The sequence below is a fragment of the Actinoplanes sp. NPDC049681 genome (assembly GCF_044465265.1).
Classification (GTDB): domain Bacteria; phylum Actinomycetota; class Actinomycetes; order Mycobacteriales; family Micromonosporaceae; genus Actinoplanes.
In genome coordinates this window covers 301018-357613 of the sequence record NZ_JBITLP010000010.1, presented here as the reverse complement: position 1 = coordinate 357613, position 56596 = coordinate 301018, and the positions used below count along the sequence as shown (strand labels likewise).

General features: G+C 71.1%; 50 protein-coding genes, 1 pseudogene and 1 riboswitch (1 of these 52 cut by a window edge). Of the genes and pseudogenes, 30 read left to right on the top strand and 21 right to left on the bottom strand.

The window, feature by feature from the left end; all coding sequences use genetic code 11:
- On the bottom strand, positions 1-508 hold the 5' end (the start) of the coding sequence (locus ACIBO8_RS33885; RefSeq protein WP_396119510.1) for a SpoIIE family protein phosphatase. It extends 1505 nt beyond the left edge of the window; 508 of the gene's 2013 nt are visible here — the first part of the coding sequence; it begins with the start codon at positions 506-508; the stop codon falls past the left edge of the window.
- Positions 509-622: 114 nt separating this feature from the next.
- Here ACIBO8_RS33885 and ACIBO8_RS33880 point away from each other — a divergent pair, with 114 nt between their 5' ends.
- Both ACIBO8_RS33880 and ACIBO8_RS33875 read left to right on the top strand, forming a co-directional pair.
- On the top strand, positions 623-5023 hold the full coding sequence (locus ACIBO8_RS33880) for a HAMP domain-containing protein (RefSeq protein WP_396119509.1): 4401 nt from the start codon (positions 623-625) through the stop codon (positions 5021-5023).
- Positions 5016-5564 carry a two-component system response regulator gene (locus ACIBO8_RS33875; protein ID WP_396119508.1) on the top strand — a complete coding sequence of 183 codons (549 nt, stop codon included), beginning with the start codon at positions 5016-5018 and terminating at the stop codon, positions 5562-5564. Before ACIBO8_RS33880 ends, ACIBO8_RS33875 begins: the two co-directional genes overlap by 8 nt.
- A 27-nt stretch (positions 5565-5591) precedes the next feature.
- Here the strand turns inward: ACIBO8_RS33875 and ACIBO8_RS33870 are convergent, their stop codons facing one another.
- On the bottom strand, positions 5592-5924 hold the full coding sequence (locus ACIBO8_RS33870; protein ID WP_396119507.1) for an STAS domain-containing protein: 333 nt from the start codon (positions 5922-5924) through the stop codon (positions 5592-5594).
- 134 nt (positions 5925-6058) lie between these two features.
- Between ACIBO8_RS33870 and hemL the strand changes: the two genes are divergently transcribed.
- Genes hemL through ccsB form a run of 6 tightly spaced genes read left to right on the top strand, consistent with a single transcriptional unit; the run spans position 6059 to position 12007 of the window.
- Entirely contained in the window at positions 6059-7405 is a 1347-nt protein-coding gene (hemL, locus tag ACIBO8_RS33865; RefSeq protein WP_396119506.1) for a glutamate-1-semialdehyde 2,1-aminomutase, read from the top strand.
- Entirely contained in the window at positions 7402-8058 is a 657-nt protein-coding gene (locus ACIBO8_RS33860; RefSeq protein ID WP_396119505.1) for a histidine phosphatase family protein, read from the top strand. The genes hemL and ACIBO8_RS33860 overlap by 4 nt, the downstream gene beginning before the upstream one ends.
- A gap of 58 nt (positions 8059-8116) precedes the next feature.
- Positions 8117-8674, top strand: coding sequence for a TlpA family protein disulfide reductase (locus ACIBO8_RS33855; protein ID WP_396119504.1), 558 nt, complete (start codon positions 8117-8119; stop codon positions 8672-8674).
- Positions 8674-9441, top strand: a complete 768-nt coding sequence (locus ACIBO8_RS33850) for a cytochrome c biogenesis CcdA family protein (protein WP_396119503.1) — start codon at positions 8674-8676, stop codon at positions 9439-9441. Before ACIBO8_RS33855 ends, ACIBO8_RS33850 begins: the two co-directional genes overlap by 1 nt.
- Positions 9438-11048, top strand: a complete 1611-nt coding sequence (locus tag ACIBO8_RS33845) for a cytochrome c biogenesis protein ResB (RefSeq protein ID WP_396119502.1) — start codon at positions 9438-9440, stop codon at positions 11046-11048. Before ACIBO8_RS33850 ends, ACIBO8_RS33845 begins: the two co-directional genes overlap by 4 nt.
- Positions 11048-12007 (top strand): c-type cytochrome biogenesis protein CcsB, encoded by a 960-nt coding sequence (gene ccsB, locus ACIBO8_RS33840; RefSeq protein WP_396119501.1) that lies wholly within the window; start codon positions 11048-11050, stop codon positions 12005-12007. The genes ACIBO8_RS33845 and ccsB overlap by 1 nt, the downstream gene beginning before the upstream one ends.
- Positions 12008-12119: 112 nt before the next feature.
- On the opposite strand, the gene ACIBO8_RS33835 is transcribed toward ccsB, so the two are convergent.
- Positions 12120-13049 carry a hypothetical protein gene (locus ACIBO8_RS33835; protein ID WP_396119500.1) on the bottom strand — a complete coding sequence of 310 codons (930 nt, stop codon included), beginning with the start codon at positions 13047-13049 and terminating at the stop codon, positions 12120-12122.
- 88 nt (positions 13050-13137) lie between these two features.
- Here ACIBO8_RS33835 and ACIBO8_RS33830 point away from each other — a divergent pair, with 88 nt between their 5' ends.
- From ACIBO8_RS33830 to ACIBO8_RS33820, 3 genes are read left to right on the top strand one after another with little or no spacing between them, the layout of a single operon-like run.
- Positions 13138-14598: a menaquinone biosynthesis decarboxylase gene (locus ACIBO8_RS33830; protein ID WP_396119499.1), complete on the top strand. Its 1461-nt coding sequence runs from the start codon at positions 13138-13140 to the stop codon at positions 14596-14598.
- The gene (gene mqnP, locus ACIBO8_RS33825; protein WP_396119498.1) at positions 14595-15494 is read left to right on the top strand and encodes a menaquinone biosynthesis prenyltransferase MqnP; all 900 of its coding nucleotides are present in this window, start codon (positions 14595-14597) and stop codon (positions 15492-15494) included. Before ACIBO8_RS33830 ends, mqnP begins: the two co-directional genes overlap by 4 nt.
- Before the next feature lie 3 nt (positions 15495-15497).
- Positions 15498-16127: a UbiX family flavin prenyltransferase gene (locus ACIBO8_RS33820; RefSeq protein ID WP_396119497.1), complete on the top strand. Its 630-nt coding sequence runs from the start codon at positions 15498-15500 to the stop codon at positions 16125-16127.
- Positions 16128-16129: 2 nt separating this feature from the next.
- Here the strand turns inward: ACIBO8_RS33820 and ACIBO8_RS33815 are convergent, their stop codons facing one another.
- The gene (locus tag ACIBO8_RS33815) at positions 16130-16405 is read right to left on the bottom strand and encodes a BldC family transcriptional regulator (protein ID WP_396119496.1); all 276 of its coding nucleotides are present in this window, start codon (positions 16403-16405) and stop codon (positions 16130-16132) included.
- A gap of 222 nt (positions 16406-16627) precedes the next feature.
- On the opposite strand from ACIBO8_RS33815, the gene ACIBO8_RS33810 reads away from it, so the two are divergent.
- Genes ACIBO8_RS33810 through ACIBO8_RS33800 form a run of 3 tightly spaced genes read left to right on the top strand, consistent with a single transcriptional unit; the run spans position 16628 to position 19771 of the window.
- Positions 16628-17089, top strand: a complete 462-nt coding sequence (locus tag ACIBO8_RS33810) for an Lrp/AsnC family transcriptional regulator (RefSeq protein ID WP_364703463.1) — start codon at positions 16628-16630, stop codon at positions 17087-17089.
- A gap of 3 nt (positions 17090-17092) precedes the next feature.
- Positions 17093-18235 (top strand): PLP-dependent cysteine synthase family protein, encoded by a 1143-nt coding sequence (locus ACIBO8_RS33805; RefSeq protein ID WP_396119494.1) that lies wholly within the window; start codon positions 17093-17095, stop codon positions 18233-18235.
- A 24-nt stretch (positions 18236-18259) separates the two neighbouring features.
- Positions 18260-19771 (top strand): hypothetical protein, encoded by a 1512-nt coding sequence (locus ACIBO8_RS33800; protein WP_396119493.1) that lies wholly within the window; start codon positions 18260-18262, stop codon positions 19769-19771.
- On the opposite strand, the gene ACIBO8_RS33795 is transcribed toward ACIBO8_RS33800, so the two are convergent.
- From ACIBO8_RS33795 to ACIBO8_RS33785, 3 genes are all read right to left on the bottom strand, one after another.
- Positions 19768-20391, bottom strand: coding sequence for a putative glycolipid-binding domain-containing protein (locus ACIBO8_RS33795; protein WP_396119492.1), 624 nt, complete (start codon positions 20389-20391; stop codon positions 19768-19770). The genes ACIBO8_RS33800 and ACIBO8_RS33795 overlap by 4 nt on opposite strands.
- A 105-nt stretch (positions 20392-20496) precedes the next feature.
- Positions 20497-22488 (bottom strand): DEAD/DEAH box helicase, encoded by a 1992-nt coding sequence (locus tag ACIBO8_RS33790; RefSeq protein ID WP_396119491.1) that lies wholly within the window; start codon positions 22486-22488, stop codon positions 20497-20499.
- 239 nt (positions 22489-22727) lie between these two features.
- Positions 22728-23087: a hypothetical protein gene (locus ACIBO8_RS33785; RefSeq protein ID WP_396119490.1), complete on the bottom strand. Its 360-nt coding sequence runs from the start codon at positions 23085-23087 to the stop codon at positions 22728-22730.
- Positions 23088-23274: 187 nt separating this feature from the next.
- Between ACIBO8_RS33785 and ACIBO8_RS33780 the strand changes: the two genes are divergently transcribed.
- Entirely contained in the window at positions 23275-23529 is a 255-nt protein-coding gene (locus tag ACIBO8_RS33780) for a hypothetical protein (protein WP_396119489.1), read from the top strand.
- A gap of 1392 nt (positions 23530-24921) precedes the next feature.
- On the opposite strand, the gene ACIBO8_RS33775 is transcribed toward ACIBO8_RS33780, so the two are convergent.
- The gene (locus ACIBO8_RS33775; protein ID WP_396119488.1) at positions 24922-26649 is read right to left on the bottom strand and encodes an NlpC/P60 family protein; all 1728 of its coding nucleotides are present in this window, start codon (positions 26647-26649) and stop codon (positions 24922-24924) included.
- Between the two features lie 258 nt (positions 26650-26907).
- On the opposite strand from ACIBO8_RS33775, the gene mqnE reads away from it, so the two are divergent.
- From mqnE to ACIBO8_RS33730, 9 genes and pseudogenes are all read left to right on the top strand, one after another.
- Positions 26908-28077, top strand: coding sequence for an aminofutalosine synthase MqnE (mqnE, locus tag ACIBO8_RS33770; RefSeq protein WP_396119487.1), 1170 nt, complete (start codon positions 26908-26910; stop codon positions 28075-28077).
- A 285-nt stretch (positions 28078-28362) separates the two neighbouring features.
- Positions 28363-28740 (top strand): hypothetical protein, encoded by a 378-nt coding sequence (locus ACIBO8_RS33765; protein ID WP_396119485.1) that lies wholly within the window; start codon positions 28363-28365, stop codon positions 28738-28740.
- Between the two features lie 12 nt (positions 28741-28752).
- Positions 28753-29469: a DUF4229 domain-containing protein gene (locus ACIBO8_RS33760; RefSeq protein WP_396119484.1), complete on the top strand. Its 717-nt coding sequence runs from the start codon at positions 28753-28755 to the stop codon at positions 29467-29469.
- 125 nt (positions 29470-29594) lie between these two features.
- Positions 29595-30902: pseudogene (locus ACIBO8_RS33755) on the top strand (M14 family metallopeptidase); the annotation flags it as partial.
- 69 nt (positions 30903-30971) lie between these two features.
- The gene (locus tag ACIBO8_RS33750) at positions 30972-31289 is read left to right on the top strand and encodes a PadR family transcriptional regulator (RefSeq protein WP_396119483.1); all 318 of its coding nucleotides are present in this window, start codon (positions 30972-30974) and stop codon (positions 31287-31289) included.
- Positions 31289-31966, top strand: coding sequence for a signal peptidase I (gene lepB, locus ACIBO8_RS33745; protein ID WP_396119482.1), 678 nt, complete (start codon positions 31289-31291; stop codon positions 31964-31966). The genes ACIBO8_RS33750 and lepB overlap by 1 nt, the downstream gene beginning before the upstream one ends.
- A 39-nt stretch (positions 31967-32005) precedes the next feature.
- Positions 32006-32066: riboswitch (cobalamin riboswitch) on the top strand.
- A 93-nt stretch (positions 32067-32159) separates the two neighbouring features.
- Entirely contained in the window at positions 32160-33065 is a 906-nt protein-coding gene (locus ACIBO8_RS33740) for an ABC transporter substrate-binding protein (protein WP_396119481.1), read from the top strand.
- Complete coding sequence (locus ACIBO8_RS33735) at positions 33062-34102, top strand: FecCD family ABC transporter permease (RefSeq protein ID WP_396119480.1); 1041 nt, start codon at positions 33062-33064, stop codon at positions 34100-34102. The genes ACIBO8_RS33740 and ACIBO8_RS33735 overlap by 4 nt, the downstream gene beginning before the upstream one ends.
- On the top strand, positions 34099-34863 hold the full coding sequence (locus ACIBO8_RS33730) for an ABC transporter ATP-binding protein (protein WP_396119479.1): 765 nt from the start codon (positions 34099-34101) through the stop codon (positions 34861-34863). Before ACIBO8_RS33735 ends, ACIBO8_RS33730 begins: the two co-directional genes overlap by 4 nt.
- On the opposite strand, the gene ACIBO8_RS33725 is transcribed toward ACIBO8_RS33730, so the two are convergent.
- The 5 genes from ACIBO8_RS33725 to ACIBO8_RS33705 all read right to left on the bottom strand — a co-directional run bounded on the left by ACIBO8_RS33725 (position 34853) and on the right by ACIBO8_RS33705 (position 38238).
- Complete coding sequence (locus tag ACIBO8_RS33725; protein WP_396119477.1) at positions 34853-35614, bottom strand: VOC family protein; 762 nt, start codon at positions 35612-35614, stop codon at positions 34853-34855. The genes ACIBO8_RS33730 and ACIBO8_RS33725 overlap by 11 nt on opposite strands.
- Positions 35615-35696: 82 nt before the next feature.
- Positions 35697-36437 (bottom strand): ABC transporter permease, encoded by a 741-nt coding sequence (locus ACIBO8_RS33720; RefSeq protein ID WP_396119475.1) that lies wholly within the window; start codon positions 36435-36437, stop codon positions 35697-35699.
- 9 nt (positions 36438-36446) lie between these two features.
- The gene (locus tag ACIBO8_RS33715) at positions 36447-37313 is read right to left on the bottom strand and encodes an ABC transporter ATP-binding protein (protein WP_396119474.1); all 867 of its coding nucleotides are present in this window, start codon (positions 37311-37313) and stop codon (positions 36447-36449) included.
- Positions 37310-37624 carry a winged helix-turn-helix domain-containing protein gene (locus ACIBO8_RS33710; RefSeq protein ID WP_396119473.1) on the bottom strand — a complete coding sequence of 105 codons (315 nt, stop codon included), beginning with the start codon at positions 37622-37624 and terminating at the stop codon, positions 37310-37312. The genes ACIBO8_RS33715 and ACIBO8_RS33710 overlap by 4 nt, the downstream gene beginning before the upstream one ends.
- On the bottom strand, positions 37621-38238 hold the full coding sequence (locus ACIBO8_RS33705) for a transporter (protein WP_396119472.1): 618 nt from the start codon (positions 38236-38238) through the stop codon (positions 37621-37623). The genes ACIBO8_RS33710 and ACIBO8_RS33705 overlap by 4 nt, the downstream gene beginning before the upstream one ends.
- 71 nt (positions 38239-38309) lie before the next feature.
- On the opposite strand from ACIBO8_RS33705, the gene ACIBO8_RS33700 reads away from it, so the two are divergent.
- Positions 38310-38732, top strand: a complete 423-nt coding sequence (locus ACIBO8_RS33700) for a GNAT family N-acetyltransferase (protein WP_396119471.1) — start codon at positions 38310-38312, stop codon at positions 38730-38732.
- Here the strand turns inward: ACIBO8_RS33700 and ACIBO8_RS33695 are convergent.
- Positions 38719-41241, bottom strand: a complete 2523-nt coding sequence (locus tag ACIBO8_RS33695; protein WP_396119470.1) for a PAS domain S-box protein — start codon at positions 41239-41241, stop codon at positions 38719-38721. The genes ACIBO8_RS33700 and ACIBO8_RS33695 overlap by 14 nt on opposite strands.
- Before the next feature lies 1 nt (position 41242).
- Positions 41243-42202: an anti-sigma factor RsbA family regulatory protein gene (locus ACIBO8_RS33690; protein ID WP_396119469.1), complete on the bottom strand. Its 960-nt coding sequence runs from the start codon at positions 42200-42202 to the stop codon at positions 41243-41245.
- Between the two features lie 302 nt (positions 42203-42504).
- On the opposite strand from ACIBO8_RS33690, the gene ACIBO8_RS33685 reads away from it, so the two are divergent.
- Positions 42505-42924, top strand: a complete 420-nt coding sequence (locus ACIBO8_RS33685) for an ATP-binding protein (RefSeq protein ID WP_396119468.1) — start codon at positions 42505-42507, stop codon at positions 42922-42924.
- Positions 42925-42942: 18 nt separating this feature from the next.
- A complete protein-coding gene (locus ACIBO8_RS33680) occupies positions 42943-43290 on the top strand; it encodes an STAS domain-containing protein (RefSeq protein ID WP_396119467.1) in 348 nt (115 codons plus the stop codon).
- On the opposite strand, the gene ACIBO8_RS33675 is transcribed toward ACIBO8_RS33680, so the two are convergent.
- On the bottom strand, positions 43287-45329 hold the full coding sequence (locus tag ACIBO8_RS33675) for a HelD family protein (RefSeq protein WP_396119466.1): 2043 nt from the start codon (positions 45327-45329) through the stop codon (positions 43287-43289). The genes ACIBO8_RS33680 and ACIBO8_RS33675 overlap by 4 nt on opposite strands.
- A gap of 547 nt (positions 45330-45876) precedes the next feature.
- On the opposite strand from ACIBO8_RS33675, the gene ACIBO8_RS33670 reads away from it, so the two are divergent.
- Positions 45877-46731 (top strand): menaquinone biosynthetic enzyme MqnA/MqnD family protein, encoded by an 855-nt coding sequence (locus ACIBO8_RS33670; protein ID WP_396119465.1) that lies wholly within the window; start codon positions 45877-45879, stop codon positions 46729-46731.
- A 13-nt stretch (positions 46732-46744) separates the two neighbouring features.
- Here the strand turns inward: ACIBO8_RS33670 and ACIBO8_RS33665 are convergent, their stop codons facing one another.
- Positions 46745-47713, bottom strand: coding sequence for an alpha-hydroxy acid oxidase (locus tag ACIBO8_RS33665; protein WP_396119464.1), 969 nt, complete (start codon positions 47711-47713; stop codon positions 46745-46747).
- Positions 47714-47715: 2 nt separating this feature from the next.
- The gene (locus tag ACIBO8_RS33660; RefSeq protein ID WP_396119463.1) at positions 47716-48672 is read right to left on the bottom strand and encodes an aldo/keto reductase; all 957 of its coding nucleotides are present in this window, start codon (positions 48670-48672) and stop codon (positions 47716-47718) included.
- Between the two features lie 290 nt (positions 48673-48962).
- Between ACIBO8_RS33660 and ACIBO8_RS33655 the strand changes: the two genes are divergently transcribed.
- On the top strand, positions 48963-50567 hold the full coding sequence (locus ACIBO8_RS33655) for a beta-1,3-glucanase family protein (RefSeq protein ID WP_396119462.1): 1605 nt from the start codon (positions 48963-48965) through the stop codon (positions 50565-50567).
- 894 nt (positions 50568-51461) lie between these two features.
- On the opposite strand, the gene ACIBO8_RS33650 is transcribed toward ACIBO8_RS33655, so the two are convergent.
- The 3 genes from ACIBO8_RS33650 to ACIBO8_RS33640 all read right to left on the bottom strand — a co-directional run bounded on the left by ACIBO8_RS33650 (position 51462) and on the right by ACIBO8_RS33640 (position 55771).
- Entirely contained in the window at positions 51462-52289 is an 828-nt protein-coding gene (locus ACIBO8_RS33650; RefSeq protein WP_396119461.1) for an SWIM zinc finger family protein, read from the bottom strand.
- Positions 52290-52416: 127 nt separating this feature from the next.
- Entirely contained in the window at positions 52417-55455 is a 3039-nt protein-coding gene (locus ACIBO8_RS33645) for a DEAD/DEAH box helicase (protein WP_396119460.1), read from the bottom strand.
- Positions 55456-55486: 31 nt separating this feature from the next.
- The gene (locus ACIBO8_RS33640; protein WP_396119596.1) at positions 55487-55771 is read right to left on the bottom strand and encodes a hypothetical protein; all 285 of its coding nucleotides are present in this window, start codon (positions 55769-55771) and stop codon (positions 55487-55489) included.
- Positions 55772-55828: 57 nt separating this feature from the next.
- Between ACIBO8_RS33640 and ACIBO8_RS33635 the strand changes: the two genes are divergently transcribed.
- On the top strand, positions 55829-56575 hold the full coding sequence (locus ACIBO8_RS33635; protein WP_396119592.1) for a TetR/AcrR family transcriptional regulator: 747 nt from the start codon (positions 55829-55831) through the stop codon (positions 56573-56575).
- Positions 56576-56596 lie beyond the last annotated feature (21 nt).

Here is a 56596-nt window from a genome sequence, read left to right as displayed (position 1 = left end):
GGAGCAGGGCGGTCAGCTCGCCGACGCTGGGTGCGGCGTCGCCCTCGGCGACCGGGAGCCGCGGGGCCGTCTCCGGGCCCGTGCGGTTCTCGAGGCGGAACCACACGCCCTTGCCGGTGCCCTCGTGCACCGTGCCCCAGCGGCTCGCGAAGTGGTCGACGAGCAGGAGTCCGCGACCACGCTCCGCTACCTCGCCGATCTCGGACTTGTCGTTGCGCGGGCCGACGGCGAGCTCCTCGACCGGGCCCGGGGCGAAGTCGGTGACCGTGACCGTCAGGCCGCTCGAGTCGGCGGCGACCTCGATGTCGAGTTCCGTGCCGGCGTGCACGACGGCGTTGGTGGACAGCTCGGTGGTCAGCAGCAGCGCCTCGTTGACCAGGGCGTCCAGGCCGGTCTCCGCCAGGACCGAGCGGACCAGGGCCCGGGCGGCGGCCGGCGTACGCCGGTCGTTGGGCAGCCGCACGCGCCGGACCAGGGCGCCCGTCGTCTGACCCACCTCCACCGACACGACTGCATCCTCCCCTGCCGGCGCCCGTCTGCACAAAGCCACATCTCGCAATGACCCGGTCGGACGAGAGATGATGGAACGCCCCCGGCGGTTGGACAGCGAGTGAGGAACAGCATGACTGCGGCGAAAGAGGTCGGCGTCGGCGTGTCCGACGAGACCGCCCTGCTCGGTGAGGTCGCCGACGCCCTGCGTCGGGTCCGCCGTGGCGATCTCAAGGTCCGCCTGGCGCGGCGCAGCGGCACGTTCGGCGAGCTGGTGGACGCGTTCAACGAGGTCGTGTCGCTGCAGGAGCGGCAGACCCTCGACGTACGGCGGATCAGCCGCACGGTGGGCCGGGAGGGGCGGCTGACCGATCGCCTCGACGAGGAGGGTCTCGACGGGGCGTGGGCGGACACCGCGCGCTCGGTCAACTCGCTGATCGACGACCTGGCCCGGCCGACGACGGAGATCTCCCGCGTGATCGTCGCCGTGGCGGAGGGCGATCTCTCGCAGCACATGGCTTTGGAGATGGACGGGCGACCCCTGCGGGGTGAATTCCTGCGGATCGGCCGTACGGTCAACACGATGGTCGACCAGCTGTCGTCCTTCGCCAGCGAGGTCACCCGGGTGGCGCGCGAGGTCGGCACGCAGGGGGAGCTGGGCGGTCAGGCCGACGTGCGCGGGGTCGCCGGCACGTGGAAGGACCTCACCGACTCCGTCAACACGATGGCGTCCAACCTGACCCACCAGGTGCGCTCGATCTCGCAGGTGGCGACGGCGATGGCGCGCGGCGACCTGTCGCAGAAGATCACCGTGTCGGCCCGGGGCGAGGTGGCCGAGCTGGCCGACACGATGAACGGCGTGACGGACACGTTGCGGCTCTTCGCCGAGCAGGTCACGCGCGTGGCCCGCGAGGTAGGCACGGAGGGCAAGCTCGGCGGCCAGGCGGACGTACCGAACGTGGCCGGCACCTGGAAGGACCTCACCGACTCGGTGAACTCGATGGCGTCCAACCTGACCAGCCAGGTCCGCAACATCGCGCAGGTCTCGACCGCCGTGGCGAAGGGCGACCTGTCGCAGAAGATCACGGTGGCGGCCCAGGGCGAGATCCTGGAGCTCAAGGACACCGTCAACACGATGGTGGACCAGCTGTCGTCGTTCGCCGACGAGGTCACCCGGGTGGCGCGCGAGGTCGGCACGGAGGGCCGGCTGGGCGGTCAGGCGCAGGTGCGTGGCGTCTCCGGCACCTGGCGGGACCTCACGGAGAACGTCAACCAGCTCGCCGCGAACCTCACCGACCAGGTCCGCAACATCTCCCAGGTGTCCACGGCGGTCGCCAAGGGCGACCTGTCGCAGAAGATCACGGTCGACGCGCGGGGTGAGATCGCGCAGCTGAAGAACACGATGAACACGATGGTGGACCAGCTGTCGTCGTTCGCCGACGAGGTCACGCGCGTCGCGCGCGAGGTCGGTTCGGAGGGCAAGCTGGGCGGTCAGGCCCAGGTCAAGGGCGTTTCCGGTACGTGGCGAGATCTGACCGACAACGTCAACTACATGGCGTCCAACCTGACCAGCCAGGTGCGGAACATCGCTTCCGTCACCACCGCGGTGGCCAAGGGCGACCTGTCGCAGAAGATCACGGTCGACGCCCGCGGCGAGATCCTCGAGCTCAAGTCGACGGTGAACACGATGGTGGATCAGCTGTCGTCGTTCGCCGACGAGGTCACGCGCGTCGCGCGCGAGGTCGGCACCGAAGGCAAGCTGGGTGGCCAGGCGCAGGTGCGCGGGGTGGCCGGCACCTGGCGGGACCTGACCGACAACGTCAACTCGATGGCGTCCAACCTGACCGCGCAGGTCCGCAACATCGCTCAAGTCTCCACCGCCGTGGCCCGCGGCGACCTGTCGCAGAAGATCACGGTCGACGCGCAGGGTGAGATCCTGGAGCTCAAGTCGACGGTGAACACGATGGTGGATCAGCTGTCGTCGTTCGCCGACGAGGTCACGCGCGTGGCCCGCGAGGTCGGCTCGGAGGGCAAGCTGGGTGGCCAGGCGCAGGTGCGCGGGGTAGCCGGCACGTGGCGCGACCTGACCGACAACGTCAACTACATGGCGTCCAACCTGACCGCGCAGGTCCGTAACATCGCGTCGGTCACCACGGCCGTGGCGAAGGGCGACCTGTCGCAGAAGATCACGGTGGATGCCCGCGGCGAGATCCTGGAGCTCAAGGACACCGTCAACACGATGGTCGACCAGCTCTCCTCGTTCGCCAACGAGGTCACCCGGGTCGGCCGCGAGGTCGGCATCGAGGGCAAGCTGGGCGGTCAGGCCCAGGTCAAGGGCGTTTCAGGTACGTGGCGAGACCTGACCGACAACGTCAACCAGCTCGCCTCCACGCTCACCACCCAGCTCCGGGCGATCGCGGAGGTGTCCACGGCGGTGACCCGCGGTGACCTGACGCAGCGCGTGGCCGTCGAGGCGCAGGGCGAGGTCGCCGAGCTCAAGGACAACATCAACCAGATGATCGTGACCCTGCGGGAGACCACGAAGGCCAACGCGGAGCAGGGCTGGCTGGACTCCAACCTGGCCCGGATCGGCGGCCTGCTGCAGGGCCAGCGCGACCTCGGCGAGGTCTGCCGCATGATCATGACCGAGGTGACGCCGCTGGTCGACGCCCAGCTCGGCGCGTTCTTCCTGGTCGACAACGAGGAAGCGGTGATGCGCCTGCGGCTGGCCGCCGCGTACGGCTACGTCGCCCGCAACCACGAGGTGACGTTCGGCCCGGGTGAGGGCCTGGTCGGGCAGGCGGCGGTGTCGCGGCGCACCATCCGGGTGCGAGCGACCCACGACGGGGTGCTGACCATGCGGTCGGGTCTGATGAACATGCCGCCGAGCGACCTCGTCGTGCTGCCGGTGCTCTTCGAGGGCGAGATGCTGGGCGTCATCGAGTTCGCGTCGGTGGCCGCGTTCAGCGGGCTGCATCTGACGTTCCTCGAGCGCCTCGTCGCGACGATCGGCATCGCGCTCAACACCATCCAGGCCAACCGGCGTACGGAGGAGCTGCTCGCCCAGTCGCAGCGGCTGGCCCGCGAGATGCAGGACCAGTCGGCGGAGCTGCAGCGCACCAACGCCGAGCTGGAGGACAAGGCGCAGCTGCTCAGCGAGCAGAAGGGCAACATCGAGACGAAGAACCGGGAGATCGAGCTGGCCCGGCTCGGCCTGGAGGAGAAGGCTCAGCAGCTGTCGCGGGCGTCGGCGTACAAGACGGAGTTCCTGGCGAACATGAGCCACGAGCTGCGGACCCCGCTCAACTCGCTGCTCCTGCTCGCCCGCCTGCTCGCCGAGAATTCCGACAAGAACCTGACCGAGAAGCAGATCGAGTTCGCCCGTACGATCCACAGCGCCGGCTCGGACCTGCTGTCGCTGATCGACGACATCCTCGACCTCAGCAAGATCGAGGCGGGCCGGATGGACGTCGAGCCGGACCAGGTCGACTTCGACGACATCCGCAGCTATGTCGAGCAGGCGTTCCGGCCGCAGGCCGACGACAAGGGCCTGGGGTTCCAGGTGGACGTCTCGCCCGACCTGCCCGATTCGATCGTCACGGACGCGCAGCGCCTCCAGCAGATCCTGCGCAACCTGCTCTCCAACGCGGTCAAGTTCACCGACTCCGGAGCGGTCACGCTGAGCATCTTCCCGGCGCCGGTGGACACCGAGTTCGACATCCCGTCGCTGTCCGCGGCCGAGCAGGTGGTGGCCTTCGCGGTCACCGACACCGGCATCGGCATCTCCGACGAGAAGCTCAGCCTGATCTTCGAGGCGTTCCAGCAGGCCGACGGCACGACCAGCCGCAAGTACGGCGGCACCGGCCTGGGCCTGTCGATCAGCCGCGAGTTCGCCGCGCTGCTCGGCGGCACGATCGTGGTCTCCTCCGCGCCGGGTGCGGGTTCGACGTTCACCCTGTACGTACCGGACGCGCTGGTGCCCGAGACGGTGCCCGTGTCCGTGCCGCAGCTGCCGTTGGAGGCGGCCGTACCCGCGCGGGCCGGGACCTTGTCGTCGCTGGACATGCCGTTGCTAACGCCGCAGCCGGAGCCGGAGACGCATTCGGTGAGCGCGGCGAGCCGGCAGCTCGACGGCGCCACGGTGCTGATCGTCGACGACGACGTCCGCAACGTCTTCGCCTTGACCAGCGCCCTGGAGATGCACGGCCTCCACGTCCTGTACTCGGACAACGGGGTCGACGGCGTCCGGCTGCTGGCCGAGCATCCTGAGGTCGACATCGTGCTGATGGACGCCATGATGCCGGACCAGGATGGATATGAGACCACTCGTGGCATTCGCCGGAATAAGCGATTCCGCGACCTGCCGGTAGTGTTCCTCACGGCGAAGGCGATGCCCGGCGACCGGGAGTCGGCGCTGGCGGCGGGGGCGAGTGACTACATCACCAAGCCCGTCGATCTCGACCAGCTCATCGAGCTCATGGCCCGGTGGGTGAACGCGTCCGAAGGTTCGGGGACGGAGAGTGAGCGTGGCTGACCGCGCGAAGGCCCTGCTGGTCGACGACCGGCGCGACAACCTGCTCGCGCTGGAGGCCATCCTTCAAGGCCTGCCCGTGCAGGCGGTGGCGGTGGAGAGCGGTGAGGCGGCGCTCAAGCAGCTCCTCGTCGACGACTTCGCGGTAATCCTGCTCGACGCCCAGATGCCCAACATGGACGGTTTCGAGACGGCCAGCCACATCAAGCGCCGGGAACGCACCCGGCACGTGCCGATCCTCTTCCTGACCGCCGCCGACCGCGACGCGCAGCTGGCCCTGCGCGGATACGCGGTCGGCGCGGTCGATTACCTCACCAAGCCGTTCGACCCGTGGGTGCTCCGCGCCAAGGTCTCGATCTTCGTCGAGCTGTGGACCAAGACCCAGCAGCTCAAGGCGCAGGCGGAGGCCGTGCGGGAGCGCGACGCCCAGTGGCAGCGGCTGACCGACCTGGTGGACGAGGCGGCCCAGAAGCTGCGCGGCGGTGGCCCGGCCGCGGCCGGCGAGGCGCTGGAGTTGCTGGAGAAGGCCCGCTGGGGGACCTGAGCGCCGGGCCGGCGTGATCGGAAGCGGTCAGGCGGTCGAGGAGATCATCAGGGCCGAGCGCAGCCCGGTGATGTCCAGCACGCGCATCAGGAAGTCGCCGACGTTGGCGAGGGAGAGCACCGCGCGGGCGTGCTGGGCCTTGCGGCTGAGTACGACCAGCGTGCCGAGACCCTGGGAGTCGCAGAAGGTCACCCCGGCCATGTCGAGCACGATCCGGGCCGGGAGCTCCGATTCCTGGAGGACCTCGTTGACCATCGCGGACAGCCTCGTCACGGTCAGCACGTCGATCTCCCCGGCGAGATGGAACACGATCTCGTCGGGGGCGCGCTGAACCGCGATGGACAGCTCCGGTCGCTCCACCCGGACACCCTATCGCGGGTGGCCGAATCCGGCCTGTCGGACGCGGTGCCGACCGGTTCGCCGGCGGGGTGCAGGGTGATGTGAACAACCCTCGTCCGGGGCTGGGCGGACGCCGCCCCGGGAGCGCTGACAGAATGGGATTCGCCGTGACCACCTCATACCGCGCCGCCGGCACTCCGTACCCGGAGGACGCCCCGGCTTCCCAGGCCCTGTTCGACCGCGCCAAAGGCATCGTGCCCGGCGGGGTCAATTCACCCGTGCGTGCGTTCCGGGCCGTCGGCGGCGTGCCGCGGTTCATGACGCACGGCGAAGGTCCATGGCTGGTCGACGCGGACGGGCGCCGCTACGTGGACCTGGTCTGCTCGTGGGGTCCGCTGATCCACGGGCAGGCGCACCCGGCGATCATCGCCGCCGTCCAGGCCGCCGCCGCCCACGGCACCAGCTTCGGCACGCCCACCCCTGGCGAGGTCGAGCTGGCCGAGGAGATCGTCCGGCGTACCCCCGTCGAGCAGGTCCGCCTGGTCAATTCGGGTACCGAGGCGACGATGACGGCGATCCGGCTGGCCCGCGGCTACACCGGCCGCTCCAAGATCGTGAAGTTCGCCGGCTGCTACCACGGCCACGTCGACGCGCTGCTCGCCGCCGCGGGGTCCGGCGTCGCCACGCTCGGCCTGCCCGATTCGCCCGGTGTCACCGGGGCGGCGGCGAGCGAGACGATCGTCCTGCCCTACAACGACGCGGCCGCGGTCGAGGCCGTCTTCGCCGAGCAGGACGACATCGCCGCGATCATCACCGAGGCCGCGGCCGGCAACATGGGCGTCGTCGCCCCCCGCGACGGCTTCAACCGGCGGCTGGCGGAGATCGCCCACGCGAACGGCGCGTTGCTCATCGTCGACGAGGTGATGACCGGCTTCCGCGTCTCGCCGGGCGGCTGGGCCGGGCTCGAGCCCGTCGACGCGGACCTCTTCACGTACGGGAAGGTCATGGGCGGCGGCCTGCCCGCCGCGGCCTTCGGCGGCCGGACCGAGATCATGTCCCGGCTGGCCCCGGCCGGCCCGGTCTACCAGGCCGGCACGCTGTCGGGAAACCCGCTCGCCTGCGCGGCCGGGCTGGCGAGCCTGCGCCTCGCCGACGACGCGGTCTACAAGCGGCTCGACGAGATGGCGACGACCGTGAGCACGCTCGCCTCGGAAGCGCTCGCGGCCGCGGGGGTCCCGCACCGGCTCTCCTCGGCCGGCAACATGTTCTCGATCTTCTTCACCGACGCCGAGGTCGTCGACTACGACTCGGCGAAGACCCAGGACGCAGGGGCGTTCAAGGCGTTCTTCCACGAGATGCTCAGCCGCGGCGTCTATCTGCCGCCGAGCGCGTACGAATCGTGGTTCGTGTCGACCGCGCTGGACGACGCCGCCCTGGAGACGATCGAAGCGGCGCTGCCGGCGGCGGCGCGCGCCGCGGCAGCAGCGGGGAGCACTGCATGACCGAGCCCACCAGGACCACCGTGCACGTGCTGCGGCACGGCGAGGTGCACAACCCGGCCAAGATCCTGTACGGCCGCCTGCCCGACTTCCACCTCTCCGAGCTCGGCCGGCAGATGGCCAGGATCGCCGCGGAGGCGCTCGCCGACCGTGACGTCACGTACGTCGTGGCGAGCCCGCTGGAGCGCGCGCAGGAGACGGCCGAGCCGTTCGCCGAGCAGTTCAAGCTGGAGACGGCGACCGACACCCGGCTCATCGAGAGCGCCAACTTCTTCGAGGGCCAGAAAGTCTCGGTCGGCGACGGCGCATTCGGCAACCCGCGCAACTGGTGGGTGCTGCGCGACCCGATCACCCCCAGCTGGGGTGAGGCCTACCTGGTGATCGCCCACCGGATGTTCGCCGCGGTCCAGGCCGCCCGGGTCGCCGCCGAGGGGCACGAGGCCGTCTGCGTGTCGCACCAGCTCCCGATCTGGACGCTGCGCCGGTACGTGGAGAAGAAGCGTCTCTGGCACGACCCGCGCCGCCGCCAGTGCGGGCTCGCCAGCCTGACCTCGTTCCGGTTCGAAGGCTCCAAGGTCGTCGGCATCGATTACTCGGAGCCGGCCGCGGGCCTGGTCGCGATGTCGCCCGGCGCCAGGACCGCTAAGGGGGCCTGACGTCGTGCACCGAGCGCAGCGAGGGCCGCGACGGCAGGCCACCGGCCGGCACAGTTTGATGCGCCGGCTCGCCGCTGTCGTTCTCACCTCTGCCGTCGCGGCCGGTGCGCTGGCCGGGTGCGGCGAGGAAAGCTGGGAGAAGAAGTGCACGACCAACGCGGACAAGGTCATCGAGTGCAGCCCTGAGCAGCGCCCGGAGGCCCGCGAGGTGACCGGCGAGCTGCTCGGCGGCGGCACGTACGACGTCGCGCAGGACCGCGGCAAGGTCGTGGTGGTCAACTTCTGGGGCTCCTGGTGCAACCCGTGCCGCGCCGAGGCGGACGACCTCGAGGGCACCTACCAGGCGACCAAGGCGAAGAACGTGACGTTCGTCGGGGTGAACTCCCGCGACGACCGGGACGCGGCCAAGGCGTTCGAGCGGGGCCGGGTGACGTACCCCAGCATCTACGACCGGGACGGGAGCGTGGCGCTGAAGTTCGACGTCACGCAGACGTCCACGCCGGCGACGCTGATCCTGGACCGTCAGGGCCGGATCGCGGCCGCCATCCGCGGTGCCACCGTCAAGAGCGTGCTCCAGCCGGTGGTGGAGCGCATAGCCGCCGAGGCCACGGGCTGATGGGTGAATCCTTCGCCGACACCGCCAGCAGCGGCCCGCTGCTGCTGGCGATCGCTGCCGCGACCCTTGCCGGCCTTGTCAGCTTTCTCTCGCCGTGCGTCCTGCCGCTCATTCCGGGCTATCTGTCCTATGTGACGGGTCTGGCCGGTTCCGATCTGAACGCCGCCGAGGCGGACGGGCAGCAGAGCCGCAAGGGCCGCATCCTGGCCGGGACGAGCCTCTTCGTCCTCGGCTTCGCGGTGGTGTTCACGCTGATGGCGACCCTCGTCGCCAACATCGGGATGACGCTGCAGACGCACCGGCAGATGCTCAACGTCGTGCTCGGCGTCCTGGTCATCGTCCTCGGGCTGGCCTTCCTCGGGCTGGTGCCCGGCATGCAACGCGAACTGCGCATCCACAAGCTGCCGAACGCGGGGCTGATCGGTGCGCCGGTCTTCGGTGCGCTCTTCGCGGTCTCCTGGATCCCGTGCGTCGGCCCGACCCTGGGCGCCGTGCTGGGTCTCGCCACCACCGCCGGCCAGACCGACCGGGCGGTGACTTTGGCGCTGGCGTACAGCCTCGGGCTCGGGGTGCCGTTCGTGTTGTTCGGGCTCTTCTTCCGGCGGCTGCTCGGAGTGTTCCGGGCGGTCCGCCGCAACAGCCGGTGGGTGACCCGGATCGGCGGGGCGCTGCTCATCGTCGTCGGCGTCACGCTGGTCACGGGCGGGTGGGACAGCTTCCTGATCTGGCTGCAGACCACGTTCACCTTCGACGGGACGCTGCTGTGACCGTGGTCGAGGAACGCCCCGCCCCCGCGTCGTCGCCCCCGCCGCGCCGGCACCTTCGGGCGTGGGCGTTGCTGCGCAACTCGTGGCGGCAGCTCACGAGCATGCGTACGGCCCTCGTGCTGCTCTTCCTGCTCGCCGTCGCCGCGATCCCCGGCTCGGTGCTGCCGCAGCGCGCGCTGAACACCGAGAAGGTCGCCGCCTACTACCAGGCGCATCCGGATCTGGCGCCCGTCCTGAACCGGCTCGGAGGCTTCGCGGTCTACGCGTCCCCCTGGTTCGCCGCCATCTACCTGCTGCTGTTCACGTCGCTGATCGGCTGCGTGGTGCCGCGGCTCCTGGACCACGTCCGCGCGCTCCGCACCGTACCCCCGGATGCTCCTCGCCGGCTCGAGCGTCTCCCGCAGTTCGCGGCCCCGGAAGAGCGACCCGACGATCCGGCCGGTGCGGCGAAGGCCGTCGCGGCCGTGCTGCGGAAGCGTCGCTTCCGCACGGTGGTCCGGGAGCGCGAGGACGGCAGCTGGACGGTCTCGGCCGAGAAGGGCTACCTCAAGGAGACCGGCAACCTGCTCTTCCACTTCGCGTTGCTCTCGGTGCTGGTCGGGGTCGGCTTCGGACATTGGTACGGATGGCACGGCAACCGCCTCCTCGTCCAGGGCACCGATCAGGGCTTCTGCAACTCGGTGACGCAGTACGACGAGTCCTCGCTCGGCCCCCGCGTCGACGCCGCCGACCTGCCGTTCTTCTGCCTGCGGCTGACCGGGTTCGACGCCGCGTTCCAGCCCACCGGCCAGCCGAAGACGTTCGAGGCCACCGTCGACGTCCAGGAGAAGCAGGACGGCCCCTGGCGGCAGAAGCGCTTCACCGTCAACGACCCGCTGCGCCTGCCGCACGCCAACGTCCACCTGATCGGTCACGGTTACGCGGTGGTCCTGCGCTACACCGATCGGTACGGCGACCAGCAGACCCGCGTCGTGCCCTTCCTGCCGCGCGACGGCATGTTCACCAGCGAAGGCGTCGCGCAGTTCCCGGACGTCAACATCGACCCGAGGACGAACAAGCGCGACGAGAACCTCCAGGTCGGCTTCGAGGGCGTCTACCTGCCCACGGTCGATCCGAAGGGCGGAGCCACCTCGGTGTTCCCCGCCGAGAACGACCCGACGCTGTTCCTGACGGCGTACAGGGGAAATCTCGGCGTCGACGCCGGCCTGCCCGGCTCGGTCTACGCCCTGGACCGCTCGCAGATCGCCACCGGCCAGCTCAAGCAGGTCAGCGGCGAGCGCCCTCAGCGGCTCAAGCCCGGCCAGGCGTGGACCCTCGACGACGGGACCAAGCTGGAGTTCGTCGGCACCCGCCCGTTCGCCACCCTGGCGGTCCGCTACGACCCGACCCAGCCGCTGGTCCTCGGCGGCGCGGTCCTCGGCCTGCTCGGCCTGATGCTGTCGCTGTCCGGCCATCGGCGCCGGCTGTGGTTCCGGATCTCGCCGCGTGACGGTTCCGGTAGTTTGATGGAGGCCGGTGGCCTGCCCCGCACCGACTACCCGGGCTTCGACGAGGAGTTCGGCCAGGTCGTGGGCGCCGCCCGCGGTACGGATGAAGGGACGCCGTGATGGCGGAGTTGTCCAACCAGTTGATGGCCGTCACGGTGCTGGCCTACCTGGCCGCGATGGTCTGCTACGCGGCCGAGTACGCGTTCGGCGACAAGAGCCACATCGGCCGCGCGGCCACCCGCCAGCTGGTCGGCGCCGGCGCTCCCGTCGCCGAGGCGCCTCCCGCGGTCGTCGAGCCGCCGAAGCGGGACCGCGGTGTCCTGCTGGGACGCATCGGCGTGGGACTCAACGGGCTCGCCTTCGCCCTGCACCTCGGCACGGTGACCACCCGCGGCATCGCGGCCGGCCGCATGCCCTGGGGCAACATGTACGAGTTCATCCTCGCCGTGACGCTGGTCGGCTCGGCGGTATGGCTGGGCGTGCTGACCCGCAAGCCGGCCATCCGCCACCTCGGCCTCTTCGTCGCGCTGACCCTCGTCGTCCTGCTCGGCGCGGCGGGGCTGATCGCCTACACGCCGGTGGGCCCGCTGGTCCCGGCGCTCCAGTCGTACTGGTTCTACATCCACGTCACGACGATCATCCTGTCCAGCGGCATCTTCCTGGTGGGCGCGGTCCCCGCCGCGATGTTCCTCATCCGCAGCGGCTACGACCAGGGCCGGCGCAGCTTCCCGTACACCCTCGGCGCGAAGGTCCCGGCGGCGGCATCCCTGGAACGGCTGACGTTCCGGATGCACGCGTTCGCCTTCCCGCTGTTCACGTTCGGCGCCCTCATTGCCGGGCCGCTGTGGGCCGAGGCGTCCTGGGGACGCTACTGGGGCTGGGACCCCAAGGAAACCTGGGCGTTCATCTCCTGGATCGTGTACGCCTGCTACCTCCACGCCCGGGCGACGCCGAGCATCAAGCGCACGACGGCGACGTGGATCGCGCTGGTGGGCTTCGCGACGATGCTGATGAACCTGTTCGGCGTGAACCTGTTCTTCGAGGGGCTGCACTCGTACGCCAACGCCGGCGACAACTGACGCGACAAGTCGGTTCTTCGCTCTCCTCCGTCACGGCATGCCGTCCTACGGAAGGATGAGCCGCTTACGCCCTTGCCCGTGCGGACTCCGGCCGGCTTGAGCGTTTGCCGCGTCAGCTGCGAGGCCTGCGGAGCGGCCGGCCCGTCCCACCGCCGGCGCCGCCGGGTGCGACGCCGCCGGGGCAGTCGCCTGCCGTCCACGTGTCGTAGTGCGTGATCCAGTCCAGGCAGAAGCCGCCCGCTCGCTGCTGGGCCGGGTCGCCCGTCAGCGTGGCGACGTCCTCCCGCCAGAACTGGCCCGGTCCTCCGCCCGCCGGCCGGAGCTGCACGTTGTCCACGGTCACCGGCGGCACCCGCAGCTGCGCCGGGCGGCCGGAGTCGACGTGCACCTCGACGTACTGCTCCACGTACGCGCTGGAGCCGATCGGAAGCTGTTGCGCGGTCAGCAGGTTCCAGCGGTTGTCCCACCAGAGCCAGGCCTGCCAGACGTTGTCCCCGTCGGTGTGGACGTCCAGCCAGAGGCGGTCGCCCGGCTTGAGCCTGTACTGGTCGTAGAACTGCCATGCCTGGGTGTTGGTGTTGAACGTGTAGATGTGCTGGCGGCCCTGCCCGGCCCAGCCCGTCTCGGCCCAGCCGGCCTCGAGCCAGGCGATGCTGCCGCCGCCCATGTCGCGCTTGACCATGAAGCGGCCGGCGACGAAGTCGTACGTGTTGCGCCGGACCCCGCTGTCCACGACCTCGATGCGGCCGGTGACGCCGCTCCACTCGCCGCCCGTGCCGGCGCCGAGGTGGTGGTAGCCGCTCGGGGTGCTGCGTCCGCGTATCTGGTCCAGGCGGACCCCCGATTCCAGCACCCGGGCGGATGCCCGGCAGGCGCCGGGGGCGTTGCGGCTCGGCGGGCCGGTGGGTGCCTTCGTCGAGGCGTTAGCCGGCTCACACACCGGGAGGCGTCCGCTGCGGTGCGAGGCCGCGGGTCCGGCCATCGCCAGCCCGCTGACCAGGCCTGCCAGGGCGCACCACCGCGCCACGACCCGGAACTTCACGCCGCCACCGCCCCCCGAGAAGACCCGAACCGATCCGATGAATCAACGCCGGACGAGATCATCGAGTGACGGGTGACAGACTGGGGGCATGGCTGCGAAGGGCTTTCCGTACCACGATCTGCAGAGCTTCGTCTCGGCCCTGGAAGCGGCCGGTGAGCTGCGACGGGTGCGCGTTCCCGTGGATCCCACCCTCGAGATCAGCGAGATCGTCACCCGCACGGTCCGGGCCGGGGGCCCGGCCCTGCTCTTCGAGCGGCCCACTCGCGGTGAGATGCCGGTCGTCGTCAACCTTTTCGGTACGGAGAAGCGCATGGCGATGGCCCTGGGCGTCGACACGCTGGACGAGGTGGGTGACCGGATCGGCGCGCTGATCAAGCCGGAGCTGCCGGTCGGCTGGTCGGGCATCCGCGAGGGCCTGGGCAAGGTGCTGCAGCTGAAGTCCGTGCCGCCGAAGAAGGTCAAGACGGCTCCCTGTCAGGAGGTCGTGCTCAAGGGCGACGAGGTCGACCTGGACCGGCTGCCCGGCCTGCGGGTGTGGCCCGGCGACGGCGGCGTCTTCCACAACTACGGGCTGACCCACACGAAGCATCCGGAGACCGGCAAGCGGAACCTCGGTCTCTACCGCCTGCAGCAGCATTCGCGGAACACGCTCGGCATGCACTGGCAGATCCACAAGGACTCGACCGCCCACCACGCGATCGCCGAGCGCCGTGGCGAGCGGCTGCCGGTGGCGGTCGCGATCGGCTGCGATCCGGTGGTGAGCTACGCGGCCAGCGCGCCGCTCCCCAGTGACATCGACGAATACCTGTTCGCGGGCTTCCTGCGGGGCGAGCGGGTCGAGATGGTCGACTGCATGACCGTGCCGCTGCAGGTTCCGGCGCAGGCGCAGATCGTGCTGGAGGGCTACCTGGAGCCGGGGGAGCGGGCCCCGGAGGGTCCGTTCGGCGACCACACCGGCTTTTACACGCCCGTGGAGCCTTTCCCGGTGCTGCACATCGAGTGCATGACCATGCGGAAGCAGCCGATCTACCACTCGATCATCACGTCGAAGCCGCCGCAGGAGGATCACGGCCTGGGCAAGGCCACCGAGCGCATCTTCCTGCCGCTGCTGCGGATGATGATCCCGGACATCGTCGACTACGACATGCCGGCCGCCGGGGTCTTCCACAACTGCGTCATCGTCTCGATCCGGAAGCGCTACCCCAAGCACGCCCAGAAGGTCATGAACGCGATCTGGGGGGCGCACCTGATGTCGCTCTCCAAGCTCATCGTGGTGGTCGACGAGGACTGCGACGTCCACGACTACCACGAGGTCGCGTTCCGGGCGTTCGGCAACGTCGACTACGACCGCGACCTGCTGGTCACCCAGGGGCCCGTGGACCATCTCGACCACGCCTCCTACCAGCAGTTCTGGGGCGGTAAGGCGGGCCTGGACGCCACCCGTAAGCTGCCCGCCGAGGGCTACACCCGCGGCTGGCCGGAGGAGATGGCCATGTCGAGCGAGGTGGTCGCCCTGGTGGACAAGCGGTGGAAGGAATACGGGATATGACGGCGGTGGCGTCCGCACCGGAACGACCGGGCCGGGTCAAGGCGTTCCTGCGGCTCGTCGCCATCGAGCACTCGGTCTTCGCGCTGCCCTTCGCGTACCTGTCGGCGCTGGTCGCGATGGACCGCGAGGGCACCGGCGTGCACTGGGTGGACCTGCTGCTCGTGACGATCGCGATGGTCTCCGGCCGTACGTTCGCCATGGCGGCCAACCGCATCCTCGACCGCAAGATCGACGCGCAGAACCCGCGTACGCAGAACCGGGAGCTGGTCACCGGCGCGGTGAGCGTACGGACGGCCTGGACCGGCGCGGCCGTCTCCCTCGTCGTGCTGATCGCCGCCGCCGCCCTGCTGAACCCGCTGTGCCTGGTGCTGTCGCCGCTCGCGGTGATCCCGCTGATCGTCTACCCGTACGCGAAGCGCTTCACGAATTTCCCCCACTACGTGCTGGCGCTGGCGCAGGCCGTGGCGCCGGTCGGTGCCTGGCTGGCGATCACCGGCACGTTCGCGGGCTCGGGCCCGGCCTGGGTGCTCGGCGTCGCGGTCGGCCTCTGGATCGGCGGCTTCGACATCATCTACGCCTGCCAGGACGTCGAGGTCGACCGGCGGATCGGGGTGCACTCCACGCCGGCCCGGTTCGGGGTCCGCACCGCCCTGCACATCTCGACGGTCACCCACGTGGTGACGTTCGCGCTGTTCGTGTGGTTCGGGCAGCTCGTGGGCCTCGGCTGGCTCTGGTGGGTGGGGCTCGCGCTGACCGCGGTGGCGTTCGCCTACCAGCACGTCGTCGTGACGCCGACGGACCTCTCCAAGGTCAACCGGGCGTTCTTCACGGCGAACGGCTTCGTCGGGATCGCCCTGTTCCTCTTCGCCGTCCTCGACCTCGTGCTGCATTCTTGACCGATGCGCACTCCGTGGATCATCGGCGTCTCGGGCGCCTCGGGCACGCCGTACGCCCGGGCCGTGATCGGTGCCCTACTGGACGCGGGCGAGGCCGTGGACCTGGTGATCTCGCGTGCCGCCCGGCTCACGCTGCTCGACGAGACCGGTGCGAGCATCCGGGACGCGCACTGGAAGGACGACCTCGCCGCCTGGCTCGAACGTGACCTCCACGCGGCGGACCTCGCCTACTGGCCGGCCGGTGACCTGGCCGCCGGTCCGAGCAGCGGCTCGTATCCGGCGAAGGGCATGGTGGTGGTGCCGGCCAGCACGGCGGCCTGCGCGGGCATCGCGATCGGGCTCTCGAAGGACCTGCTGCAGCGGGCCGCCGAGGTCAACCTCAAGGAGCGCCGGCGTACGGTCGTCGTCCCGCGGGAGACCCCGGTGACCCGCAGCCACCTGGAGCACCTGATCGCGTTGCACGACGCGGGTGCCGTGGTCCTCCCGGCCTCACCGGGGTTCTACGGCTCCGGCGCGGACGCCACCGCTCAGCAGCTGGTCGACTTCGTGGCCGGCAAGGTGCTCGACACCCTCGCCGTGCCGCACCAGCTCTTCGCCCGCTGGCGCGGTGAGCTGGGCGGCGGCCGGCGCTGATGTCAGCGCAGCCCGTTGGGCGGGCCGTAACTCGAGCCCGGGTTGGCCGGGCCGGCGTTACGGGGCCGGTTGGCCGCGTCGTCCTCGCGCATCTCCTCGACCACGCCGTCTCCCTCGAGCAGCGCCCGCACTTCCGACTCGCGGAATCGGCGGTGGCCACCCGGAGTCCGGATGCTGCCGATGCGTCCAGCGGCCGCCCATCGCGTAACGGTCTTGGGGTCGACCCGGAACAGCGCGGCAACCTCCCCTGGCGTCAGCAGTCGATCTCCAGTGTCCACGGCCCTCTCCCTGCGTCGTTGTGGAGCGCCGGTGGTCACGGTGCGTGTTCGGCGTGCTCGATCGGGACGTACAGCCATTAGAGCATCGGGAAAAACAGCAAGTCGCTGAAATGCGGAAAAAGCCCTGATTGCGACGTTGACCATTATCCTGGCTCGGTCCCGGGGCGGTAGCTCGCTACCGGGCGTGAAGTACCCGGACGGGTCGCACTAACCTCTGAAGCCATGGACGCCATCGACCTGCGCCTGATCGACCTCTTGCGGGACAACGCCCGCTCCTCGTACGCCGAACTGGCCCGCCAGGTGGGCCTCTCCGCGCCCGCCGTGCACGAGCGGGTCGGCAAGCTGGAGGCGGCCGGGACGGTTCGGGCGTACCGGGCCGAGGTCGAGCCCGAGGCGATCGGGCTGGGCGTCACGGCCCTCATCGGCATCATCGAGGACTCCGGCGCCGACACCGATGACGTGCTCGCCGCCCTGCGAGTCATGCCCGAGATCGAGTCCTGCTACTTCATGGCGGGCGTGGAGTCGTACCAGCTGACCGTCCGGGTCGGCACCATCGCCGAGCTGGAGCAGCTCATCGTGCGGATCAACCGGACACCCGGGGTGGCATCCACCCGGACCGCCATCGCGTTGTCGACGAAGTGGGAGAACCGGCCCCAGCCCGGCCGCGACCCGGCGGTAGGTTGAACCATGCTGCATCTCGACCGCTGTGACCCGGCGAAACGGGATTGGGTGAGCGACGCGATCGCCCTGGTGGAGGCCGACGCGAACCGCTCGGCGGACACCCACCTCCTGCCGTTCCCGCTGCCCGCCTCCTGGGGCATCGACCTCTATCTCAAGGACGAGTCCTCCCACCCCACCGGTTCGCTCAAGCACCGACTGGCCAGATCCCTTTTCCTGTACGCCCTCTGCAACGGCTGGATAGGCCCGGACACCCCGGTGGTGGAAGCCTCCTCGGGCTCGACCGCGGTCAGCGAGGCGTACTTCGCCCGGATGCTCGGCCTCGAGTTCATCGCGGTCATGCCGGCGAGCACCTCCCACGAGAAGATCTCGCTGATCGAGTTCCAGGGCGGCAAATGCCACCTCGTCGACGACCCGACCGCGGTCGTCGCCGCGGCCCGCGCCCTCGCGGCCGACCTCGGCGGCCACTTCATGGATCAGTTCACCCACGCCGAGCGGGCCACAGACTGGCGCGGCAACAACAACATCGCCGAGTCGATCTACGCGCAGCTGGCGCTGGAACGACACCCCCTGCCGGCCTGGATCGTCGTCGGCGCGGGCACCGGCGGCACCAGCGCCACCATCGGCCGGTACGCCCGCTACCGGCGTTTCCCGACCCGGCTCTGCGTCGTGGACCCGGAGGGATCGGCGTTCTGGCCCGCGTACCAGAAACAGGACTGGGGAATTCGCACCGGCCGCGGCTCTCGCATCGAAGGCATCGGGCGCCCCCGCGTCGAGCCGTCGTTCCAGCCCGCGGTGGTGGACCGGATGATCCCGGTGCCGGACGCGGCGTCGCTGGCGGCCATGCGAGCCGGCTCCAAGGTGCTCGGGCGTCGCGTCGGCGGATCCACCGGCACGAACCTGTGGGGCGCCTTCGGCCTCATCGCGGAAATGCTCGAGGAGGGCCGTAAAGGCTCCGTGGTGACCCTGATCTGCGACGGCGGGGAGCGGTATACCGACACCTACTACTCGGACGCCTGGGTGGCGGAGCAGGGGATGTCGCTGGAGGCGCCGCTGGCCATCATCGACGGGTTCCTTGCCGGCGGGGTGTGGCATGCGCCGGGATCAGGGGCAGCGCTCGGGAGTTCGACCTGCGAGGATGGGGCCCGGTAAAGGGATTCATGTCAAGGAGCGCGCGTGCCCGACGGCGACGAGGTCACCAATCCGCCGGCTGCGCCCGTCTTTCCCCACGCTGCGCCCTTCATTCCCTCGCAGCGGGCGCCGCATCCTTCCGAGGCGGGTTCCGGCTTTGCCTCGCCGACTTTTCCGGCCGGCGCCGGCCCTGCCTCCGGCTTCCCGGGCGGCGGCGTTGCCCCTGGCCCCCCGGCCGGCGTCGTTCCCGGGTTCGTCGAGCCGCGGCGCGGCCCGGGGCGTGGGCTGCTGGTCGGCGGGGCCCTCGCCCTGGTCGCCGCGCTGGCCGTCGGTGCCGGCGCCGTCTACGTCGCCAACCGCGAGCCGCTCGGCGCCGAGGCGGCGGTCCCACCCGCCCATGCCCTTCCCCTCACCCCGTTCGAGCAGGTGAACGCGCTCCTCAAGGCGCAGGCCACGGCCCTGGTGCGGGGCGACGAGAAGGGCTGGCTGGCCGCCGTCGATCCGGCCCAGCCCAAGCTCAGGACCCGCTACCGGTCCATGTTCCGGTCGCTGCGCGGGCTCGGCGTCAGCTACTTCGAGTACAAGACGTACGTCCGCGCCCAGCGCAAGGATCGTTCCGGCCGCCTGAGCGTCGGTGCGGACGTCGCGTACTGCTACGCCGACGACAACTGCGTCGTCGAGAAAGGCCCCGACTCGGACGGCCCCCCTACCGTGGCGCAGGAGCTCGACCTGAGGTCGGTCAAGGGTGGGTGGGTCATCACGGCGCTGACGGCGAGGAAGAACCCGGCCGACGAGCAGTTGGCTCCCTGGGCAACGAGCGACCTGGTCACCGCCAAGGGCAAGCGCGTCACGCTGGTGGCCGGCCCCGGCGAGCAGAAGTATTTCCGGCGGCTGCTGCCGATCGCCGACCGGGCCGCCACGGTCAACGACCGCTTCGCGGGCCTCGTCGGCAACCCGCAGAAGCGATACCGGATCTACTTGGCCGGCCCCCGGCAGTGGAAGACCTGGTACGGCGGCATGACCGACAAATGGATCGTCGGGTACGCCCTCCCGCTCCACGAATCCGGCACCGACGTGGTGCTCAACATGGCCGAGCTCAAGGACGACGACCGGTTCCTCGCCACCACGGTCCAGCACGAGCTCGGCCACGTGGTGACCGTCGGCGGCGTGCATCGGCGTACCTATGGCGGCGCGGGCACCATGTGGCTCAAGGAGGGCATCGCCGAGTACATCGGCTGGTATCCGCAGCCGGCGACCGCCAGCTGGCGCCGCCAGGCGGTCCGTGAGGCCGTGCACGGCAGCCGGCGGCCGACCTCCATCGCGATGAAGTCCCTGGGCCCGGACGCGCGCAGCCAGGAGGGCGACGCGTTCTACGGGCTCGGCCACTTCGCCGCGGACTGCATCGCCACGAAGTACGGCCAGCGCGCCCTCTTCACGTTCGTCCGGCTCTACTTGCGGGAGGACCGGGACCTCGACCCGGCGTCGCAGGAGGCGTTCGGCCGGCCGTTCAAGAGCGTCGACCGGACCTGCGTCGCCTGGATCCGCGACCGGGCCTAGGGCCGGCGCTGCGCGAGACCGGGATATTCGAGCACGAAGCCGTCGTCGTCCACCCGGAGATCCGCGTTGAAGGTCTCGTTGGCGAAGCGCACCCGGCCGTCGCCCAGCGCGGTGTAGATCTGGTCCGCCTGGATCACCTCGAGGCTCGGCAGCAGCACCCACACCACGCTGACCCGGTGCGCCACGCCGGGCTCCGCCTTGTCCAGCCCGAGCCGGCGGATCGGCAGGGTGTTCGTCAGCGGCGACCCGGTCAGGTCGACGTCGTATGCGCCGACCAGCAGGTCCGGGTCCTCGGTGCCGGCCAGCCCGGCGCCGGCATGCCCGGCCGCGGTCAGCGCCGCGTCCAGATCACCCTGTTCAGCGGTGGTCACCCGCCATCGCCCGCCGTCGGCTTCCATCCGGAGGGTACGGCTCCAGCCCCCGCCCTCGGCCGTCACCTCGATCGAGGTGGTGACCCAGGACGGATCGGTACGGATGTCGTACCGCGCGGTGTAGGCGATGGGATCCACCGCCAGCGCGGTGCCACGCGCGTGCAGGCCCGTGCGCGCGTCGACCAGCGTGTGTTCGGCACCGGTGGTGTCCCGGCGCTCCCAGAAGAGCGAACGAGGCAGGACGGACATGCCAGCACCTGTACCCGGCGTACCGGGGCTCGAACCGGAACAGGCGGCGTACAGCACGAGGGCCCCCGGCTTTCGCCGGGAGCCCTCGAAGTGAAGCAGGTGCGATCAGTGCGTGTGCGCGGGGCGACCCTGGTATCGGCCGTTGCCCGGCTCGCGCCGGTCGTTGCGGCCGCTCTCCCGGCGGAAGCCGCCGGGACGGTCGCCGAGCGTGCGGGACGAGCGGTCGCCGAAGCTGCGCTCGCCGCGCGGCCGGTCACCGTATCCGCCCCGGTCGCCGAAGGTGCGCTCGCCCCGGGGCCGGTCAGCGTACGACCGGTCGCCGCCGGGCCGGTCACCGTAGGTGCGCTCGCCGCTGGGCCGGTCACCGTAGGTGCGCTCGCCGCGCGGGCGGTCACTCGCCGGACGGTCGCCGTAGCTGCGCTGCTCGCCGCGGGGGCGGTCGCCGCCGAACGAGCGCTCGCCGCGCGGCCGGTCGCCGTACGGACGGTCACGGTCGCCCCACGGCCGGTCGCCGCGCGGACGGTCGCCGTAGCTGCGCTCGCCGCGCGGACGGTCGAACCCACCGCGCTGCGGGCGGTCACCGAAGCGACGCGGACGGTCGCCTCGCTCGCGACGCGGCTCCGGCTCGTCCTTCACCGGTACGCCGCTGGGCTCGCGCGCGCCGGTGACCTCGGCCAGCTTCTCGTCGCCCAGACGCACGCGCACCTCGGCCGGCGCGACGCCCGCCCGCTGCATCATCGCCTGGGTGCTGCGACGCTGCTTCGGCAGGACCAGCGTCACGACCGCGCCGGACTCGCCCGCCCGGGCCGTACGGCCGGCACGGTGCAGGTAGTCCTTCGGGTCCTTCGGCGGGTCCACGTGCACGACGAGCGAGATGCCGTCGACGTGGATGCCGCGCGCGGCGACGTCCGTGGCGACCAGCACGTTCGTGCGGCCTTCCTTGAACTCGGCCAGCGTGCGGGTGCGTACCCGCTGGGTCTTGCCGCCGTGCAGCGCACCGGCGCGGACACCCACCGCCGCGAGCTGCTCGACCAGCCGGTCCACGCCCATCTGCGTGCGGGCGAAGACGATGGTCTTCCCCGCGCGGTTGGCGATCGACGCGGTGATCGGGAACTTGTCGTGCGGCGGGATCAACAGCAGGTGGTGGTCCATCGTGGACACACTCGCCTCGGCCGGTGCGGTCGAGTGCGTCACCGGGTCGGTCATGAACCGCTTGACCAGCGCGTCGACGTCGCCGTCGAGGGTCGCCGAGAACAGCAGCCGCTGAGCGTTCGCCGGGGTCTTGGCGAGCAGCTCGGTGACCTCGGGCAGGAAGCCCATGTCGGCCATCTGGTCGGCCTCGTCGAGGACGGTGACCTCGACGTTGTCGAGCTTGCAGGCGCCACGCTCGATCAGGTCGCCCAGCCGGCCCGGCGTCGCCACGATGACCTCGACGCCGCGGCGCAGCGCATCCATCTGGCGGTCGTACGGCACACCGCCGACGGCGGTCTTCAGGAAGACGCCGACGGAACGGCCGAGGGGCATGAGCGCGTCCGCGACCTGCATCGCGAGCTCGCGGGTCGGCACCAGGATCAGGGCCTTGGGGTGGTGCGGCAGCGCGCGGCCGCCCTGGGCGACGCGGGCCAGCAGGGGCAGGCCGAACGCCAGGGTCTTGCCGGATCCGGTCTGACCGCGACCGAGCACGTCCCGGCCGCTGAGGGCGTCCGGCATCGTGGCGGCCTGGATCTCGAACGGGGTGGTGATGCCCTCGCGGTTGAGGACGCGCACGAGCTCGGCGGGGAGACCGAGGTCGGCGAACGACTTGGTGGCCTCGACGATCGCGGCGTCGTCGTCGGCGGTGAGCTCCGCATCGGCCGTGGCCGCTGCGTCAACGCTGACCGTGGCCTTCGCCGTGACAGTTGCGTCGGCGGTGATCTCTGTGTCCGCCGTGACAGTCGCGTCGGCGGTGCTGTCTGCGGCGAGGGTGACCTCTGCGTCCGCCGTGAGGTCGGTGTCCGCTGCGACGATCTCGACGTCTGCGGTCGTCGGGTCGGCGTGCTCGGGGGAGGGGGTTTCGAAGACGGACGGGAACGTGCTGGGATCAGCGAAAGTGGTCAAGAGAACCTCTCTACGGGGGCGCATGCTCGCGAATGGCCCGCCGCGGCTGCCGAAAGCTTGCCGCTGAATTGCCCGCAAGAACGCCCGTGGCGTGCACCATGAGGGCACGCCAGGTCAATTACTGCCATCAGTGTACGGGGCAACGTCGCAGACATCGCCCGCATTCCGCGCCGGTAGTGGGCAGGCTCACCCTTCGGCGCAACCTCGCCAGCTTAGGCGGGGACGGGGCGGGCGACAAGCTAATCCTTGAAGACTCCACCGATCATGTTGCTGAACGCGTCCCCGACGGTGAAGAGGAACAGCAGGCTGACACCGACCAGTACGAGCAGCACGATGAGCATGGCGACGACCACCTTGACGTTGCTGCGCCGCTGCGCCTCGGGGGCATCACGCCAGCCCTGGGCCAGGATGTGGCCGGTCAGCGAGCCGGAGTTCTCCATCGGATTGGTCATCACGGGCATCGTCATGTCGGCGGGCGCGTAGTCGGCCAGGCCGCCGTACACCGTCCCGTCACCCCGCTGCTGCGGCACGGCGCCCGGCTGTCCGAAACCCGACCCGTACGTCGAGGACGGCGCCGACGCACCGGCCCCCGCGGACATCGTTCCGCCGAATGGCTGCCGAGCACCGCCCGATGCACCGACCCCGAAGGGAGAGTGCGACCCCTGCGCTGCGAAGGGCATGGTGGCATCGCTCGAGGCGTGGTTCACGGCGCCGGCGCTGAACGGCATTGTCGCGTCGCTTCCGGCCGTCGCTGCCGCGGCGTAGCCGGCGCCGGCAGTGAAGGGCATGGTGGCATCGCTCGGGGCCTCGCTCGCCGCGGCCGTGGTGAAGGGCATGGTCGAGTCGCTCGAACCGGAGGGGCTCGGCGCGGCTGACGTGAAGGGCATCGTGGAGTCGCTTCCAGTGGTGGCGCTCGCTCCGCCGGACCGGGACCCGGACTGGCCGGCGGCGGCCGTGGTGAAGGGAACGGTCGAGTCGGGCGGGGCGAAGTGGCTTGCCGCCGACGGCGTCGACGGGCCGGCGATGACCGGTGCCGAGTAGCCGGAAGGCGGTGGGGTGCTCACCGGGCCGGTGGCGGGCGGCACCGTGTAGGACGGCAGGCTGCTCGCCGCGGGCGAGGCCGGCCGCGAGGTGGGTGGCGGGGTCGGCGGCGCTGAGAAGGTCGGCGGCCCCGGGAACGGGCCCGGTGGCGGACCCGGCACGGGAGACGGTCCCGGGCCCGGAGGCACGGGGTTGGGGCCGGGGCCGGGCGGGATCGGGTTCGGGCCCGGACCGGGTGGCACCGGGTCGGGGCCGGGTGCCGGCGGCATCGGGTCGGGCCCTGGGCCGGGCGGCACGGGACCCGGAGGCACCGGCGACGGGCCGGGCGCGGGCGACGGCTCGGGAGCCGGCGAGGGAGCTGGGCCGGGCGCCGGGGTCGGGAACGGCGCCGGCTCGGGGCGGGTGGGCTTCGGCGGCTCCGGCTTCGCGGGCCGCGGTTCCGGCGTCGACGGCTCCGGCAGGTCCGGTTCCGGTGTCGACGGCTCGGCGGCCTTCTGCTCCGGCTTCTCGATCGAGCGGGTGCCGTAGACCTTGGCCTTCCCGCCACCCGGCCGGATTGCCGGGCGATCGTCGGCCGTACCCGGCACTGTGGCCCGCGCGGCGTCGGCGCGGGGCGGTGCGGACACCGGACGCGCCGATCCGCCGGCCTTCGGGGAGCTCTCGGCCTCCGGGAAGAACGCCGTGCGATCCGCCTGACCGGACGGGCCGCTGACCGGCGCGGAGCTGGGCACGGAGGCGGACCCGGAGACGGGTGCGGAGCTGGGTACCGAGGCGGAGCCGGGGACCGGCGCGGAGCTGGGCACGGAGGCGGACCCGGAGACGGGTGCGGAGCTGGGTACCGAGGCGAAGCCGGGGACCGGCGCGGAGCTGGGCACCGAGGCGGACCCGGAGACGGGTGCGGAGCTGGGCACGGAGGCGGAGCCGGAGACGGGTGCGGAGCTGGGTACCGAGGCCGATCCGGAGACCGGCGCCGAGCTGGGTACCGAGGCGGAGCCCGAGACGGGTGCGGACCTGGGTACCGAGGCCGATCCGGAGACCGGCGCGGAGCTGGGCACGGAGGCGGAGCCCGAGACCGGCTTGGCGGCGCCGGTCGGTCCGGAGGACGCCCACAGCGCGCCGGCGGCAGGCGGTGGCGGCAGCTCGTACCCTTGATCGTTCTGCGGCCCGGAACCGCTCGCCGGCGTCGGCGCAGCTGGCGGCTTCGTGCCGTCGCTGTCCGGTTTCGCCTGCTGCTCGTCCATGGGTCCTCCCGATCGCCGCCACCCGCGAGCGACGTCACTGCCGGACGCCGGGCAAGCCGAAATGCCGGGCGTTCGTCCCTACCGTGCCATATCACCGCTCATGAGCGCACCCGGCGTCAACCGGTCTGCGGTGTCAAGATCCGGTCTCCGCTCAGCCGTTACCGGATTGTTTCGCCTCGGCCGACTTCGAGGCCGAGGCCGACACCACCGGCTTGCTGGTGGACGACGACGAGGCGGGCGCCTTCGAGGAGGTGGCCGAGGCCGTCGGAGTCTTCGTCGAGCCGGAGGTCGGTGCCGAGTTCGACGGCGAGGTGCCCTGACCCTGGGACTTGGTCGGCGACGGGTCCCCGGTGGGCGGCGCGCTGGTGGCCGACGGCGTCCCGGACGGCTTCGGGCTCGGGCTCGACGAGGACGGCTTGGGGCTCGGGCTCGAGGACGACGGCTTGGGGCTCGGGCTCGACGACGACGGCTTCGGGCTCGGGCTCGACGAGGACGGCTTCGGACTGGGGCTCGAGGTCGACGGCTTCGGGCTGGTCGGCGGCTTGCTCGACGGCTGCGGCGACGGCGAGTGGTTGCTCGGCGTCTCCGGGTCCGGCGCGCCCAGGGCCGGGCCCTCGACCGTGCCCTCCACCGAGCCGTAGATCCGGGTCGCCGAGAACAACCGGCTCCAGCGTACGGGGGTGAGCCGCACGTTCAACCCGGTGCGCGGGGCCTCGACCATCATGCCCTTGCCGGCGTACATGGCCACGTGGTGGATGCCGGTCCAGCTGGCGGACGAGCTGAAGAAGAGCAGGTCGCCGGGGAGCAGCGAGTAGCGGTCCACGGTCTTGCCGCGGGTCTGGTAATACTGGTCCTTCGACACCCGGGCGAGCGGGAAGCTGCCCGCCGCCTCCGAGCGGTACGAGTAATACACCAGGCCCGAGCAGTCGAACATGTTCGGGCCCTCTTCGGACCACACGTACGGATCACCGCGCTGCGCCAGGGCGATCTTGAGCGCCGCGATGGCCCGGGGGTCGGCGCCCCGGCCCGCGTTCTCGCCCGCCAGGTAATCGGCGCCGATCTGGGCGTCCTGGGCCGCCTGGGCCGCGTCCGCCGCGTTGATCTCGGCGGCGTGCTCCTGCTCGAACTTCTGCTGGGCGGCGACCTTCTTGTCGAGCGCCGCCTTCTTCTTCGTGCGGTCGGTGGTGAGCTGGTCGACCTTCGTCCGCAGGCTCTGCTGCTCGGCGACGGCGGCCGTGAACGCCGCCTGCACGATGGTCAGCTGGCGGGCGGCGGCCTGCTGAGTCGCGGACTCGCCCCGCTGCAGACGGGCCAGGGAGTCGAGGTCCTGCAGCCCGGATCCGAGCGTGCCCGGGGGGAGCGCGGCGGCGCTGCGTACGGCAGTGGCAGCCGCCGCCTCGACCTCCTGCTGCGCCGCCGTCACGGCCTGCTGGCCCTGGACGACCTTCTGATCGGCCGTGGCGAGCTGCGTACGCGTGAGGTTGAGATCCTCGTCGAGCTTGTCGAGCTCCTCGCCCTTGGCCGCGATCGCGGTGCGGCCGGCCTCGACCTTCTTCAGCAGCGGAGTGGTGGCCACGCCGGTGACCGGCGTGACGGTGGCCGGGGCGGTCGGGGTGCCGGGCTTCTGCCCCGGCAGCGTGATCGCGCCGATGGCGATGGGACGCGAACCGGCGTCGGGCACCGCACCCGGCGCTCCCAGGGCCGCGGCGGGCAGGGCGCCGGGGACTCCGGGCGCTGCGGCCGGGACTCCGGGCACGGGCGGTGCGCCGGGTGCCGCGGGAGGCGCGGCCGGGACCGCGGCGGCCGGCAGCGGACTGAACAGAGCGGCGATCGCGGCGGCGGTCGCGGCTGAGCAGGCGAGGGGGCGCCAGGGAAGCACGCGGAGCACTGCTCGGCCCCGATCCTGCCTCGTCCTGGCCATGCGTACCCCGTCCGCGAGCGGTTGCCAGCCGGCGGTTGCCGTCCCCATAAAGGTCATACCCCAACACCTGTACCGGTGTCGATTGATTCGAGTTGAAAGGACCCTGAGAATCGAAAGTCGGTGACGTGAGCTGCGCCGCCCTCTCACGGACGGGTCCGGACTTCTGTCGGAGGCAGGACGTACGCTCGACCCACCGCGAACGTGAGAGGGGCCCAGATGGACGTCGGACTGAAGCGTGAGCTCGAGGCCAAGGTCTACGCCGGTGAGCGGCTGACGCGCGAGGACGGCATCGCCCTCTACGACTCCGACGACCTGGCCTGGCTGGGACGGCTGGCGCACCACAAGCGCACCGAGATGAACGGTGACCGGGTGATGTTCAACGTCAACCGGCACCTCAACCTGACGAACGTCTGCTCGGCCAGCTGTGCGTACTGCTCCTTCCAGCGCAAGCCGGGCGAGAAGGACGCGTACACGATGCGCATCGACGAGGCGGTCCGCAAGGCCAAGGAGATGGAGGACGAGCAGCTCACCGAGCTGCACATCGTCAACGGCCTGCACCCGACCCTGCCCTGGCGCTACTACCCCAAGGTGCTGCGCGAGCTGAAGGCGGCGCTGCCCAACGTCAACCTCAAGTGCTTCACGGCCACCGAGGTGCAGTGGTTCGAGAAGATCAGCGGCCTGCCCGCCAGCGAGATCCTCGACGAGCTGATGGACGCCGGCCTCGAGTCGCTGACCGGCGGCGGTGCGGAGATCTTCGACTGGGAGGTCCGCCAGCACATCGTCGACCACAACTGCCACTGGGAGGACTGGTCCCGGATCCACCGGCTGGCACACCAGAAGGGCATGAAAACCCCGGCAACCATGCTGTACGGCCACATCGAGGAGCCCCGCCACCGGGTCGACCACGTGCTCCGCCTCCGCGAGCTCCAGGACGAGACGGGCGGGTTCGCGGTCTTCATCCCCCTGCGCTACCAGCACGACTTCGTCGACTCGGCGGACGGCAAGATCCGCAACCGCATCCAGTCCCGCACGACGATGGCCGCGCCGGCCGAGTCGCTCAAGACCTTCGCGGTGTCCCGGCTCCTGTTCGACAACGTGCCCCACGTGAAGTGCTTCTGGGTCATGCACGGTCTCTCGGTCGCCCAGCTCTCCCTCAACTTCGGCGTCGACGACCTCGACGGCTCGGTGGTCGAATACAAGATCACCCACGACGCCGACTCGTACGGCACCCCGAACACCATGCACCGCGGCGACCTCCTCGACCTGATCTGGGACGCGGGCTTCCAGCCGGTGGAGCGCAACACCCGATACGAGGTGGTTCGCGAGTACGACAAGCCGACCTCCCTGGCCGAGCGTCGCAGCGAACCGCAGCAGGTCTGGGCCTGACGCCGAGCCCGCCCGCAAGCAGCCGCGGACGACCGGGACCGCATCCCTGACGGGCGCGGGCGCGGTCGCGTGCTCGCGGGCGGAGGTGGCGCCTTCGCCGGTGGGGGCGCCCGTGCCGGGGTGAGTGATACCGGGGCTTCGCCGGTGGGTGCGGGCGTGCCGGGGTGAGTGGTGCCGCGCCCGCGGTGTGGGCTTCGATCGCTCGTTCGCCGGCGGCGTACCCTCGTGGTTGTCATGGCCGAGACTCAGAGTGCGCGTCGTCCGCGCCGGGATGCGGATGGGCGGTTGGCGACCGTTCAGGATCTGCTGGGGGTGGCGCTGGCCGGGCTGTTGGCCGGACTCGTCATCCTGCTGCTCTTCGAGGGCGTCATGTCCCTGGTGCGCGCCTCGGAGTTCGGTGGGGCCAGTGGGTGGATCGCCATCGTGCTGCCGGTGTGGTTGTTCACCGAGGAGTACAGGGCGGCCGGCTACGGGGCGTACCGGGTCGTGGTCGCCGCTTTGGCCGGGGGTTTCGGGGTCGCCGTCGGTATGACGCTCGCCGGGCTCGCCGCCCCGGTCTTTCCCCCGCTGGTGAGTGGTGCTGTGGGTGCGCTCGGCCTCACCGTCGTCTACTGCCTGGTCTGGTTCTACGGCCTCCGGTGGCTCAGCCACCGCGCGGGCTGACAGGAGTTCGTGATGAGTCCCGCCCTCAAGTACTCGCTCGGCCGCCTCGCGCTGTTCGTCGTGGTGTTCGTGCTGCTCCTGCCGGTGCCGCTGAACCCTCTGGTCACGGCGATGATCGCGTTGGTCGCCTCGGCGGGTTTCTCCTACTTCCTGCTGGCCAAGTGGCGCAACGAGATGGCCGACCAGCTCGGGTCGGTCGCGCAGCGGCGGGCCGCGGAGAAGGAGCGGTTGCGGGCCGCGCTGGCCGGCGACGAGGCCGCGGCCGCCGCGGGTGACCGGGCCGCCGAGCCCGCAGCGACCAGCAAGACCGCGGTAACGGCCGCCACCGCTTCCGCCGCGGCGGCCACGGCCGCCACCGCCGCCGCGAGCCCGACCGTGACCAGCCCGGCCAAGGGCGGCCCGGCCAAGGGCGGCCCGGTCAAGGGGAACCGGACCAAGGCCAGCCCGGCGGCGACGGGCAGCCTGGCGGCGGCACAGGGCCCCGCGACGGACAGCCCGGCGGCAGGCGGTGCCGCCACGGACAGCCCGGCGGTAGATGGTCCGGCCACAGACAGCCCGGCGGCAGGCGGTGCCGCCACGGACAGCCCGGCGGTAGACGGTCCGGCCACGGACAGCCCGGCGGCAGACGGTGCTGCCACGGACAGTCTGGCCCCGGCCGGCCCGGCGGCAGCTGCGACGGCCGCCGAGACGGCGCAGCGCCCCGGCAACGGCGACACCAGCGGTTCCTGACGTCATCACGCCGACGTAGGGGGCACTTTGGCATGGCCGCCCGGCCGTAGATTCCATTGCCAAACGTCGATTCTGGGTGGTGCAGTGACGGGGTTCGGACGCTTCTGACCCCCGGGAGGTCGTTCATGAGACGACGCGTCACCGGCCTGGTCGCGGCCGCCACCGCCGGCCTTGCCCTGATTGCCGCATCCGCCGCCACCGCCCAGCCCGCCACGGCCCAGCCCGCCACCGCGGAGCTGCGCGCCGACAGCTCGGCCCAGTACGAGATCTACGACGTGCGTACCCTCGCCCAGCGCAACACGATCGCCAGCACCGGTGTCTCCATCGACGCGGTCGAGCATGCCGTTGTCGAGGTGACCGCCACCGCCGCCGAGGTGCGGGCGTTGCGGTCGCTCGGCTTCACGGTCGAGAAGATCGATGCCGCCGGCGCGAGTGGCGATGTGTCCACGCGGGACTTTCCGTCGCGGGATGCCGCCTACCACAACTACTCGGAGATGGTCTCCGAGGTGAACACGGTCGTCGCGCAGTATCCGGCCATCGCGAGCAAGCGGGTGATCGGGAAGACGTACCAGGGTCGCGACATCGTGGCCGTCAAGATTTCGGACAACGTCGGTACGGACGAGAGCGAGCCCGAGGTCCTCTACGACGCCAACCACCACGCGCGGGAGCACCTCACCGTGGAGATGGCGATCTACCTGCTGCATCTCTACACCGACGGGTACGCGAGTGACACGCGCATCCGGAACATCGTGAACAGCCGCGAGATCTGGATCATCCCGTCGGTCAATCCGGACGGTGCGGAGTACGACATCGCCACCGGCAGTTACCGGTCGTGGCGCAAGAACCGCCAGCCGAACTCCGGTTCCTCGTACGTGGGCACCGACCTGAACCGCAACTACGGCTACAAGTGGGGCTGCTGTGGTGGCTCGTCCGGCAGCCCGGCCTCGGAGACGTACCGGGGCAGCGCGGCGTTCTCGGCCCCCGAGACCAAGGTTGTCCGTGACTTCGTGCTGAGCCGGGTCGTCGGCGGGATTCAGCAGATCAAGGCCACCATGGACTTCCACACGTACTCGGAGCTGGTGCTGTGGCCGTTCGGCTACACCACCGCGGACACGACCACCGGCATGACGGCCGACCAGTACAACACGTTCGCGACGCTGGGCCGGCAGATGGCCGCGACCAACGGCTACACCCCGGAGCAGTCCAGCGATCTGTACATCACCGACGGCGACCTGCTCGACTACCTGTGGGGTACGCAGAAGATCTTCGCGTACACCTTCGAGATGTACCCGACGAGTTCGGCGGGTGGCGGCTTCTATCCGCCGGGCAGCGTGATCCCGCGTGAGACGTCCCGCAACCGGGAGGCGGCCCTGCTGCTGGCCGAGGTGGCGGACTGCCCGTACAAGGTGATCGGCAAGGAGTCGACGTACTGCTGATGGCGGGCGGCGGCCACCCGCCAGGACGGGTGGCCGCCGTTAGTCGAGTTATGTAGACTTTCACGCATGCCGAGGATGTCGCACGCTTCGCCGCAGACCCTGCGGGTGTTCGAGGCCTTACTGGCCGAGCCCGCGCGGTGGCGCTACGGATACGACTTGAGCAGGGAGACCGGCCTGGCGTCGGGGACGCTCTACCCGATTCTGATGCGCCTGTCGGGCCAGCAGTTGCTGGACACCGGCTGGGAGGCCTCCGACGAGCCCGGCCGCCCGCCGCGGCACACCTATCGGCTCACCGCCGACGGGGTTCAGCTCGCCACCGCCCGGCTGGCCGCCGCTGCCGAGAAGGCGCGGGGCCGTGCCGCCTTCGTGCCCCGGGAGGCGTGATGGCGATCGTGCGGAGGGTTTCGCGGGGGGTCCTGGTCGCGGCGGTACGGGGGCGCCGCGAACGGGGCGGCCCCTGGGGCGAGGCGGCGCTCGCCGAGTTCGACCAGACCACCGGCGGCTGGGAGGCGGCGCGCTGGGCGGCCGGCGGGTTGCGTACGGCGTGGCGCGAGCGCCGCGAGTTGTCCCGCCGCCTTCCCCGGCCCGTACGCGTGCAGCGCCGCATCGTCCCAGCGGCCGTGACCGCCGTCGTCACCGCGGCGCTGGTCAACCAGTTCGCGCTCAGCATGCGATACATGCCCAGCGAGGCCATGGCGCCCACCGTGCCGGTGACCAGCCGGTTCGTGGTCGACAAGGTGAGTTACCGATTCACCGGCATCGACCGGGGTGACATCGTGGAGTTCGCCATTCCCGAAGGGGGCCGGTCGTTGAAGCGCGTGATCGGGTTGCCCGGTGACACCATCACCTGCCGCGACGGCCGCGTCTGGCGCGATGGCGTGCCACTCGACGAGCCGTACCTGAAGGATGCCCGGACCACCGACTGCGGTGCGCCGGTGACGGTGCCGACCGGTCATCTGTACGTCCTCGGCGACTCCCGCGAGCTCTCGCGGGATTCCCGGCAGTGGGGGCCGATTCCGGCGGGATCGGTCGACGGGCGCCGTCTCCTGAACGTCTGGTAACCGCGTGGGATAGCGTCAGGGTGACCGCGTCGCAGCGAAGCCGGTGGGATTCCGGCGCTGTCCCGCAACTGTGAAGTCCTGTCCTCGAGGCGAAGCCAGGTCGCCTGCACGCCGGTCGCGACATCGCGCTCTCGACGGAGGAGTGCATCGCGGGCCGGGACCCCGGTCGGCGTTGCCCGGCAGGAGGACCAGGATGAAACGGCTGATGACCGCCGCGATCGCGGCGACCGCGCTGCTGCTCGGCGGCTGCGGTGGCGGGGACGAGCCGAAAGCGCAACCCGCGGCGAGTGCGAGCGGGGCCGCCTTCCCGGCCTCGGCGGGCGGCGTCACGCTCGACCGGCGGCCCGAGCGGATCGTGTCGCTGGCGCCGACCGCCACCGAGATGCTCTTCGCGATCGACGCCGGGCCGCAGGTGGTCGCCGTCGACGACCAGTCCACGTACCCGGCCGATGCGCCGCGGAGCGATCTGTCCGGCTTCAAGCCGAACGCCGAGGCGATCGCGGCGAAGAACCCGGACCTCGTGGTGATCTCCGACGACCTCAACAAGATCGTGGACCAGCTCACCAAGCTGAAGATCCCGGTGCTGCTGACCCCGGCGGCGCAGAAGCTCGAGGACTCGTACGCCGAGATCCGTCAGCTGGGCACGCTCACCGGTCACGCCACGGAGGCGAACGCGCTGGTCGAGCGGATGGGCACCGACATCGACAAGATCGTCAAGGGGGTGCCGCCCCGGTCGGCGCCGCTGAGCTACTACTACGAGCTGGACCCGACGTACTACACCGTCACGTCGCAGACCTTTGTCGGTTCGATCTTCGCCAAGTTCGGGCTGACGAACGTCGCGGACGGCGCCAAGACCGCGTACCCGCAGCTGTCGCAGGAGGCGCTGATCGCGGCGGACCCGGACATGATCTTCCTGGCGGACGGCAAGTGCTGCGCCCAGTCGGCGGCGACCGTGCGGGCCCGCAAGGGGTGGGCCGGCGTGACCGCGGTGAAGACCGGCCAGGTCATCGCGCTCGACGACGACATCGCCTCCCGGTGGGGACCCCGGGTCGTCGATCTGGTCCGGGCCGTGGCGGATGCGGTGGCCAAGGCTCCATGAGCCGGCCCGCGGGGCTGCGGGTCGCCTGGGTGGCGGGGGGCGCGCTCGCCGTGGCGGTCGCGCTGGTCGTCGGCGTCGCTGTCGGGCCGGTCACCCTCCCGCCCGCCGGTGTCGCTGCCGAGCTGCTCAATCTCCTTCCGGGGGTACGGCTGCACAGCGGCCTCTCCGAGCGCGAGGTCGCCATCGTCACCGAGCTGCGCCTGCCGCGCGTCGTCCTGGGGCTGCTGGTCGGTGCCCTGCTGGCGCTGGCCGGCGCGGCGTACCAGGGGGTGTTCCGCAACCCGCTCGCCGACCCGCACCTGCTCGGCGTCGCGGCCGGGGCCGGGCTGGGCGTCACCGCCGTGATCTCGTTCCGGCGCGGCACGGGCGACGTCACCGCCGGCCTGCCGATCGGCGTACCCGTGGCGGCTTTCGTCGGTGCGGTGGCCGCGGTCGTGCTGACGTGGCTTCTCGGCGGGGCCGGTGGTCGCGCCCGTACCCCGGCGACCTTGATCCTCTCCGGGGTGGCCGTGTCGGCGTTCCTGTCCGCCGCGCAGACCTATCTCATGCAGCGGCACACCGATTCCATGCGCGAGGTGTACGCGTGGCTGCTCGGCCGCCTCGCCACCGCCGGCTGGCACGACGTGCTGATCGTGCTCCCGTACGCCGCGGCCACCTGCCTGATCGTGCTCGCCCACCGGCGCGAGCTGGACGTGCTGACCGTCGGCGACGAGGAGGCGACCAGCCTGGGGCTGCACCCGCAGCGCAGCCGTTACCTGCTCGTGGTCGCCGCCTCGCTGGGCACCGCGGCGGCCGTGTCGGTCTCCGGCCTGATCGGCTTCGTGGGCATCATCGTGCCGCACACGCTGCGGCTGCTGGCCGGGCCGAGCTACCGGTCGATCCTGCCGCTGTCGATCCTCTACGGCGGGGCGTTCCTGGCCCTGACCGACCTCGTGGCGCGGACCGTGGCCAGCCCTGCCGAGATCCCGATCGGGGTCGTGACGGCCTTCTTCGGCGCGCCGTTCTTCGCCGTCGTCCTGCGCAGGACCCGCACATGATCTCGGTTTCCGGAGTGCGGGTCCGGCTGGGCGGTACGCCGATCGTCGACGGCGTCGACCTCGACGTGGCGGACGGCGAGTGGGTCACGATCATCGGACCGAACGGCGCGGGCAAGTCGACGCTGCTGCGGGCGGTCGGCGGGCTGGTCCCGTACGAGGGAAGGGTTTTGCTCGGCGGCCAGGAGCTGGACCGGCTGTCCCGGCGGGAGCGGGCCCGGAGCTTGGCCACGGTGGCCCAGTCGCCCATCGTGCCGCCGGCGATGCTCGTGTACGACTACGTGCTCCTCGGCCGTACGCCCTACATCCCCGCGCTGGGCCGCGAGTCCGCCTCCGACCTGGCCGTGGTCGACGAGGTCCTCGGGGCGCTGGATCTGCGTACCTTCGCGGGCCGCAGGCTGGACACCCTCTCCGGCGGCGAGCGGCAGCGGGTCTTCCTCGCGCGGGCCCTGGCGCAGGGCGCCGGCATCCTGCTGCTCGACGAGCCGACCAGCGCGCTCGACATCGGTCACCAGCAGGAGGTGCTCGACCTCGTCGACCGGCTACGGGCCGAACGCGGCCTGACCGTGCTCGCCACCATGCACGATCTCTCGACCGCCGGCGAGTACGCCGACCGCATGGTCCTGCTGGCCGCGGGCCGGGTCGTGGCCCGGGGAACCGCGCGGGAGGTCCTGACCGAGGAGCTGCTGGCCGAGCACTATCGCGTACGGGTCAGGGTGATCGACGGGGAGCGCGGACCGCTCGTCGTGCCGGTCAGGCGTTAGCACCCTGCAGCAGCGCGAAGAGGCCGCCCTGCGGGTCCTCGAGCACGGCGTACCGGCCGATGGGCAGCTCCGACGGCGGGCGCGCGACCCGGGCGCCGAGGGACTGCGCGTACGCGGCCGACTCGTCGCAGTCCGCCACCGCGAAGTAGATCATCCAATGTGGGGACAGGTCCTGCGGCCAGGTGGCATCCATCACCTGCATGCCGGCGACGGTCTCGCCGGCCAGCTCCCACACGATGTACGGCAGCCCCTGCACCGAGATCTCGCGTGCCACCCAGCCGAACACCGTGCCGTAGAAGGCGGCCGTACCCTCCACGTCCCGGGTGACCAGCTCGTTCCAGGCCAGGGACCCGGGTACGTCGAAGACGTCGGCGCCCTTCATCGTGCCGGGCTGCCACACGCTGAAGGGCGCGCCGGCCTGGTCGAGAAAGGCCGCCATCCGGCCCTGGTACATCACGTCGAAGGGCGCGACGAGCACCTTGCCGCCGGCGGCCTCCACCCGGGCCGCGACCGCGTCGGCGTCGTCGGTGGCGATGTACGTGCTCCACGCCGTCGGCTGGCCCTCGCCGAAGAGCGGGCCGGCTCCCGCCACCGCGCGCCCGTCGAGGCGGAACGTGGTGTAGCCGCCGTATTCCTCGCCGGACACGTCGGCCTCCCAGCCGAACAGCCCGGTGTAGAAGCGGGTCGCGTCCCCCAGGTCTGCTGTTCCCAGATCGACCCAGTTCGGCACACCGGGCGTCGGACGGGTCATGAGGGGCTCCTCGCGAGTCACGGCGGGCGACAGATGGATCGTTGCACCGCGATGCCTGGTACGAGGGCGCTCAGTCGGAAGTTCAACTGAACCGCCGACCCTCGTCGCGGCGATAGGCCCATGTGGCCACCCCACCGAGGGCGGCGGTCCAGGCGAGCAAGGCGGCTATCGATGCAATTTGCACCGGGAAGTCGCCGACGGCCGCCCACATCAGGCGTACGGCCGCGCCGGTGGGCACGTAGGGCGCGACGGTCTCGACGAATCCGGGTGCGTCGCCGGGTGCCGTCATCAGCCCGCCCCCGAATGCCAGCGGGAAGAACAGCACCTGGGCCAGGACGATCGCCGCCTTGGCGGGCAGCGAGTAGCCGATCGCGAGCCCCATCAGCGTGAACGGCACGGCGGCGGCCACGACCGCACCGAGGGCCGCCACGAAGCCGGCGGCGGTGATGCTCGCCTCGGTCGCCACGGCCGCGATCACCACGACCGGGATCAGGGACAGCACCATCAGGACGAGTCCGGCCAGGATCCGGCCCACGAAGCGGGGCGCGGCGCCGGCCGGGAGCGTGCGCGCGTACGGGTCCCAGGGCTGGGCGCGGTCCTCGGCGACGCCGATGCCGTACTGGAAGAGGTTCGACGTCATCACCACGAAGGTCACCATCGACGCGGTGGCGTAGGTCGCGTACGTGCGGTCGCTGCCGACGAACGGCACGACGAAGAAGATCATCGACGCGGCCGGGAAGAACGCGCTGCCGATCAGCGCCATCGGGATGCGCAGCGTCTCGGTCAACTGGAACCGGGCATGGGTCAGGGCGAGGGACGACACGGCACTCCTTCAGGCGGCGGTCAGGGTGAGGAACGCTTCCTCCAGCGACGTGGGCCGGATCTCCAGGTCCCGGAACGGCACGTCGTGCGCGACGAGGTCGCGGACCAGCCGGTCGGCATCCGGCGTCAGGAGATGGGTACGGTCACCGTCATGCTCGGTGCCGACCACCCCGGGAAGATCCGGTACGGGTACGGCCACCGTCACGCTCACCCGCCGGATCCCGACCATTCCCCGTATGGCGGCAACGGTGTCGTCGGCGAGTACCCGGCCGCCGCCGATGACCACGACGCGGCTCGCCAGCGCTTCCACCTCCTCGAGGTAATGGCTGGTCAGCACGACCGTGCCGCCGTCGGCGTGGAAGGCGCGGATGCCGTCCCACAGCGCGTGCCGGGCCTCGACGTCCAGCCCGGTCGTCGGCTCGTCGAGGAAGACGATGCGGGGGCGTCCCACGAAGGCGAGGGCCACCGCCAGCCGCCGCTTCTGTCCGCCGGATAGGCCGCCGGTCTGGCGCCTGACCAGGTCCTCCAGCCCGAACCGCGCGAGCAGCTCCGACCTGCCGAGCGGGTCGGGGAAGTGGGCGCGTACGAAGTCGACGACCTCGCCCACGCGTAACGCGGGCGGCAGCCCGGTCTCCTGCGGCGTGACGCCGAGCGCGCGCCGGGTGGCCGGGTCCCGCGGGTCGCCGCCGCACAGCTCGACCCGGCCGGAGCTGGGCCGCCGTACGCCGGTCAGCAGCCCGACCAGCGTGCTCTTTCCGGCGCCGTTGGGCCCGAGCAGGCCCACGAGCTCCCCGGCGTGGACGTCGAGGTCGAGGTGGTCGAGGGCGAGCACGCTTCCGTACCGCCGGCTGACGTCCAGGGCGCGGGCCAGGATCATCGGTCCTCCTTCGGCTCGAGCAGCTCGCGTACGGCCGCGGTGTAGTCCTCGAAGGCCAGCCGCCCACGGCGGGTGAGGTGCACGAGGGTGGCCGGGGTCCGGCCCTGATGGGTCTTGACGACCTCGACGTAGCCGGCGTCCTCGAGCTTGCGCAGGTGGACGGAGAGGTTGCCCGGGGTCATCCGCAGGATGTCCTGGAGCCGGGGGAAGGCGATGCTGTCGCCCTCGCGCAGCGTCGACAGCGAGGACACGACGCGCAGCCGGGCCTGGGCGTGGATGACCGGGTCGAGTTCCGGCAGGGCGTCGCTCATCGCGGCATCCGCAGCCAGGAGGCGAGACCGGCGACGAGCATCCCGCCGCCGCCGAGGACGGCGACGACCAACGCGTGCCAGCCGGGGCCGAGGATCACGCCTACGACGTTGATCACGCTGAGGAAGGCGCCCAGGCGGAACAGCGTGCGGTCGTTCCACAGCGCGCCGCCGGCCATGTGCAGGGCGCCGGTCAGTGCGGTCATGGTGCCGGCCCAGATCAGGTTGGTGAGGCCGGTGGGGAGCTGATCGCCGAGCCGGTTCAGCACCGAGATCATGCCGGAGAAGGCCAGCGCCCAGGTGAGCCCGTACATCGTGCCCTGGCGGGAGGTCGGGCCGGTGACCTGGCGTGCGGCGCGGGCGCCCACGATGCCGGTGATGGTGCCCGCGATGAGGATGAGCGCGAGCAGGACGAGCAGCGGCAGCCATGACGGCATGGCGACGAGGACGCGGTCGTCCGGGCCGTAGCGCAGGAAGAACACCGTGAAGCCGATGAGCCAGGCGATGCCCCAGGGCCACAGCAGGAGGCGGGGATCGGGCACGAGCCGGCGCACGGTGGCGGCCTGCTCCTGCTGGATGAGGCGCAGAGACTCGGCGGGATCGAGAGGCTCGTTCATGCAAAGAACTTTACCGCGCAAAGTCAAAGAACTTTGTGCCATAAAGTTGATCTCCGTTAGCATGCCTTGCCATGGGGGACGTGGTGCTGCGAACGGCCGAGTCACGCGAGCTGGGCGCCGTGCTGCGCTTCTGGCTCGCCGCAGCCGAGAACACGAGCCGGCCGGTGGACTCCCCGGCCGCCGTCGCGGCGCTCCATCTGCGCGACCCGGACGCCCTCATCCTCGCCCTCGACGGCGACGAGATCGTGGGTACGGTCATCGCCGGCTGGGACGGCTGGCGGTGCCACCTCTACCGCCTCGCCGTCGCCCCCTCCCGCCGCCGGGCCGGCATCGGCCGCGCCCTGCTCGGGGCCGCCGAGCAGCGCTGCCGGGCCCTGGGCGGCATCCGGATGGACGCGATGGTCCTCGACGACAACGAGGCCGCCCATGACATCTGGGCGGCCCACGGCTACCGCCGCCAGGACGACTGGTCCCGCTGGATCAAGCCGCTCTGAGCCGGCCCGGCGGTGAGTAGCGCAGGCAGACCAGGACGATGTCGTCCTCGGTCGGGGAGTCGTCGATCATTTGATGAATGACCCGGTCGGCGATCTCGGAGAGGCTCTCCGTGGCGAGGGCGTGGGCTGTCGTCTCCAGGCGGGCGATGCCCGTTTCCAGCGTCCGGTTACGGCGCTCGATGAGGCCGTCAGAGTAGAGGACAACCAGAGATCCCGGTTCGAGGGTCACCTGTGCCCGCGGGCGCTGCCAGGCATCGCCCGGCCGGAGATATCGATGAATGGCCGGTGCTCGTGCGCCTCGGAGTCGATCCGGTGCCCGCCCGGGCGCCAGGACGAGCGGCGGTGGGTGCCCGGCCGACGAGTAGGTGAGCACGCCCGACTCCGTATCGATGATCACGCAGATGGCGGTGAGGAACGTGGCGCCGCTCGGTCCGCGGGCGTATCCGGCGAGGGCGTCGAGAACCGCTGCCGGGTCGGCGGGGGTGTGCGTCACCAACGCTGCGGTGACGGCCCGCAGGCGCCCCATGGCGATCGCCGCATCCATCGTGTGCCCGGCGACGTCGCCCACGATGACGCCGATCCGGCCGTCGGGCCAGGCGAACGTGTCGTACCAGTCGCCGCCGACCTCGAGAAGCCGGTCGCCGGCCCGGTAGCGGGCCTCGATGCCGAGGCGGGGATTCGATGCCACGTGATCGGGCAGTAGGGCCCGTTGCAGGCGTACGGCGATGTCGTGCTCCTGCTGGCGCACGTGGGTGGACATCAGCACCAGGCCGACGCGCCGGGCGAGGTCCTCGAGGAAGGCCAGGTCGTCCGGCCCGTACGGGCCCCGCCCGGCCTCGGTGAGCCCCACCATCAGCGCGCCCGGTCGTGCGTCGCCCAGGGCGAGCGGTACGGCCATGTGCGAGTGGGTGCCCAGTTCGGTGAGGAGGTCGGCGGCTTCGGCGTCCCGGCGGGTGAACCCGGCGATCATGTCCTCGGTGATGACGCTGAGCAGGGTCGCCGTTCCGGCGGCGGTCGTGTGCATGGAATGGGCGTCCTGGGCACCGGTGCGGTGCCGTGTCCGCAACCGGCGCAGGATCTCGGCCCTGGCGGGATCGCAGTGTGCCAGGGCGAGGAGGAAGTCTCCCTCGCCGGGTGCCTCGACGGTCGCGTAGTCCGCGTAGCGCGGAACCAGGACGTCGGCGAGACACCGAGCCTGTGCCGCCACCGTGTGGTGGCGCTCCATGGCGCTGAGCACGTCGACGATCAGCTCCGTACGAGCGTGCCGCTCCTGCCGGGCACGCTCCTCCCGGGCCTGCTGAAGGGCTGCCCAGGTGCGCTCCGCGGTGTCGCTGACAAGGGCCAGGTCATCGGCGGACCAGAAGCGCGGTCGCAGGTCGTGAACCGTGAGCGCCGCCACCGGCCGGCTCTGCTTGACCACGGGTACGACGACGTACGCCCCCGTACCCGGTCCGGTCTCCTTCGCGCCGTCGACGACGACCGGGCGCTCGGCTCGCAGCGCCGTCATGCCCAGCGCACCGTGGTTGTCCAGGCAGTAGCGGGCGGGCATACCGGGCAGCCCCGGATGATGCTCGGCCAGCAGCGTGGCGAACCGACCGGCTTCGTCGATCTCCAGGTATTGCGCCCGGGCCGCCCGCAGATGCTGTGCCAGCATGCGGACCGCTTCGGCGGGTATCTCGGCCGGGTCCGCCGCAGAACGCAGGACGTCGGTCAGCCTCGCCCGGTACGCGTTCGTCGCGGCGGCGATGCTCAGCGTCGACTGGGCGAGCCGGCGTTCGGTCACGTCGACGCTGGTGCCGAGGTGCCCCAGGAACGTCCCGTCCGCGCCGATGCGGGGACGGCTCCACGACTCGACCCAGCGCCACTGCCCGTCCGCGCGCCGTACGCGGACCTCGCCGTGGAACGCCCGGCGTTCGGCGATGGCCGCGAGAAAAGCCTCCACGTACTGCTGACCGTCCTCCGGATGGGTCAGCAGGCGCCATCGGTCCGCCTGCATGTCCTCCCGGCTGACCCCGAAGAACGTGCAGAAGGTGGCGTTGACCCACTCCTGCCTGCCGTCGGCGTCGTGCTGCCAGACCAGCAGCGGCAAGTTGTCGGCCAGGTCGCGGAACCGTTCCTCGCTCTCGCGCAGGGCTTCCTGCGCGGCGAGGCGCTCGGACACGTCGACGGAGAGCCCGACGGCGCCGACCAGATCACCGTCGCGGATGATCGGGCTGGTGACGACCATCGCGGTGAAGGTCGAGCCGTCCTTGCGCCGGACCTCGCACTCCCCGCGCCAGCTCTCGCCCCGACCGAGCGCCAGCACGATGGCGCGGGTCTGCGCCTGCGAGGCCGGCGACGCGGTGACGTCGACGATCGACCGTCCGATGACCTCGGCCGTCGGCCAGCCGTACATCACCTCGGCGTATCTGTTCCAGACGGTGATGCGGCCGCTCGGGTCGGTCACGATGATCGCCTGTTCGGCCGCGTCCAGCAACAGCGCCTCGAGGCCCGCTCCGAAGGCGCTCATCTCAGGCATTGCCCGGCGGGTTGCCACGAGCCGCTTGGGCGAGTGCCACGTGAAAGCGGACCGACGTGCCGTCGGGACCGGAGTACGTCCGTACGAGATCCGTCACCATGTTGACCAGGAGTAGTCCGCGGCCGGACAGCTGCGAAGCGGGCACCGGCCGTCGTCCCGCCAGCGGATCGTCGAGCCGGCCGTGGTCGTCCACCTGGCAGATCAGTGATCCGCCGTCGATCCACAACCGCACGATGCCGCCTCCGCCACCATGCTTGATCGAATTCGTCGCCAGTTCGCTCGCCGCCACTTCCACGGCATGGACGCGCCGCTCCGGCATGCCGGAGCGCTGGGCGAACTCCGCCGCCGTCCGCCGCACTCCGGTCAGCGTGGCCAGGTCGAAGGACATGGTGAAGGCCCCCGCCGGTACCGGAAGCGCCGCATTGGCGGCGATCAACACCTCGTCAGGGGCGTAGCGATCGCTGGGACGCTCCCCGGATCCGTCGTTCACCACTGGATGGGTGGCGTACACCTTCTCGAGCTCCGCCCGGTCGAGGTGGTCCAGTGAGTAGGGGCACATGACGGCGATCCGCCGCCCGGCGAAAGCGAGATTGATCAGTGCCTCGTGCCGGATGCAGGCGGCGATGTCGTGAGGCGTACGGCCGGACCACACGGGCTCGCTGACCACTCGTACGCCGACGGTCGGGTGCGGGTCGGCGAAGGAGTGCAGCACCGCCGGGAGGATCCGGCCCGGGTTGCGGCCGACGTCGGTCATGTCCAGGAGACACACCTGGCCGGCGTCCGCACGCAACGCGTCCTTGATGCGTATCAGATTCGTGGTCGGAGCCGCGACCGCGACCGGCTCCCGGGCGGCCAGTCCACCGCGGACGAAGCTCAGCACCGGGGCCAGGTACTCCTCGGTGCTCGAGTACACGAACGCCGAGTGGGTGAAGCCGTCGGTTGAGACGGTCACCGTGCCGAAGTCCCCGCCGCCACCGCTCACGACCCACCGATAGACGAAATGCGGCGCCCGGCATTGGGTCGCCCGCCACGACGAGCCAATCACAAGCCCACCGCCGACCGCACCCCCCGCTCGTCCCCCCGTCACACGGAAGAGGCGGAGAACCATCAGAAAACGGACGGCAAGTCCGTCGCGGGCGCCCCGCCGCGCCCTACGGTCGCGTCAATCCCGCCGCTGCCACGACGGGCTGACAGGCGGTTCCCCAACCCCACCAGAGCAGGGGCGTCATGCGCGAACTATCGGAGTCAGGGCGGATGCCGGCAACCGGGGGCATCGTCCCCGTGCTCGAGTGCATGTTCGACCAGCACACGCTCGCACTCGTACGCCGCGAGCTCGGCCGGTACGGCAGAGCAGTAGGGCTCAACGACCGGCTGCTGTCCAACCTCGTGCTCGCCGTCAACGAGATCACCACGAACGCCGTACGCCATGCCGGCGGTGAGGGCCGCCTGCGTATGTGGCAGGACCGTCACACCCTGTGGTGCGTGATCGAGGACCGCGGTCCCGGCATCTCCCAGGAACACCTGGAGCGTTCGTACCGGCGCAGGCCCGGCTACATCGGCGGCCACGGCCTGTGGCTCACCCGGCACATCTGCGACGAGATAGACATCCGCACCAGCCGGTACGCCGGCACCAGGGTGACGCTGCGCTACGACCTTCCGACCGCGAGCACCTGAGATCAGAGGGAGCAGCCGATGGGTGCGAACGCCGGTGTCCCCCCGCCGGAGCTGCATTTCGGTCCCGTCGTCCGGCACTCGGACAGCATCGAGCTCAGCGTCGAAGGCGACATCGACATGACCACCGGCGACCGGTTCACCCAGGCCCTCGCCGACATCGTCGACGAGCCCGGAGTCCGCAGGATCGCCCTCGATGTCGGACGGCTTCACTTCATCGACTCCAACGGCGTCACCGCTTTGATCAAGACCCACTGGGCGGCACGTGAGCGGGGCATCGTGATGACGGTCCAGAATGCCGGCGGTCCGATCCGCGAGATCCTGGAGATGCTCGGCGTGTACGACCTGCTGACCGCCGAGCGCCTTTAGGCGCCGTCCGTGCCCCGAGGATTCAACGCCGCCGGCAGGGGCGCGGCGTGGACCACCGAGAGCCGGGACACGGCACGGGTCAGCACCACGTAGAGCCGGTGCAGCCCGCGCGGCTCGGCGGCGACGATGTCGGCCGGCTCGACCACGATGACGTGGTCGTACTCGAGGCCCTTGACGATCGTGGCCGGCACGACCGTGACGCGCGCCTCGGAGTCGACGTCGTCCGGCGTCGCGGCCTCGAGACCCGCCGCGGCCAGGTGATTCCGCAGCCGTTCCACCGCGGCGTCCGCAGCGATCACGGCTACCGAGCCCTCGTGCTCCAGTGCCGCGGTCACCTCCACGAGCGTCGCGCCGTCGACCTCGGCCGGGTCGGCGAGCTCCACGATCGCCAGGTCGCCGTCGCGACGCAGCGAGACGGCCTCCGGCACGTCCACCCCCAGCGCGGGCAGCAGGCGGTTGGCCAGGGCCACCACCGCAGCCGGTACGCGGAAACCGACAGTCAACGGCACGACGGCGGCGTCCGGCTTTCCCAGATGAGCCAGCGTGTCCTTCCACTGCGCCGCCGCCCACGGCGCCGTGCCCTGCGCAAGGTCGCCGAGCAGCGTGATCGAGCCGTGTTCGCTGCGCCGGGCGATGGCCCGCGCCTGCATCGCGGAGAGGTCCTGGGCCTCGTCCACCACCACGTGCCCGAAGCTCGTCTCGCGCTCCAGCAGCCCGGCCGCCTCGTCGAGGAGCAGCAGGTCGGCAGCGCTGAACCGGGCCGACTTCGGCGACTTGGGCGCCTTCGCCCACAGCAGCGCCGCCTGCTCCTGCGCGGTGAGAATGCCGTCGGCCGCGGACGCCAGCACCTCGGCGTCGGACAATACCGCGACGACCAGTGCCTCCGGAGTGAGCACCGGCCATGCCTTGTCGAGAAACTCCCGGACCGGCGCGACCTTCGCCATCCGGCGCAGCCAGCCCTCGCTCGGTGAGTTGCCGGTGCGGTACTCCGACTGCCGCTGCAGCAGCCCGACCACCCGCGCCTGCACCCGCTCGCGGCCCACCGCGTACGGCAGCCCCTCGCGACGCGCCTCGTCGACGATCCGGCGCAGCGGCTCCGCGTCGATCCGCCACCGGTACGAGCCGTCCGACACCATGATCGGGTCGGTGGGCTTGACCAGCCGGCTCCACACCGCCCGGCGCAACACCTCGGCCATCCGTACGTCGTGCTTCAGCAGCACCGCCGCATCGCTGTCCCGGCCCTTGACGGGCACGCGCGCGATCAATTCGTCCATGGTGGACTGCTGAACGTCGACCTCGCCCAGCGCCGGCAGCACCGCCGCGATGTACGACAGGAAGGCGCTGTTCGGGCCGACGATGAGCACGCCGGAGCGCCGCAGCCGTTCGCGGTGCGCGTACAGAAGAAAGGCGGCCCGGTGCAGCCCGACCGCGGTCTTCCCGGTGCCGGGCGCGCCCTGCACGCAGATGGATTCCTCGAGCTCGGCCCGGACCAGCTCGTCCTGCTCGGGTTGAATCGTGGCGACGATGTCGCGCATGGGCCCCACACGCGGCCGCTCGATCTCGGCGGTCAGGATGCGACTCTTGGTGCCCAGCTCCTCGCCGCGGTCCAGGTGCTCGTCCTCGAAACTGGTCAGTTCTCCCTTGACGAACCCGAACCGCCGGCGCGTCGACACCCCCTGCGGATCCCGCACGCTGGCCCGGTAGAACGACTGCGACAACGGCGCCCGCCAGTCGAGCACCATCGGCTCCCCGGCATCATCGGTGACGTGCCGCCGCCCGATGTGGTACGCGGACTCCTCGATGTCCAGCTTGCCGAAGAACAGGGGAGTGGTGGGATCATCCGCCAGCTCGGCCACCCGGCGCGACAGGGCACGCCCGAGGGTCTCCGCGGCGAACGCATCCCCGGCGACGTCGGCGGAGGACGAGAAGAGCGACTCGGCCCGCCCCCGCATCCGGGCAAGAGCGGCGCGGGACTCGGTCAGGTGCCGTCGCTCCGCGGCGAGATCGTCATCGAGGTCGGTGTGGGCAGGCAGCGTCATCCGAGGAACCTTTCGGCATCGGTGTCTGGTGGTTCGGCTGACCTGGGCCGCCCGGCGCTCCGTCAGGGTGCGGTGTCGGCAGTGCCCGGTTGAGAATGCGCGCGGTCCCCGCGGGCGAGCCCACCAGGGTACGCCCCCACCCGCCACCCCGCGACCGAATAAAACCGTGCATGTCAGGGAGGTCTAGGTTCCGCAGTGCTACTGGTCGCCGGCGACAAGTCGGGCCGTTGGCGCAGGTGGTACCGCGAGGCGATTCCGCAAGCCGAGCAGCTTGACGACACATTCTTGAGCACCGGTCACTGGGATCGTGCCGTCGACACCGTGGGTGGGCCGGCGGCATTCGAGGGGCCGTCGACGGCATGCTCGATGAGGCGCGCGGCTGGCGCCTGGCCGAGTTGCGCAGGCGGCGGGAGATGACACACGAGCAGGTCGCTTCGGCGACGAGCAAGTCAAGGCGGCTTGATCCGGCGCGGCGGGGGCACGGGCCGGACGTGAGATTGCTCCCTCCCAGCCGGTGGGAAGGCCGTGCCGGAGATAGCGTCGGAGCATGAGCGATGTCGCTGTTCAGCGCCCCCGGGTCGGGCACATCCAGTTTCTCAACTGCCTGCCGATCTACTGGGGCCTGATGCGCTCCGGCGCGCTGCTCGACGTCGACCTGCAGAAGGACACGCCGGATCGGCTCAATGCCGCGCTCGTCGCGGGTGACCTCGACATCGGCCCGATCTCGCTGGTCGAATACCTGCGCCATGCCGACGAGCTGCTGCTGCTGCCCAATCTGGCCGTCGGCAGCGACGGCCCGGTGCTCTCGGTCAACCTGGTCTCCACCCGCCCGCTCGCCGAGCTGGACGGCCGTCCGGTGGCGCTGGGCTCGACGTCGCGCACCGGGGTGCTGCTCGCCCAGATGCTGCTCACCGAGCGGTACGGCGCCGACCCCGAGTATTACCGCTGCCCGCCCGAGCTCAACCAGATGCTGCTGGAGGCGGACGCGGGCGTACTGATCGGCGACCCCGCCCTGCGCGCCCTCTACGAGGCGCCCGGAAGGGGGTTGGAGGTCATCGACCTGGCTCAGGCGTGGAAGGAGTGGACCGGCCTGCCGATGGTCTTCGCGGTCTGGGCGGTCCGGAAGGACTTCGCCGCCGCGCAGCCCGGCATGGTCAAGGAGGTGCACGAGGCGTTCCAGCGCTCCCGCGACCTCTGCCTCAACGAGCTCGACGCGGTCGCCGAGGCGGCCGCCCGGTGGGAGCCGTTCGACGCGGCCACCCTCGCCACCTACTTCCGGGCGCTCGACTTCTCCCTGGGGGAGAGGCAGATCGCGGGGGTGCGCGAGTTCGCCCGGCGGGCTGCCGCGCGGGGTGAGGCGCCGCCGCTCCCGGCCGACGGCCCGGTCTTCGCTCAGGTCTGATCCGCCCGGCCCGTCACGATCGCCGGGTCACCAGCGACTCGTCGACGTCCGCCAGCGACGGCACGCCCGCCTGCGCCATCGTCCGGGCCAGATCTTCACGACAGACATCCAGGAGCTCCCGTACGCCCTCAGCGCCGCCCGTGGCCAACGCCCAGAGCACCGGCCGGCCCAGCAGCACGGCCCGCGCCCCCAGCGCCAGGGCGGTGAGCACGTCGGCGCCGGTGCGGATGCCGCCGTCCACCAGCACCGGTACGCGTCCCGCCACCGCGGCGACCACCGCACCGAGCGCGTCCGCGGAGGCCACCGCCCGGTCCAGCTGGCGGCCACCGTGGTTCGAGACGATCACCCCCGCGGCCCCGGCCTCCACGGCGGCGACGGCGTCCTCCGGCCGCAGCACGCCTTTCACCAGTACGGGCAGACCGGAGATCCCCGCGAGCCACCCGACGGCGTCGGCCCCCAGCGCGGGATCCTGCTGCCGTTCGAGAGGCCTGGCATCGGGTGCGGCGTCCCCGGCCTCGGGCACAGCGTTCCGATAGACGTACGGGGCGTCGGCGGTCAGGACGATCGCCGTCGCCCCGCGCCCCGCCGCGTCCCGGACCTGCGCCTCGGTGATCGACCGGTCCCGCAGCACGTACGCCTGGAACCACCACCGATCCGACTCGATGACGCGTCCGGCCCGGGACGACTGCACGAGCATCGAGCCGGCCGCCGCCACGCCCCGCGCCGTCGCCATCTCACCTTCGGGATGCGCCAGGGTGTGCAGCGCGGTCGGCCCGGCGAGCACGGGCGCGGCGAGCTGCGTACCGAAAAGGGTGGTCGCCGTGCTGACGCTGGAGACGTCGCGGAAGAGACGCGGGAGGAACCGCCAGGCCCGCCACGCCGCGGCGGCCTCGTCCCTGGCGATGCCCTCGCCGGCCCCCGCCCGGTAGTAGTCGAAGACTGCCGGCGGCAGCACGGCCCGCGCTTGTTCCTCCAGGTTCATGCCTAGTTGCCCAGCACCTCGTCCAGGGCCGCGACGTCCTCGGCGGTGAGCTGCCAGGCGCCCGCCGCGGCGTTGGCCCGGACCTGCTCGGGCGTCGTCGCGCCGGCGATCACGCTGCTCACGGCCGGTCGCGCGGCCAGGCCCGCGATCGCCACGTCCAGCAGGGAATGGCCGCGTTCCTTCCCGTACGCCGTCAGCGCCTCGATGGTGTCCCAGTCGGCGTTCTCGAGCCATCGCCGGTAGCGCTCGAGGGAGAGCCGGGTGCCCTCGGCGGGCTGCTGGCCGCGCTGGTACTTGCCACTGAGCAGGCCGCTGTCCAGCGGGAAGAAGGGCAGCAGCCCGAGCCCGAACCGCTCGCACGCGGGCACGACCTCGGCCTCCACCTCCCGGTGCAGCAGGCTGTACTGGTTCTGCGCGCTGATGAACGGCGTCTGGCCCGCGGCGCGTGCCGTCCAGTCCGCGTCGGCGATCTGCCATCCGGCGAAGTTCGAGTTGCCGAGGTAGCGCACCTTGCCGCTGCGTACCAGATCGTCAAGGGCCGCGAGGGTCTCCTCGATGGGGGTGGCCTCGTCGGGCTGGTGCATCTGGTAGAGGTCGAGGTAGTCGGTGCCGAGCCGGCGCAGCGAGGCCTCGACGGCCCGCACGATGTAGCGCCGCGAGCCCCGGGCGCCGAAGTCGTTGCCGTTCACGCCCTCCATGTCCATGCCGAACTTGGAGGCCAGCACGATCTCGTCGCGGCGTCCCTTGAGGGCGGCGCCGAGGCACTCCTCGGAGCTGCCGTGCGGGGTGCCGTAGATATCGGCGGTGTCGAAGAGTGTGATCCCGGCGTCGAACGCCGCGTCGACGACGGCACGGGTCCCGGCGGCGTCCAGCTTGCGGCCGAAGTTGTTGCAACCGATGCCGACGACGGACACGACCAGCCCGGACGTACCGAGGCGGCGGTAGCTCATCTGACTCATGCTCCGACCCTATGTCGCGAGGTTCGGCCGGACCGCACCGCCGATCAGCTGCGAAGACATTAGCTGTTATCTATTGACACACCGAGTTAACCATTTGATGCTGTGAGAGCGCTCTCCACCTTCCCCGATCCGCCACGGCGAGCGCGGCAGTGCAGGCCAACGCTGGGATCCTCCACCGGCCCCGCGACGGTCGTTCACATTCGTTGCTTCTCGCTTGGTCCTGGTCCATCCGTCCCCTACTCCCTGGTTCTCCCCCCGCTTTGTCTCCGCTTCGTCCTCGAGGAGTCACTGTGCGTACCAGAAGAAAGCTGCTGCATGCGCTGGCCGCGCTGGCCGTGGCCGTACCGATCGGCATCGCCGCCGCCACCCCCGCCCAGGCCGTCGGCCCGGCGCTGCTCCCCGTCACGGTCACGAACAACACCGGCCGCGGCGAAGCCGTCTACCTGTACGTGATCGGCATCAACCTCAGCACCAACCGGCTCGGGTACGTCAACCAGGGCGGCACGTTCACCCCCTGGCCGGCCGGGCAGATCCCGCCGTCGCCGGCCCCGGACGTCGCCATCGGCGGCCCGGGCAACGGCGGCACGACGACGATCCAGTTCCCGCGCGGCTTTTCCGGCCGCGTCTACTTCTCCCTCGGCGAGAAACTCAAGTTCTTCCTGACGCCCGACGGCCTGGTCCAGCCGGCCCCGTGGGCCACCGGCGACCCGAACTACAACATCCTGTTCGACTGGAGCGAGTTCACGTACAACGACTCCGGCCTGTGGCTCAACAGCTCCCAGGTGGACATGTTCGCCGTACCGCACGCCGTGACGGTGACCGGTTCGAACGGCGTCACGACCAAGACCGGCGAACTGCTCAACAACGGTCGCACCAACGTGATCAACAGCATCAAGGCGCAGGCGGGCTGGGCCAACACGGTCTACACCCGCTCGGACGGCACGGTGCTGCGGGTCCTCGCCCCGGGCAAAGCGGCGGGCGCCGGGCTGCTGAGCGCCAACTACCTCGACCCGTACATCACGTCCGCATGGAACGCGTACGCGTCGAAGACCTTGACCGTCGTGCCGTTCGCGGACCAGCCGAATACCAAATACTTCGGGCGTACATCGGGCAACGTCATGACCTTCACCAACTCGGCGGGCCAGCAGGTGGCCTCGTTCAACAAGCCGTCCTCGGCGTCGGTGTGGGGCTGCGACGGCGACCTGCCGGCCCCGAACGACCTGGTGGTCGGCCCGATCTCCCGCACCCTGTGCGCGGCCCTCAACCGCGGCACCCTCGGCACGATCGACACCCAGCCGAGCACGAACGCCGCGCAGTTCTACCAGAACAACCCCACCAACCAGTACGCGAAGATCATCCACCAGAACATGGCCGACGGTAAGGCGTACGCGTTCGCCTTCGACGACGTCGGCAACTTCGAATCGCTGGTGCAGAGCGGCGACCCCCGCTCGGCGGGCCTGATCCTCAGCCCGTTCGGCGCGGGCGGCCCGACGAACCCGCCCCCGCCGACGGGCGGCGCGGTGCCGGTCATCAGCGACTGGAACGGCAAGTGCATCGACGTACCCAACGCCAACTTCGTCGACAGCGCGCCGCTGCAGGCCTGGACCTGCAACAACACCAGCGCCCAGAAATGGACCTTCACCAACGGCACCCTCCAGGCAGGCGGCAAGTGCATGGACGTAGCCGGCGGCTCCACGGCCAACGGCGCGGCGGTCCAGCTCTACACATGCAACGGCACGGGGGCGCAGCAGTTCGTCCTGTCGGGCGCCGGAGACCTGGTCAACTCTCAGGCCAACAAGTGCGTCGACATCAAGGACTGGAACGCGAACGACGGTGCGCGACTCCAGCTCTGGGACTGCGCCGGTACGGCGAACCAGAAGTGGCACAAGGGCTGAGGTAGAAAGCCGGCGGAGGGCCTGCGCGGCATCGCAGGCCCTCCGTTCTGCGCCCGGCCTCTGATCGGGCCGCGACGGTCGTTGCCGCGGCGGGGACCGCGCGGGTCCCGGCGGCGGCCGGGTCGCGGCTGGGACCAGGAGGGTTGTCACGGCCTGGTGGGGCCGCTGCAGCCGGGCGCCGGCCGGGTCCGCGACGGTCGTTCTTGCTCGGTGTGGCCGCGGTGGCCTGGGCTGCGTTCTCCTGACCGAGAGATGACGGCGCGGGTGCCAGGGCCCGGCGGCGATCCGCACCCGGGGGGCCGGGATGACAGCCCGGCAGGTTGCAGGTCGTCCTGCCTGGTGGCGGCGACGGCTGGACGGCGAAAGTCGTTGAGGTCTGGTGGCGGCGCTGGTCGGGCGTCGAGGGTCGTTGGCGGCGGCGAGACGGTGAGGGCCGTTGAGGCCGGCTGAGGCCGGGTGCGGCAGGACGGTCCCTGGTATGACGGTGGCGGCGGGACGGTGCCTGGTATGACGGTGGCGGCGGGACGGTGAGGGCTGTTGAGGCTTGCTGGTGCGGGGGCGCGGCGGCAAATCGAGCCCTGGTGCGGCGGCGGGACGGTCAGGGCTGTTGAGGCTTGCTGGTGCGGGGGCGCGGCGGCAAATCGAGCCCTGGTGCGGCGGCGGGACGGTGAGGGCCGTTGAGGCCTGGTGTGGCGGCGACGGCGCAACCGCGAGGGGTCGTCCGGACGTGGTGCAGTGGCGGGTCGGCGAGGGTCGTCCGAGCTTCGACGACTCGCAGCCCCACCACCCACGCCGACCCGATCGGCAAGGCTTGCTGAGCCCGCGACCGCGGGGAGAACACCACGCCGGTCAGCCGGGCGGCCGCCAGTCATGCGCACATCCGCTCTCGCCGGATCAAGCGGGCGGGTCAGCCAGATCGCGGTATGCAGGGCGAAGGATGTCCGCGAGCGGAATGTGCCGCACCCGGACGGGAGGCGGGTCGAGCACCCGGAGCAGGAGTTCCGGAGGAGCGGTGATCCGAGCCGGGCGTTCGCGGAGCCGGCTCAGTGAGATCGACGGCGTGTAGAAGTCGGTGAGGCGCCTGTCCAGCGGCTCCTCCTCGATGGCCAGGGGGTCGATCGTCTCGGTCGGTTCGGGAAGGCCGCGCAGGGCGGTCAGGACCTCGTCACGGTTACGGCCTCGCCAGGCGAGCACCAGGAACGGGTCGTCGTCGAAGGCCTCGGCAAGGACGTAGAGAACCGCCGACACATGCTTGCAGGGCACACCCCAATCCGGGCACGAACACCGCATGTCGAGTGTGGACGGGAAAAGCGGCAGGTCGAGCTCGTCGAACAGCTCGACGATCTCGTGCGGCATGTCGCCCGCCAGTAATGCCGCCCGATACAACGCCTGTGAGCCGAGTGCCGACAGCGCCACGGTCCACTGTGTTTCCTCGTATGCCGGAATCGCGATGCTCACCTGATACGGGTCCGGGCGCGACCCTTGCACTCGTCCGGTCACCTGGCCCGGTGCGAGGGTGAAGTCGAGAACCTGGCCCTGGCGCGCGTACGAGCGGCCGCGGGCAAGGCGGCCGGAAGCGCAGGTGCGTTCGAGGATGTCGACGAAGCGGCGCGACCACCACTGCTCGCCGATCTTCCCGCGCTTGGCACGCACCGCGATGCCGCCGTCGACGCGGATGGGTCCGCTCGTCTCGAACCAGCGGCCTTCGGGATCAACCGGCATATCGCGTCACCCCGTCCACGCCATCGGAAGGGCGGCCGCCGGCGAAACGTCCTCGACCCCAGGAGTCCACAAGGGAAGAAGCAGCCGACTCATGCCAGGGCGCGGCCCACCTGGACGCGCGTGCATGTCAGCTCACCGCTACCGGGTCGAGGGCGAGCAATTCGCGAAGCTGTTCCGTCGTCAGGTCTGTCACCCAGTCCTCGCCCGTCCCGACCACTGTGGAGGCCAGCGCCTTCTTGCGTTCAATCATGGCGTCGATCTTCTCTTCGAGGGTGCCGGTGCAGATGAATTTGCGGACCTGCACGTTGCGGCTCTGTCCAATGCGGAACGCGCGGTCGGTGGCCTGATCCTCGACGGCTGGGTTCCACCAGCGGTCCACGTGGATGACGTGGTTGGCCGCCGTCAGGTTGAGTCCGGTGCCGGCCGCCTTGAGGGACAGCAGGAACACCATCGGCTCGGTGTCCTTCTGGAAGCGTTCGACCAACTCGTCACGCTTCGCCTTCGAAAGTCCACCATGGAGCCAGAGAACCGGGCGGTCGAGGTGGGCGGCCAGGTACGGCTGGAGCATCGCGCCGAACTCCGCGTACTGCGTGAAGATCAGGGCCTTGTCGCCGTCCTCGACGATCTCTTCGGTCAGCTCTTCCAGGCGGGCGAGCTTGCCGGAGCGGCCGGGGAGGCGGGAACCGTCCTTGAGCAGGTGGGCGGGGTGGTTGCAGACCTGCTTCAGCTTCGTCATGGCGGCGATCACGTTGCCGCGGCGCTGGATGCCCTCGCTGCCCTCGATGACCGCCATCATGTCCTCGACCACCGCCTGGTAGAGGGTCGCCTGTTCCGCGGTGAGGGGGCACCAGACCTTCATCTCGTTCTTCTCCGGGAGGTCCGAGATGATCGACTTGTCGGTCTTGAGGCGGCGCAAGACGAACGGGCCGGTCGCGCGCTTGAGGGCGGCGGTCGCGTCCGCGTCGCCGCGCACTTCGATGGGCTCTTGGAAGCGCTTGCGGAACCGTTTCGCCGGCCCGAGCAGGCCAGGGTTGGCGAACTCCATGATGGACCACAATTCTGCGAGGTGGTTCTCGACGGGCGTGCCCGTTAGTGCGAGGCGGGTGCGGGCCGGGATCGCGCGCACCGCCTGCGCCTGCCGGGTGCCACTGTTCTTGATCGCCTGAGCCTCGTCGCACACGACTCGTCCCCATTGGACGGACCGGAGCGTGCCGAGGTCACGGAGCGCTGTCCCGTAGGTGGTGATGACGACGTCGGATTCCGCCACCTCGGTCAGGAACTCGTCGTCACGCTTGCGCGTGCCGCCGTGGTGGACGTGCACGCGCAGGCTCGGCGCGAACCGGGCTGCCTCCTTCTGCCAATTGCTGACCAGCGACATAGGACAGACGAGCAGCGTCGGCGCCGGCTTGTCTCCCTCGGCTCGTTCCGTCAGCAGCAGTGACAGCGTCTGTGCCGTCTTGCCGAGGCCCATGTCGTCGGCAAGGACGCCGCCCAGCCCCAGCCGCGCCAGGAAGGAGAGCCAGGACAAACCCCTTTCCTGGTACGGCCTGAGCACCCCCTGGAAGCCGGCCGGCGTGCTCACCGGCGTCAGCCGCTCGGCCGCGTTGCCCGAGACGAGGTCGCCCAGGTGTCCGTCGGCGTCCACCTCGACCAGCGGCAGGTCCTCGTCGCCGCCGTCCACCACCTGCTGCAGCACCTCGCCGGCGGTCATCTCGCCCTCGCGGCGCCGGCTCACCGCCTTGAGTGCCGCCTTCAGCTGCCGCTCGTCGAGCTCGACCCACTGCCCGCGCACCCGCACGAGGGGCACCTTGAGCCGGGCCAGCTCCGCCAGCTCCTCCGCGCTCACGGCGCCGTCCCCGATGATCAGGTCGATGCGGAAGTCGACCAGTTGCTCGAGGCCGAACCCCGAGTCGGCAGCGGCCCGGCCCGACGGCGAGGTGGACTTGGTCCGGGTGGTCAGCTTGAGTCCGACCGCCTTGCGCCCGGCCCAGGACGGCAGCTGGACCCCGAAGCCCGCGGCCTGCAGCAGGGGCGCCGCCTGCCGGAGGAAGTCGTGTGCCTCGGCGGTGGTCAGCGTCATGCCGTCCGGCTCGGCCTGGAGCAGGGCCTCGTGCAGCGCCGGGAAGAGCCGGACCGCCCGCCCGAGGCCGGCGAGCAGGGTCTCGTCCGCGCGGGCGGTGAGTCCGGGGAGCCGGCCGCCGGCCCAGAGGTCCTCCGCGGGCAGGTAGAGGCTCGGGTCGTCGGCGGACTGCAAGGCGAATCCGAGTGCCCACTCATCCTCGCCCGGCTCCGGCTCGACGAGCCGGAAGCTGACCCGGACCGGGCCGTTCGCCTCGTGTGCGGCGTGCAGCCAGGCCTCGAGCGGCTCGGTCAGCCGGACGACGTCGGCGGGGTTCGCCTCCGGCAGGGCCGGATCCGCCGCGGTCAGGGCGGCGAGCCACCGGTCGGCCAGGTCGGCCTTCAGACCGGGGCGGGTCCCGAGCAGCAGTCGCTCGGGCAGCACTGCACGCGCCCCGGCGTCCAGCAGCGCGTTGAGTGCGTCGCGCAGCGTGCGAGCCGCACCGGCCTCCGTAAGCGCCGAGGCCCGGCAGACGGGCGGCATCGCCTCGGCGAAGTCGCGGAAGGCCGCGGCGTCGGCGCCGGTCAGCACCGGTCGCCAGCGCGCTGCGGGCAGGCCCGCCTCCCGCACGAGCTGGGGCAGCATCCGGCCACGACGCGCCATATCGCAGGCGTGACCGGCCAGAAGCGACAGGTAGCGCAACGAGGCGGCCGCCACCCAGGGACCCTCCGGATCAGGGTCCGCCAGCGCGCCCAGGGCGGTGAGCGCCTGGTTGCCCGGGAGCACCAGGGCCGGCGTCTCCCACTCCGCCAGCCGCAAGCCCCGGGCCGGCACTTCGCTGCCGGTCTCCGGTGACGGCACCGGACCCTTCGTGGTGCCGGGCAGCCGCAGGGTCACGGCCGTCTCGTCGGCCTTGGCGAGGGCTTCCCGGATGTCGTCGGAGGAGCCGGTCAGGGCGGCGGACAGCCCGGCGGCGGTGGCGGCGAAGGGATGCGGCCGCCGGCGTGCCCGGGAGGCGGCCAGGGGGAGCGCGGGGTCCTCCGCCCAGAGGGCGAGCCGTCCCGGCGCCGACTCACCGGCGATCCAGACGCCATGTACGACGAGCACTGCGACTCCGATTCCGATCGACCCATCGAGATTAACGACCGAGGCGGCGCGAGGCTCGCGGCGTCACCCACTCGACCAGCTCGTCCACGATGCCGTCGGGTCCGGACCATGGGCAGCCGCTCTCCCCGGGGCTCCTCGCGCGGCCGCACGGTGATCGGGACGCCCTCGGGACGCAGCTCCCCGGGAAGGACTTCCAGCCGCGGCGGGGGAAGACGATACCCACCGCGCCGTCGTCCGGGCCGAGGGAGGCGAATCCGTCGGCGGACATGCGCTCGGTGAAGCCGAAGTGCGAGGCGGCGGACGAAGTGATCAACACGGCCCTCCCCGAATTTGTGTACGGCGTATAAGATACGCCGTACAAGAAAGGAGCGCCATCCCTGTGGCCCGACGCACGATCGACTTGCTGTGGCTCGACGAGCCGCAGAACCGGCGCGGCCGGAAGAAGGGCCTGTCGCTGACGCAGGTCGTCGATGCGGCGATCGCCGTTGCCGACGCGGAGGGGCTCGACGCGGTCAGCATGCGGCGGGTGGCCCAGGAGCTCGGCGTGGTTCCCATGACGCTGTACACCTACGTACCGGACAAAGCAGCTCTTCTGGATCTCATGGTCGATGCGCTGTACCTGCGGATGTCACGGTCGGCGGACGACGGCCCCGGCTGGCGGGAGCGGGTGCGAGCGGTCGCCCGGGACAACCGCGCGCTGTACGACGATCACCCCTGGGCCGCGGAGATCTCGGCCGGCCGGCCTCCCCTCGGCCCCGGGCTGATGGCGAAGTACGAGCACGAGCTGCGGGCCTTCGAGGGCTCCGGGCTGGACGACGTGGAGACCGACTCCGCCCTGACCTTCGTCCTCGGTTTCGTGCGGCACTCGGCGCGCGCGGCGGCGGAGGCCAGGGCCGTTGCGGAGCGCTCCGGGCAGACCGACGCCGAATGGTGGCAGGAGAGTGGGCCGCTGCTGGAGAAGGTTTTCGACCGCCACCGTTATCCCCTGGCCGTCCGGGTCGGGGAGGCGGCGGGCGCCGAGCTGGGTGGTGCCTTCAACGCCGAGCATGCGTACGCGTTCGGCCTGGAGCGTGTGCTCGACGGCCTGCGCGCGCTGATCGACAGCAAGGGCCGTCAGTGACCCTCGCCGCTGACCGGGGGT

What these genes read in the sequence shown, in the direction of transcription:
- ACIBO8_RS33780 (WP_396119489.1), top strand. Translation starts at nt 23,275, where the DNA reads ATGGTGGCATCGCTCGGGGCCTCGCTCGCCGCGGCCGTGGTGAAGGGC.
- ACIBO8_RS33725 (WP_396119477.1), bottom strand. Translation starts at nt 35,614, where the DNA reads ATGACCCGTCCGACGCCCGGTGTGCCGAACTGGGTCGATCTGGGAACA.
- ACIBO8_RS33855 (WP_396119504.1), top strand. Translation starts at nt 8,117, where the DNA reads ATGCGCCGGCTCGCCGCTGTCGTTCTCACCTCTGCCGTCGCGGCCGGT.
- ACIBO8_RS33860 (WP_396119505.1), top strand. Translation starts at nt 7,402, where the DNA reads ATGACCGAGCCCACCAGGACCACCGTGCACGTGCTGCGGCACGGCGAG.
- ACIBO8_RS33785 (WP_396119490.1), bottom strand. Translation starts at nt 23,087, where the DNA reads ATGTCCGCGGGGGCCGGTGCGTCGGCGCCGTCCTCGACGTACGGGTCG.
- ACIBO8_RS33650 (WP_396119461.1), bottom strand. Translation starts at nt 52,289, where the DNA reads ATGCCGGTTGATCCCGAAGGCCGCTGGTTCGAGACGAGCGGACCCATC.
- ACIBO8_RS33715 (WP_396119474.1), bottom strand. Translation starts at nt 37,313, where the DNA reads ATGATCCTGGCCCGCGCCCTGGACGTCAGCCGGCGGTACGGAAGCGTG.
- ACIBO8_RS33850 (WP_396119503.1), top strand. Translation starts at nt 8,674, where the DNA reads ATGGGTGAATCCTTCGCCGACACCGCCAGCAGCGGCCCGCTGCTGCTG.
- ACIBO8_RS33820 (WP_396119497.1), top strand. Translation starts at nt 15,498, where the DNA reads ATGCGCACTCCGTGGATCATCGGCGTCTCGGGCGCCTCGGGCACGCCG.
- ACIBO8_RS33740 (WP_396119481.1), top strand. Translation starts at nt 32,160, where the DNA reads ATGAAACGGCTGATGACCGCCGCGATCGCGGCGACCGCGCTGCTGCTC.
- lepB (WP_396119482.1), top strand. Translation starts at nt 31,289, where the DNA reads ATGGCGATCGTGCGGAGGGTTTCGCGGGGGGTCCTGGTCGCGGCGGTA.
- ccsB (WP_396119501.1), top strand. Translation starts at nt 11,048, where the DNA reads ATGGCGGAGTTGTCCAACCAGTTGATGGCCGTCACGGTGCTGGCCTAC.
- ACIBO8_RS33750 (WP_396119483.1), top strand. Translation starts at nt 30,972, where the DNA reads ATGCCGAGGATGTCGCACGCTTCGCCGCAGACCCTGCGGGTGTTCGAG.
- ACIBO8_RS33735 (WP_396119480.1), top strand. Translation starts at nt 33,062, where the DNA reads ATGAGCCGGCCCGCGGGGCTGCGGGTCGCCTGGGTGGCGGGGGGCGCG.
- hemL (WP_396119506.1), top strand. Translation starts at nt 6,059, where the DNA reads ATGGGATTCGCCGTGACCACCTCATACCGCGCCGCCGGCACTCCGTAC.
- ACIBO8_RS33670 (WP_396119465.1), top strand. Translation starts at nt 45,877, where the DNA reads ATGAGCGATGTCGCTGTTCAGCGCCCCCGGGTCGGGCACATCCAGTTT.
- ACIBO8_RS33760 (WP_396119484.1), top strand. Translation starts at nt 28,753, where the DNA reads ATGAGTCCCGCCCTCAAGTACTCGCTCGGCCGCCTCGCGCTGTTCGTC.
- ACIBO8_RS33665 (WP_396119464.1), bottom strand. Translation starts at nt 47,713, where the DNA reads ATGAACCTGGAGGAACAAGCGCGGGCCGTGCTGCCGCCGGCAGTCTTC.
- ACIBO8_RS33685 (WP_396119468.1), top strand. Translation starts at nt 42,505, where the DNA reads ATGCCGGCAACCGGGGGCATCGTCCCCGTGCTCGAGTGCATGTTCGAC.
- ACIBO8_RS33730 (WP_396119479.1), top strand. Translation starts at nt 34,099, where the DNA reads ATGATCTCGGTTTCCGGAGTGCGGGTCCGGCTGGGCGGTACGCCGATC.
- ACIBO8_RS33880 (WP_396119509.1), top strand. Translation starts at nt 623, where the DNA reads ATGACTGCGGCGAAAGAGGTCGGCGTCGGCGTGTCCGACGAGACCGCC.
- ACIBO8_RS33660 (WP_396119463.1), bottom strand. Translation starts at nt 48,672, where the DNA reads ATGAGTCAGATGAGCTACCGCCGCCTCGGTACGTCCGGGCTGGTCGTG.
- ACIBO8_RS33680 (WP_396119467.1), top strand. Translation starts at nt 42,943, where the DNA reads ATGGGTGCGAACGCCGGTGTCCCCCCGCCGGAGCTGCATTTCGGTCCC.
- ACIBO8_RS33695 (WP_396119470.1), bottom strand. Translation starts at nt 41,241, where the DNA reads ATGAGCGCCTTCGGAGCGGGCCTCGAGGCGCTGTTGCTGGACGCGGCC.
- ACIBO8_RS33795 (WP_396119492.1), bottom strand. Translation starts at nt 20,391, where the DNA reads ATGTCCGTCCTGCCTCGTTCGCTCTTCTGGGAGCGCCGGGACACCACC.
- ACIBO8_RS33805 (WP_396119494.1), top strand. Translation starts at nt 17,093, where the DNA reads ATGCTGCATCTCGACCGCTGTGACCCGGCGAAACGGGATTGGGTGAGC.
- ACIBO8_RS33705 (WP_396119472.1), bottom strand. Translation starts at nt 38,238, where the DNA reads ATGAACGAGCCTCTCGATCCCGCCGAGTCTCTGCGCCTCATCCAGCAG.
- ACIBO8_RS33830 (WP_396119499.1), top strand. Translation starts at nt 13,138, where the DNA reads ATGGCTGCGAAGGGCTTTCCGTACCACGATCTGCAGAGCTTCGTCTCG.
- mqnE (WP_396119487.1), top strand. Translation starts at nt 26,908, where the DNA reads ATGGACGTCGGACTGAAGCGTGAGCTCGAGGCCAAGGTCTACGCCGGT.
- mqnP (WP_396119498.1), top strand. Translation starts at nt 14,595, where the DNA reads ATGACGGCGGTGGCGTCCGCACCGGAACGACCGGGCCGGGTCAAGGCG.
- ACIBO8_RS33675 (WP_396119466.1), bottom strand. Translation starts at nt 45,329, where the DNA reads ATGACGCTGCCTGCCCACACCGACCTCGATGACGATCTCGCCGCGGAG.
- ACIBO8_RS33700 (WP_396119471.1), top strand. Translation starts at nt 38,310, where the DNA reads ATGGGGGACGTGGTGCTGCGAACGGCCGAGTCACGCGAGCTGGGCGCC.
- ACIBO8_RS33810 (WP_364703463.1), top strand. Translation starts at nt 16,628, where the DNA reads ATGGACGCCATCGACCTGCGCCTGATCGACCTCTTGCGGGACAACGCC.
- ACIBO8_RS33710 (WP_396119473.1), bottom strand. Translation starts at nt 37,624, where the DNA reads ATGAGCGACGCCCTGCCGGAACTCGACCCGGTCATCCACGCCCAGGCC.